This window comes from Chryseobacterium rhizoplanae, from assembly GCF_900182655.1.
In the GTDB taxonomy this organism is placed as follows: domain Bacteria; phylum Bacteroidota; class Bacteroidia; order Flavobacteriales; family Weeksellaceae; genus Chryseobacterium; species Chryseobacterium rhizoplanae.
This window is the reverse complement of the sequence record NZ_FXTC01000005.1, coordinates 57,672-115,342: the sequence shown is the minus strand read 5'-3', so window position 1 is coordinate 115,342 and position 57,671 is coordinate 57,672. Positions and strand designations below refer to the sequence as shown.

The window sequence follows — 57,671 nt, the reverse complement described above, 5'->3', positions numbered from 1 at the left end:
CAGAGAAGCCGTGGTGTTGCCAGCAAAATGAGCAAAGGAATCGAATTCTTGATGAAAAAGAATAAGATTGACGTAATTCTTGGTACTGCAAAAGTACAGAAAGGTAAAAAAGTTTCTGTAACAGATAAAGAAGGAAAAGTAACTGAATATACAGGAACTCATATCATTATCGCTACAGGAGCTCGTTCAAGAGAATTACCAAACTTACCACAAGATGGTAAAAAAGTAATCGGATACAGACAGGCATTATCTCTTCCTGAGCAGCCGAAATCTATGATTGTTGTAGGTTCCGGGGCTATCGGGGTAGAATTTGCTGACTTCTATAACACAATGGGAACTAAAGTAACTGTTGTTGAATTTATGCCAAACATTGTCCCTGTAGAAGACGAAGAAATCTCTAAACACTTAGAGAAATCTCTGAAGAAAACAGGAATCGAGATCATGACAAACGCTTCTGTAGAAAGTGTTGATACAAGCGGTGAAGGAGTAAAAGCTACTGTAAAAACAGCTAATGGAAATATCACTCTGGAAGCTGATATCTTATTATCTGCTGTAGGTATTGCTGCTAATATCGAAAACATCGGTTTAGAAGAAGTAGGAATCCAGACGGATAAAGGAAGAGTATTGGTAAACGAATGGTACGAAACTTCAGTACCTGGTTACTATGCAATCGGAGATATCATCCCAACTCAGGCTTTGGCTCACGTTGCTTCTGCCGAAGGAATCACTTGTGTTGAGAAAATAAAAGGAATGCACGTTGAAAAAATCGACTATGGCAATATCCCTGGATGTACTTACTGCCACCCTGAAGTAGCTTCTGTAGGTCTTACTGAAAAACAGGCTAAAGAAAAAGGATACGAAATCAAAGTTGGTAAATTCCCTCTTTCTGCAAGTGGGAAAGCTACTGCAAACGGAAACACAGACGGATTTATCAAAGTGATCTTCGATGCTAAATATGGTGAGTGGTTAGGATGCCACATGATTGGTGAAGGAGTAACGGATATGGTTGCTGAAGCTGTGGTAGCAAGAAAACTTGAAACTACAGGTCACGAGATCATCAAATCTATCCACCCGCATCCAACAGTTTCTGAAGCAATTATGGAAGCTGCTGCTGCTGCTTACGGTGAAGTGATTCACATTTAATCTGAATATACAGAAATCTATAATATAAAAGCCCGGAGAAATCCGGGCTTTTTCATATGAATATTTAAAATTCTTAATGGTTTTTTGCTGTTTATTTTTTTACAATGAGAAGAATTTTATTAAAATAATTTTAAAATCAGCATATTTATAAAAATTAACTTAATTATTTCAAGTCGTTTCCTTACATTTATTCTATGAATTTTGAAAGAGTAGGACTTGTTTTATCAGGAGGCGGTACCAAAGGAATCGCTCATGCAGGAGTATTAAAATTCTTACAGGAAAAAGGGATTGAAGTAGATATCCTTTCCTGCTGCAGTGCAGGATCTATTGTAGGATGTCTTCATGCCATCGGGAAAACGCCCGAAGAAATCCTGGAATTTTTCAATTCCGTGTATTTTTTCAATTGGAAACATTTTACATTCAATCAGCCGGGGCTTGTTTCTTCAGTGATTTTCAGGAATTATCTGAAGCCTATCTTCCATGACATGAAATTGGGTGATCTTGATATTGAAGTAAAAATAGTAGCCACAGAACTGGTTGCCGGAACCCAGAAGATTTTTGACAAAGATTTTGAGATTGTGGATGCCATCATTGCATCATGCTCCATTCCCGGAATAACAACTCCATACATTATTGGGGAGGAAATGTACTGTGATGGAGGTGTGCTGAACAATTTTCCGGCAGATATCATCAGAGACGATTGTGATAAGCTGATCGGAGTATTTGTATCTCCGCCCAATGAAGCTAAAATCAAAGATCTGAACTCCATTAAAGCAATCGTTTCCCGTTCTTACGATTTACTTTCCTATAGAATTGAAAAAGTAAAATTTGAATACTGCGACTGGTTCATTTCCTCCCAGAAACTATCTTCTTACGGCACTTTTGAGCGAAGAAAAGACAAACTGGAAGAGATTTTTAATATCGGGTACAAAGCAGCTAAAGAAAGCTATGAAGCCAGTGGCTTCTTTGAAGAATTAAAACAATCCGGAACATAAAAAATCCTGCATCACAATGCAGGATTTTTATTTTATATTAAAGAAACTCTAAGTCTTTAATGAAAATTTCTATACTGACTATAAAACTTCCAGCTTCTCTCCTCCGGGTTCCAGCTTAATTTTTAACTACATACCCGTCCTGACGTACAATTTCATTGTCGTTGGCATCATTTACCACCAGTGTATAGGGAGCTTTTTTCGGAGAATCGGTAAGGTAATTTCTCCAGATCTGATAGCTGTGTCCTTCATTGCTGAAGGAGATGTAATAATTTCCTCCGGTACCGTCAGGAATCATTTCTCCATCGCTGATGATCATACTTGGTTTAGCAGTGATCTTTGCATTGGCATTCCATGACTGGTAAAGATACTTACCGTTTGGCTGTTTGTCGATTCTGATCTTGAACTTTTTGGTCTTAATAATGACCGTTTTGGGTACCTGTTGAAGAGCAGATGAAGTTACAGAAATATCTGTTTTCGGAGTCGGAACTTCTTTGGCATAAGCAAAAGAAAACTGCGCTAAGCAGAAAGTCCCTAATAAAAGTTTTTTAATCATTTTCTTATATTTTGTAGTGATGTTTAGCCTCATCAAATTTAGAGCCATTTTTCAATGTTTCAGAAGAACTCAGGAAGCTTCAAAAGAGATTTCAGGTTTCTTAAAGTTTGTTATGTAAAATAATTATGTTGATTTTCAGTTAATTATAAATTTGTATGAGAAAAATTGCCGGTTTTTGAAACAACTGAATACTTTTCTTCTGTACATTTGTACCATCAAAGGATCTCGTTCCTTTATTATCAAAATGAAACTAATTAACTTTAAGTTTTTTCTATTAAAAGTATCAGAAATCATCTTCACGATTTTTAATACTTCTCCTCCTGTAATTTCTTAATTTTTTCGAAAGAATTATCACATAATTCGTACTCTGTTTTTTCATATACCGAAGAAATAGAGCACAATCCCTGTTTTCAAATATAATCAAAAACAAAACTATGGAATTAGCTTTTCATGGCTGGATGATTCCGGCCGTCATTGCACTGTTGTGCGTACTTTTTTATAAATTCATTTTAAGAATTTTCTTTGGATTAATCATTGTTCCTCAGGACAAAATCGGTTTGGTAACCAAAAAATTCGTGTTGGTGGGTAAGCAGGAGCTTCCGGAAGGAAGAATTATTGCAACCAATGGAGAAGCGGGCTTTCAGGCTCAGACATTAGCTCCGGGTGTATATTTCAGAAAATGGATCTGGCAGTATTCTATCGATTTTCAATCTTTTATAGTAATTCCGACCGGAAAAATAGGATTATTACTGGCAAAAGATGGAGCAGAATTAGAAACCGGAAGAATCTTAGGAAGAAAAGTGGACTGTGATTCTTTTCAGGATGCTGAAGCTTTTTTGAAAAACGGAGGAAGGAAAGGCCGTCAGACCGCGATTATTGCGCCTGGATCCTATAGAATCAATACGCTGTTATTTGAAATAGAATTAACGGATATGACCCAGATTCCTGATAATGCAGTAGGAATTATCACAACTATGGAAGGAGATCCTTTAGCAGAAGGTCAGATTGCAGGTAAGATTATCAATGATCATAATAAGTTTCAGGATGTAGATACTTTTTTAAATAACGGAGGATTTAAAGGTCTTCAGGAGCAGGTAATTCTGGCGGGTTCTTATTTCCTGAATCCATGGTTTACAAAAGTTGAAATGGTGAAAATGACGGAAATTCCTATTGGCCATGTGGGAGTTATTATCAGCTATGTGGGAGAAGAGGGACAGGATTTGAGCGGGATTGATTTTAAACATGGAAATATTGTTGAGAAAAGTCACAAAGGAGTTTGGGCAGAACCCATTGGTCCCGGAAAGTACCCCATTAATCCTTATATTATGAAGGTTGAACTTGTTCCTACTACTAATTTGGTTCTGAACTGGGCGTATGAAAGAAGTGAATCGCACCAGCTGGATAAAAATCTTTCAACAATTACGGTACGAAGTAAAGACGGTTTCCCATTCAATCTTGATGTTTCGCAAATCATTCATATTCCTACCTATGAAGCTCCGAAAGTGATAGCCCGTTTTGGAAATATGATCAATCTTGTAAGTCAGGTTTTGGAACCAACCATTGGAAACTATTTCAGAAATTCAGCGCAGGATAGTGATGTGATTGCCTTCCTGGGAACCCGAAAAGAAAGACAGCAGTCTGCAAAAGATCATATCAGCAGTGTTTTGGAACAATATAATGTAAATGCTGTGGACACTTTGATTGGAGCGATTGTTCCTCCGGAAAGTCTGATGAAAACCTTAACGGATAGAAAATTGGCGGAAGAACAGAAAATTACGTACGAAACGGAAATGCTGGCTCAGGAAACACGCCAGGCTCTGGAAAAAGAAACGGCTGTTGCTGATATGCAGAAAGAAATTGTAAAAGCAGATCAGGGTGTTTTGATTGCGGAAAGAATAGCTGATGCATCAGTAAAAAAAGCAACCGGAGATGCCAATTCCGTAAGATTACAGGCGAATGCGGAAGGAGACAGACTGAAACTGTTAGCAACCGGTGAAGCAGAAAAAACAAGACTTCTCGCCAAAGCTGAAGCGGAAAAAATAGAGTTGCTGGCAAAAGCAAATGCAGAACAAATTTCATTAACAGGTAATGCCGAAGCAGAAAAAATTCTGGCCATTGGTAAATCTAACGCAGAGTCTTATAAGCTATCGGTAGAAGCAATGGGCGGAAATAATTTTACCCAATTGAAAATTATGGAAAATATAGCCAGCCAGAATGTAAGAATAATGCCTGAGGTATTAATTGGTGGAAACGGAGATTCAGCAAATGGCGGAATCAGCGGACTTCTGGGACTTCAGCTGTTGGAGCAGGTGCAAAAGAAAAATGCTGAAACGGTTACTGTGATTGAAGAGAAGCCTGATCATAATTCTTGACTTTAGCATAAGGAATAATTAAACTAAAAAAATCGCCCGGAAATTTTTCCGGGCGATTTCATATTTTTTATACCGTGTAACTTGCAAACGCCTCTTCCAGGCTTTCAAATTTACCTTTAAATTCATCAATAGGACAATCCTGAAGAATGTTTCCTTTATGAATAAGAATAACTCTTGAACAAAGTGCTTCTACTTCCTGCATGATGTGGGTAGAAAGTAAAACGGTTTTCTGCTGGCCGATTTGTTTTACCACATTACGGATTTCAATGATTTGATTGGGATCCAGACCATTGGTAGGTTCATCCAGAATCAGTAAATCCGGCTGGTGAATAATAGCCTGTGCCAATCCTACACGTTGTTTGTATCCTTTTGAAAGCTGTCCGATCTTTTTGGATTTTTCAGGCGTGATTCCTACCAGTTCTATCACCTCATCTACTCTGGATTCGGGAATTTTGTGGATATTGGCTACAAACTGAAGGTATTCTTTTACGTACATCTCCAGATAAAGCGGGTTGTTTTCAGGAAGAAAGCCAATTTTCTTTTTGCTTTCAATCTCATGGTTTGAGATATTCATACCATTGAAAATAATTTCACCCTGGTCAATTTTCAGTGCTCCGACAATAGATTTCATCAGGGTAGATTTTCCGGCACCGTTTGGGCCAAGAAGACCGATGATCTCGTTTTTATCAATAGAAATGTTGATATTGTCAAGGGCAGTCTGCTCACCAAATTTTTTGGTTAAATTGATTATCTGAAGCGGCATAAGTTTTACTATCTTTCTGCAAAAATAAAATAAAAAAACTCATCCGATAGAATGAGTTTCGCAATATTTATAAAATATAATTATTTTCTTGATTTTTTCTTGGTTCCACCTGTCGCCGGGGCAGCAGTAGAGGCTGTATTTCCGTTTCCTTTATTAACAGAAGGATTTATAGAAGCAGGTTTGTCATACATGGCATACTTTCCATTAGCTCTTCCGAAAATCTTCTCCACCTGTTTTTGGGTTAAAAACTGTGATTTTCCAATGTATTTCCGGTTTTTGTTGATCACCTGGATAAACTGCATGGTTTGCTGGCCATAATTCTTTTCATAATGAAGTTCGATGATATCATTAGGCAATTCCAGCACAACATTCTCTTCCGGAGTGGAGATAAAGCCATCCATAATAAGTTTGTATAGTCCGGCAACATCATTATTAAGATTCTGAAATGAAAAAGATCGGATTGTATTCAGATTGCTGGTGTTCAGATCTTGGTAGTTGACTGTAAATTTATCTTCCTTTTTATAGAGACCAACGGAATTATCTTTACCAATTTCCACCAAACTTTCATTCTTCAACACTTTGATCTGTGAGAAAACTGAAATACTGAACATACATATAATAAGTAGAATTATTTTTCTCATGAATTGAATTTTAATGTTTTATAAAATTGGTGTATATAAAATTACTAATAAAAAGGCTTAAAAGCAATTTTATTTGTTAAAGCAAAAATAACATTTTTTTTTAATATTTCTATTAGATCATCCGTCGATGCTATGGATGTCATTGTTTGTGTAAGTGATTGCTAATTAATTTCTTATCTCTTTTTTACGAAAATGAAGCCAATTGGGTTTAAAGTTGATTGCCAATTGTCAATATGATGTAATGTATTGAAAAACAGATTGGAAATCCCTTAAGCGAGGTTGGGAGAGAAACCAATTTAAAATAAATGTTAAAAATGCCATTATAGATTAAATTCTAAATGGAAGTTTATAACAGTTTATTTCTGGAAACAGAAGAGATTAATGCCTCAAATTCCTTTTTATAACTTCTTCCCACGGGAATTTTATGATTGTTGACAACAATTTCATTATTATTGAATGCCGTCACAAAAGCAGAATTAATGATAAAAGATCTGTGAATTCTCACAAAACTTTTACTTGATAATGTCTGTTCAAGATCTGTAATCTTACTTTTCGAAATAAAAATTTCATTGGTAATGAGTACTATTTTGATATCATTTCCCTGACTTTCAAAATAAACAATCTCCGAAAGCGTAAGTTTCCGGTGCATTCCCTCAGTTTTGACGAGGATAAAATCTTCTGTATGGGCGGCTGTAGTTCTCATGATACGTTCCACAGATTTAAAAAAACGTTCAAAAGTAATCGGCTTCAGGAGATAATCTACCGCTTCCAGTTCAAAACCTTCAATGGCAAAATCCCGGTAAGCGGTAGTGAAAATAGTCCGGGGCTTCTGAGGCAGTGACTTCAGGAAATCAATTCCATTGAGGTGAGGCATCTGAATATCCAGAAACATAAGGTCTACAGTCTGATTTTGCAGTGTTTTATAAGCCTGCATCGCATTCTGAGCTTTTCCCACCAGCTTTAAATCGTCGATCTTAGAAATATGGTTTTCCAGTAATGACATGGCCAGAGGTTCGTCATCTACAATAATACAGTTAATCATAATATGAAGGAGTACTTATTTCAACTTTAAAAATATTGTTTTCCTGTGAGATACTGAAGGTAAAATGTTCCTGATAGTGATATTGCAGCTGCCTTTGTATGTTTTGCAGCCCGATCCCTTTTTCATTAGCTGCCTTTTGATCTGAGAAGATATTTTCAATTGTAAAGACAGAATGCTGGGAATTCGTTTCTACATCAATCTTTATTTCCGTGGTTTCTGAACTTTTTCCTACTCCATGTTTAAAGGCATTTTCCACCAAAGTAAGATAGAGCAGGGGTGGAATGGTATTCGGGGAGTTTAACCTGATGTATTTTTGAATTTTTAATCTTTCATCATGATACCGCAGGCTTTCCAATGCAATATAATCCTCAATAATTGCCAGTTCATCAGAGACCGAAACCCATTTTTTCTGCCCTTTGTATAAAATATAATCCAGAATATCAGAAAGCTGGCTGATAGATTGGGAGGTTTTATCAGAATGACTGATTGACAGAGAGTAAATATTATTCAGGGTATTAAAAAGAAAATGAGGATTGAGCTGAGATTTGAGCGATTGCAGTTCAAGCTCGGTCTTTTCCTTCTGCAGTTTGATTGTTTGTTCCTTTTCATCCTTATACCTTATAAAAAACATGATGGAAATAAAGATAAATGCCCCACTGATAATTGTGAATGTATAATGAGTCAAAAGATAGGGGATATCAGTAAAAATATCGGATATGCTGTCTTTGACTTCATTGGTGAAAAGAGGTTCGGCAATATAAACAAGAAAAAACCTGTTGATGACAGAAATAAGATAAAGACTGATGACAAGATACAGCAAAAGCTCAACATACCTTTTTCGGTCAAAAAAACGGCGGATCAGCACGAAATAGATAAAATTGGCTCCTGCAATCTGGAAAATCCAGTGGCAAAAATTATAAATAACCAATTCTTTAAAGGCTCCACTTTCATATTCTCCATACATTCTTGCTGTCCCGAATAAAAATAAAGCAGTCCAGAAGAACAGCTGGAAATATAGAGTTTGTCTGATCTGAGTTCCTGATGGCGTTTTCATCATCTTCAAAAATATAAAAACTTAAGCTACGTCAGAGAAATGTATGCAAAAGACTTTAAAATAATATCAGATAACATCATTTATACTATAAACTGCTTATTCTGCTATTGGCAGTGAATAGCCTGTTGTCCGAATCTTGTGTAAGAAAGCAGGTTGAAATTGGTCAATATTTGTATAAAAAAATAATGACGGAACGTTCTGAAAGGCTTTACGGATTAGATCATCTGAGAGCAGTGGCTATTTTACTCGTGTTACTATATCATTATAGGGCCTTTAAACATCCCGGCTGGATCGACAGTATCGGGAGATTTGGATGGACAGGGGTAGATCTTTTCTTTGTTTTAAGTGGTTTTCTGATCTCGGGCCAGTTGTTCAAAGAAATAGAAGACAAAGGAAGTATCAGTCTGAAAACATTTTATGTAAAACGGTTTTTCAGGATTATTCCGGCTTACTTTTTTACCCTTTTTCTTTATTTTACAATTCCTTTTTTCAGGGAAAGAGAAGTTTTATCCTCTTTATGGAAGTTTGTTACCTTCACTCAAAATTACGAGCTTGATGTCATCAACCGTGGAACATTCTCACACGCATGGTCATTGTGTATCGAGGAACAATTTTATCTCATTCTACCTTTGTTGCTTTTGATCTTAATGCCGACAAAACTGTTCAGATATATGGCTGTTCTGATGATTGCCGTCATTGGATTTTCTATGGCCGCAAGGCTTATGGCGTGGAATGAATTTATTGCAGCTGCAGATCCTTCTTCCACAGATTTCTGGAAATTATGGTATATGAAAATATATTATCCAACTCATACAAGATTAGATGGCCTGGGAATGGGTGTCTTGATCGGATATCTCATGCAGTATTCTTCAATGTTCAGAAGAATAGTCGCGGGTAATGGAAATAAGTTTTTCTTTCTTGGAATAGTACTGCTTGGAGTTTCATTTTGGATAGGTAATGAACAGGCTTCAAAAACGGCTTCTGTATTTGGTTTTACATTGGTAGCGGTAAGCTATGGAATTATTCTGATGGCTGCTATTTCCCAATCGTCTTTCCTCTATCGTTCAAAGTCGTATATTACTGCTCAGCTGGCTGCTCTGTCATATGCTGTCTATCTTTCACACAAAGGGATTATCCATATGGTGCAGGAATTCCTGGAGTATTTTAAATTTGAAACCTCGGACAATATCACTATTTTTATTTGTCTGCTGTCTTGTATTTTTGGGGGCTTGTTTTACCGTTTTGTTATTGAGAAACCTTTCTCGGCCATTAAATCCAGAGTTTTGAAAAAAATTGCTTAGTATTCTAAATTAGTAGAAGAATTCTTTTTTAACGCAAAGTTTTATCTTTTCAATCTGAATATGTAAGGGAGCAAAGCTGGAATCAATTTTATTGATTCTTATTAAGCTAACGATAATCACGCAGCTTCAATGCGACTTTGTCGCTATTTCTTTACTCTCTTTAATGGCTCTGTTTAAATTAATAAAACTTTGCGTTTAAGAATTTATGTCTCGAAGATTATGAATATTTGTAAAGTACTTACAATTATTTGGATGTCATCGCTTTCAACACTGCATTCTTTATCGAAGCCTCTTTAAAACTCCAGTATTCACTTTTTTCCGGCATCTGATTTTCTAAAATGACCAAAGCAGTATCCGTAGAAGGAAAATAAACATTCAGGCATGTGAATCCATCACCAAGACCTGTCACTGCAAAATAATCAAGGCCTGATTCCTTGATAAATCTCACATTATATCCAAATCCCATACTTTCTTTTCCAAAAACATTGTGCTGTGAACTTGTGGAAGGGGTCAGCATCTGCTTTTGAAACTCCGGAGAGAGAAGTTTTCCTTTAAATAATGCTTCATCCCATTTGGCAAGATCCTGTACAGTAGAAATAATGCCTGCAGCAGGAGCTATATTATCATTCAGGAATGATTCTTTTACTTTTTCAAACTGATTGTCTTCGTTCATGTAGCCGGGAACAAGAGCCTGATTGCTCTTAGTATTATATACCAAAGTTTTATTCATTTTCAGTTTTTTGAAAAGAGAAGAGGCAAGTTCTGTGAAATTTTTTCCCGTGGTATTTTTAAGGATTTCTCCCAGGAGCATATAAGATAGATTACCATATTTGAACTGGGAACCGGCTTTGAAAGCTGCTGGCTTATTGATATCTGTAATACCATGAGTATGATTCAGAAGATGATGGATGGTAACGCTATCTGCCCAGCTTTGAGTAAGAGTGGGCAGATACTTTTTGATAGAGGTATGAATATTAAGTTTTCCCTGTTCTGCAGCCTGTAAAATCAAAACAGCGGTAACCTGCTTTGAATTGGACATGATTTCAAACTGGTCGTCTGTTTTCAAAGGGATTTTCTTTTCAAAATCTTTGTAGCCATTGGATTTCAGATATTGAATTTTTCCTTTCTGAGCAATCAATACGACCCCGTTGAAAACGATCGGACTGGATGCTGTTATAATGCTGTCTATTTTTTGCGTATAAATGTCTATTTTCTGAGCTGTTACAGTAGCAGACAATACTGCTGAAAATAGAGCTGTGAAGAATACTTTTGTCGTGGTCATTATGTTTTTTTGTATTGAAAAAGTAAGAAATGGATATGACATTAAAATGTTTCCAAATATATGTATTTACTCTTTTGCTTTTATTTCAAATATTTAATAATTTGGCTTCTATGAAAATAAAAGCTATTAGCCTTCTCATCATTCTTTTCACTATTATTTCCTGTAAAAAAGATAAGGAATATCCGAAATATGTTGAGCTGGAGTCTGGTGGCGGAGAATATTCATTGTATATAAAAAACGGAACCTTTGAATTTTTAAAAACGGAACTTATAAGCTATGACCAGATTTCAACAGCTCCATTTTCGGAAGGGAAATATGAGATATCCGGAGATGAACTTATTTTAAAAAGTGATAAAGGAAAAAAGTATACTTTCAAAATAGGAAATGAAGCAGAACTGATTCCTGAAAAAATGGATTCTTTAAAAGAGCTGAAAGGTTTGTATCCGGTTCAGATTCTTCACGATAATAAAATGCCGAAAGAAATGGGTCGTCTGGATTCTTTGGGAAGAAAAAATGCACTGTGGCTTTATTTCAATGAAAAAGGAAAGGTCATCAACCAGCGGTTGTATAAAAATGGGGAACTGGTGAAAGACAATTACAAGTCTGATATTATTGTAAAATAGATAGATAGATAGATAGATAGATAGATAGATAGATAGATAGATAGATAGATAGATAGATAGATAGATAGATAGATAGATAGATAGATAGAAAATTTGACGCAAAGTTTAATTCTGCTATAATGGTTTTACAAGGAGGCAAAGAGGAAATCAATTGCATTGATTCTTTCTAAGCGTATGTATTATCATTAGCTTCATCAGCGACTTTGTCGCTTTGCTTTGCCTTCTTTAATGATTATTTTAATAATAAAAACATTGCCTTTAAAACATATAACAATTATCAATAAAAAGGCACCATTTACAAGTAAATGATGCCTCGTCACTGAATATATTTGAATGTAAAATTGTTTTAGGTTTATCTATTCATTCTGTTTGATTTGTGGGTTATTATTAATCTCTTTATTGGGAATCTGGAATCTGAATTTATCCGGTGTAAGGTTGAATCTTCCAAAAGTATGATTCGTTCCTGTGTATACTCTTTCCAAAGGGGTGTTTAATCTTTTCATATCAAACCATGCATAGCCCTCACCCCAAAGTTCAATCCTTTTTTGCAGGACTATTTCATTGATCAGCTCATTGCCTGACTTTGTGGAGAGTGTATAAGCCTGATCCCTTTTTGAGGTAATTTGGAACAATACCTGTCTGGCTTCTGCTTCTCTTCCCTGTCTGGCAAGGGCTTCAGCCTGAATATAATACAGAGAGGAAGCTCTGATATAAATATAATCTCCTTCAAAAAGACTAGGATCTTTAAACTTCCAGCTTACATAAGGCGGATAATTTTTCGTTTTACCGTTAAAAGTATAAGCCGAAGCCTGGCTGCCATTGAACACTTTTTTACGGTAATCAGTTTCCGGAATTGCTTCGTAAAGACGTTTGTCTATCAGTTTTCGGATCTGCGCTGCTCCGGCATATCCTTCGTTGGTATTATCAAACATCGAGAAGAATGAAGCATAATAATTTCCGATACTCATAGTAGAAATCGTATTATGAAAACCCCATATCACCTCAGGATTATTGATATTGGAAAATCCGGTGGTGGTATAATCATCTTCTGTCATAAGACCAACACCCTGTTTACTTTCTTCAGCATATTGGGCAGCTTTGATGTAATCTCCCGTCTCCAGAAATACTTCGGCGGCAATTGCCTTGGCGGTTCTTCTATCGATCTGTGCTCTGGACGGACGGGCATAAGTATCTAAAAGTATAATAGATTCCTCAATGTCATTTTTGATTTGTCCATACACCTCAGCAACAGTTGATCTTGGAAGTCCCTGGCTTGGATTTTTTGCGGTAAGGACCAATGGAAGTCCCGGTTCAGACTGATGGCCGTTATAATCATTGGCATAAAAACGGACTAAATAAAAATAAGAGTACGCTCTTAAAGCTAATAACTGTCCTGCAATCGCCCTGTTTTTTGCATTTGCATTTTTATCCAGATCATCAAGAAGCTTATTGATCACAAATATTCTTGCATAAAAAGTGGTCCATACAATCTCAGAAGCAATATTGCTGGCATTGGTAGCTTCATAATTGTAAAACATTCCCAAATGCTGGTTCGTAGACTGAATGACATCATTTGACATCAGATCAGCACCTGCTTTGATTCCCATGATTCCAAAATCTGAGTGAACGGTAGTACCGCCGGCACCATTGCTCCGAAGATCAAGATAGATTCCTCCAAGGATTTTTTCCGGACTGGAAGAGTCGTTATTCAGCTGTTCACCGGAAATATCACCTTCCGGTAGTGTATTAAGATCACTGGCACAGCTGTTCGTAATAAGACTAATCGTTACAGCTGTTATAAAGTATTTTATTTTTTTCATTCCTGTTCTTTTAAAAATTAAGTTTGAAACCTAAAGAGACACTTGACAGCAGAGAATATCGGTAGGCATCAGAAACTCCTGTCAGGGAAGCTCTTGGATCATATCCTTTTCTCTTAGACCACAGATACAGATTGTTACCTGTAACATAGATTTTCAGACCTGATAAGCCTGCCTGCTGTGCAAAACCATCAGGAAGCTGATAGGAGAGCGTTACATCCTGAAGACTGATATAATCCGATTTAATCAGATAAAGTGTTGAATTTCCGTTCTGGTTGGTAGCATTAAGATCCACTCTTGGTAATTCAGCAGTTGTATTTTCAGGAGTCCATGTTTTATCCAGATCCGTTGAATAGTTAGACCCATAGCTGTCAGAATGGAATAAACTTCTGTAAATATCATCATATCCATATCCTCCGAACTGGTACGCAAAATTCACTGCCAGATTGAATCTCTTATAGCTAAAATCTGTTCCGAATCCACCATACACCTTGGGAATCGCTGATTTGCCGGTGTTATAATCCGTAGCATCCTTATAACTGTTGGTGACGGTTCTTTCCTCTTTCTGAGTGACAGGATTGATGACAGTGCGATACCATAAAGCATCCCCGTTTTCAGGATTTACTCCGGCAAACTCTTTCAGGAAATACGTATAGCGGTCTCCACCTTCTGTAAGGATAAACAACCCGGAAACCAGACCCGTATTCCTTTGCTCAGCCGGTAATTTTGTAATCTTATTCTTATAATGAGTGGCATTGGCATAAAAGCTCCACTGGAATTCATCACCACGGAGAATATCCACGCTTAGATTAGCCTGAACTCCTCTGTTGGTCATATCCCCGATATTTCCATATTTCACATAAGAGCCTGCATTGGACGGAGGAAGAGGCAGCGTATAGATCATATCCGATACTTTCCTTTCAAAATAATCAGCATTCAGGGTTATTCTGTTTTTCAAAAATGAGAGTTCAAAACCGGCATTCAGGTTTTTGGAAGTTTCCCATTTTAAGTCCTTATTTCCTTGTTTTTTAAGTGAAAGAACCGGTTTGTCATCCCCGAAATTATTAATTCCGTAGATATCCTGGTAAGCATAATAATCTCTGTTGGAACCTCCTAAAAGAATGTTATCATTTCCCTGCTGGCCATAAGAAGCTTTTAATTTTAAAGAATTGATCACACTGTTGTCCTTAAGGAAATCTTCCTTAGCAATATTCCAGGCCAGTCCCAATCCATAGAAATTTCCCCATCTGCTTTCCGGAGAAAAGACAGAAGAACCATCCCTACGGATATTGGCATTGAAGAAATACTTCCCGTCATAATTATATAGTAACCTTGTGAAATATCCTTCTACAGCATATTCATAGCCGCTTCCTGATAAATCTGTAATTTTCACAGCATTGTCAAAAGACTGGGAGTCGGGTAATAAAAGCTGCTGTTTTGATCCTGAAAAACCATCATCTTTTATTTTATTCAGCTCATGTCCTACAAGAAGATTAAAACTGTGATTTCCCAGTTTTTTCTGATAAGTAAGCAATTGCTGATGGTTCAGGGTATATTTAAAATTAGAACCCTGCGAAATAGTTCCCCCTACAGAAGATGAAGTTCCACCTTCCGTATTTCCGAACTGAAGATTTCTTGTATTTTCAAGATAAGCACCGAAGTTATAGGTGAAATCCAGTCCTTTGATAATTTCATAATTTAAACCAAGGTTAAGATTGGTGATATTACTTACGATCTGAGATTTATCTTTCTGAAGGTTGCCTACTGGGTTTTCAAAAACGGCATAAGATCTTGTGGCTCCGTTGGGTCCCTGTCCGTCTCCATAGTCATATAGAGCATTTCCATTGCTGTCATACAGCCTCTGGTAATTGTTGTCCCTGAGGAAAACAGGATAGAATGGAGCAATATTTCTGGCAAACTGGAAAGGGTTGGAAAAGCCTCCTGTCTCCCCAAAATCCTGCTTGCTGTAGGTATAAGATAAAGCACTGGTCAACTTCAGCTTTGATGTGATGGAATAATCCACATTCGACCTGATTCCGAATCTTTCAAAACCGGAAGATATTAAATACCCTTTATCATCCAGATAATTAAGGGAAGTATAAGATTTTACCTGATCCCCATTGGCATTGATTCCCACTGTGGCTTCTCTTCTCAGGGCCGGTCTGAAAAGCAGTTTTTTCCAGTTGTCCTGATACAGCAGTTTCGCATCAGGATTGAAAGATCCATCCTTTGAAATCAATTGGTTAAAAGGAACGCTATAAGCATCATATCCCAGTTTCGTCAACGCTGCAAGCCCCACATCATGTGGAGAAGGTCCTGAGGGAACGGCTCCGGGTTGTTTCAGTCTTGCAATTTCACCAATTCTGGCTCTGTTATAATAAGCTGTATAATAATCCTGTGGGGAAGTATAAACCGAATAATCCTCGATAGATCTGAAATTCACACCGGTTCTTACATCGGCTTCAATACTTACTCCTTTACTCTTTCCTCTTTTTGTATTCACAATAATCACTCCATTGGCCCCTCTGGAACCATATAGAGCATTGGAAGAAGCATCTTCAAGAAAAGAAATACTTTCAATATCCGATGCGGCAATACTGTTCAGGTTTCCGCTGTACGGAATACCATCCAGTACAATCAGTGGATCACTGGAAGCATTGATAGAACCTATTCCTCTCATTCTGATGGTTGGCTGAGAACCCGGCTGGCCGGAAGAGATCACCTGTACACCGGCTACTTTTCCTCCGATTCCCTGAAGAATATTTCCATTCTGAAGATTAGACAGGTCTTTTGCCTTCAACGACTGTACAGATCCTGTAATTTCCTCTTTTTTCTGCTTCCCGAAGGCTACCACCACCACTTCCTTTATCGAAGTTTCTTTGGAAAGGCTGTCTTTAGTTTGGGCATAGCCATATTCCGCGAATAGGAGTAAAGCTAATACACCAAGTTTACATTGTTTCTTTTTCATTATATTAATCTAGGTTTAAAACTGAACTGTGTATTACTGCTGATCTTCTGTTATAAAATGTAGCTTTCCGCCTCCTTTTTCAGGGAGGATTTCAATAACGAAAAGATTAAAATTTACAGGAGATGTACCCGGATGAAAGAAGCCTTGAATTTTTTGGCTTTAATTCCTACAGTAATGAATGTATCTTTTGGAAAGTTATGACATCATCATTGTGCACATCATATCAAAGCACATATCTTGAGAAATACTGTTGTGCCGTGAAAAAACAGACATTCCACAACACATATATTGTGCAGGAGCTGTCGGCATAGTGGTGCATAAGTAAGAATCAAAGTAGTTCTTATTCATGAGAATAAAGTTTATGTTTTTTTTAACTGGGTCAAAATTATTTAATAATTGCTGAACACCGGTAAAAGGTGCGTATGAGATAAATCATATTAACCTACTAAATTAGTAGACTAATAAGAAAATACATAATATCTATTTGATATTTAATGATTTAATTAATTGTTCGAAATGTTAAAAAATGATAAAAAAATAATATTTTGAGCTATGAATTAAAGTTAATACATTAAGTCTATTGTTTTTGTAGACTTTTTATGTATTTTATAACACATGCTCTACCTGATCCGGAAGATTGACGGGAAAATTTTTGTACAGGATTAGTTTTGGCTAAGGAGAAGATAGATCCGGTGAAATCTTCTTTACATGCATTTCGGAATTTTACACCAACAAAAAATTAAAGAAATGAATATTGTTTTAACAGGTTCCATCGGGAACATCGGAAAACCACTTACAAAAGAACTCGTACAAAAAGGACATTCGGTAACAGTGATCAGCAGTAATGAAGAAAGAATAGCTGCTATAGAAGCATTGGGTGCAAAAGCCGCTATAGGCAATATGTTTGATGCAGACTTTCTCACCGAAACATTTAGAAGTGCAGACATTGTGTATTTGATGGAAACAATGGAAGCAGCGGGAGACATGTTTGATAAAAGCATTGATTTTATCGGAAAGATCAGTGAAATTGGTCATCATTACAAAACTGCTGTGGAACGGTCGGGAGTGAAGAAAATTATCCATCTCAGCAGCATTGGTGCCCATACAGATAAAGGGACTGGGATTATTGTCTTTCATCATTATGTAGAACAGATTCTGAAACAATTGCCGGATGATGTTGCGATTAAATTCATTCGTCCTGTTGGTATTTATTTCAATATGTTTTCGTTCATCCCTACGATAAAAAACAAAGGGGCTATTATTTCCAATTGGGGAGGTGATCAGAAAGAGCCTTGGGTTTCTCCATTGGATATTGCAGATGCTGTAGCTGAAGAAATGGATAACCCTTTTATGGGCAGAGAAGTACGCTATGTAGCCAGTGATGAGGTTTCTCCTAATGAAATTGCAAAAGCTCTGGGAGAATCAATCGGTAAAGCAGATCTGGAATGGGAAGTGATTTCAGATCAGGAATTATTGGAAAACTGGCTTCACATCGGTTTCAATGAGCAGGTAGCCAAAGGTTTTGTAGAAACGCAGGCAAGTCAGGAAAGCGGAATTCTGTATGAAGATTACTATCAGCATCAGCCTGTCCTGGGGAAAGTAAAACTGGCAGATTTTGCGAAGGAATTTGCTGTTGCTTACCACAATGAGGAAGTGTGAAATATTGAACCATAAAAGTCACAAAAGATTTAACACTCTTAAGAAGATATTCTTACGCAGAGTAAGTTCACATAAGTTTTTTAAAAATCAAAGATTTTTATAAGTGTACAACATTAAACGCAAACATCTGTGAAAATCTGTGAAATCTGCGGTTAAAATAAACCACAAAAGTCACAAAAGCTTTAAACACTCTTAAGAAGATATTCTTACGCAGAGTAAGTTCACATAAGTTTTTTAAAAATCTTTGATTTTTTATAAGTGTACAACATTAAACGCAAACATCTGTGAACATCTGTGAAATCTGCGGTAAAATAAACCACAAAAGTCACAAAAGCTTTAAACACTTAAGTAAGCTTTAGAGGATATTATTACGCAGAAGAAGAACACATTAGCTTTTAAAAATCTTTGATTTTTTTCTTAAGTGTAGAACATTAAACGCAAACATCTGTGAACATTTGTGAAATCTGCGGTAAAATAAACCACAAAAATCACAAAAGCTTTAAACACTTAAGTAAACTTTAGAGGATGTCATTACGCAAAATAAGTACACATAAGTTTAAAAAAACAAAGATTTTCACAATAATAACCACAACATCTGTGAAAGTCAATGTTTTCGTGGTAAAACAATTTGTAATTTTATAGATATGGAAAGAAGGGTTACCAAAAGAATAAAAACCATTACAGAATTTCACCGTTCAAGAGGATTACCTCCTCCCGAGCATCCGCTCATCAGTGTGATTGATTACAAAGATGTTCAACGGCCTGCTGATATCGGAGAAGTTAACTGGATGCTGGATTTTTACCAGATTTCTTTGAAAACAGGAATGAATGGAAAGCTGAAATATGGTCAGCAGGAATATGATTTTGATGAAGGAACTCTGTTTTTTATTTCCCCGAATCAGGTTTTCAGAATTGAAACAGATTCCGGTCTGAAGGAGAAGCAATCCGGCTGGATGCTGTTGATTCACCCTGATTTTCTGTGGAACACTTCACTGGCAAAAACCGTAAAACAATATGATTTTTTCGACTATTCTGTGAATGAAGCTTTGTTTCTTTCCAAAAAAGAAGAACTTACGATCAATGGAATTATAGAACATATTGAACAGGAATATCATGCGGTGATTGATAAATTCAGCCAGAATATTATCATCTCCCATATTGAAACACTGCTCAGTTATTCCGAAAGATTTTATGAAAGGCAGTTCATTACCAGAAAAATAACCAATCATAGCATCCTGAACCGTTTAGAATCTTTACTGACGGATTATTTTAATGATAATGATCTGGTATCAAAAGGATTACCTACCGTTCAGTTTACAGCCAAAGAACTTGGAATTTCACCCAATTACCTTAGCCGGCTGTTAACCACTCTTACCGGACAAAGTACCCAGCAGTTTATCCATGACAAGCTGATTGAAAAGGCAAAAGAAAAGCTCTCTACGACAGAACTTTCAGTAAGTGAGATTGCTTATGAACTGGGCTTTGAGCATCCGCAGTCCTTTACAAAACTGTTTAAAAATAAAACCCGGCTTTCTCCGCTGGAGTTCAGAGCTTCTTTTCAGTAGGACATAAAAAAGATTCATACAGCATTATTATGATCAATGATGCTGTTTGGCTGTAATACCTGTTTTATTGTATTTATTCCGGTATTCGATAGGAGATAAGCCCGTAATTCTGCGGAATATTTCCCGAAAGGCTTTCACATCAGAATATCCCGTTTCATACATCACTTCATTGATGGTTTTCCGGGAAACTTCCAGCTCTTTTTTGGCAGATTCTATCTTTACCCTTTGTTGATATTCAAGAGGCGTATTGCCGGTTGCTTTTATAAACCTGCGGTCAAAACTTCGCCTGCCGACCGTCAATTTTTTGGATAGCTCTTCCATGGATATTTTCTCAGAGAAATTCTTTTCAATATATTCCTGGGCTTGAATAATCATTTCATCACCATGCGATTTCTGTCCGTTAAAGATGATGAAATCCGATTGTGTTTCCCTGTCGATATCAATTTGAAATATTTTGGAACAGTAAATAGCCGTTTGCCTGTCATAATATTTTTCAACCAGATAAAGAAGAAGGTTTAAGAAAGAGTAGCCTCCGCCGTTCGTATAGATCCCATGCTCATCCGTAATGATTTTTTCTGCCCTTACATTCACTTTCGGAAACAGCTTTTTGAAATTGGCCACCGTATTCCAGTGGATAGAACAGCTTTTTGAATCCAGAAGCCCTGTAGAAGCCAATATATAAGCTCCTGTACACATGCTGGCTACATCCGCTCCATTTTTATACTGGTCTGATATCCAATCGACAAGTGCGGTGTTTTGATCTTCTATTTTTGTGAAGTTAGGGGCAATGGCAGGGATGACAATCAGATCGGTTTTCCGGATGGCTGCAATATTTTTTTGTGGGATTACGGTGAGCAAGCCATTTACAAAATCAGAATGCTCAGAAACTCCTGCCAGTTCGATGGTGAAAACCATATCTTTATTATTGTGGCTGTAATACCTGTTGGCTTCCGTAAAAATATGATAGGTCCCTATAATGCAGGATAATGTATTGGGAGCTGTCTGTGCATCGGGAACTAATATGGTTAAATGTTTCATATCGCAAAATGTAAAGGTGAATAAATTGTGCCGGCTGTAACCTCATCTGTGTCATACAAATATAACAAAATAAGATGTCCGGATCAACCTCTTATAATGTCTATTTTACACCCCTTACAGGTCTTTCTATGTTCTTACCTTTGAATAAGTAAATACAATAATACAATCCGAAAGGATAGTAGAAAATAAAAATGAACACTAAAAACAAATATAAAATTATGAAATCACAGGATTTTACAACAAGTATTACCATTGATGCTTCACCACAGCAGGTATTTGATGCCGTTAACAATGTGCGGGGCTGGTGGTCTGAAAATATTGAAGGGTCTACCTCTGTGCTGAACAGCGAATTTGCCTATCATTATCGTAACGTCCACCGGTGCAGGATAAAAATTACAGAAATGCAGCCCAATACCAGAGTGGTGTGGCATGTTCTGGATAATGATTTTAATTTCATTGAAGATAAAACAGAATGGGTGGATACCCATATTGTATTTGATATTCATGAAAAAGAGGGAAAAACAGAGCTGACATTTACTCATCAGGGGCTGGTTCCTGAAGGTGAATGTTACGAAGTCTGCCATGACGCCTGGACGCATTATATTCAGGACAGCCTGAAATCCCTTATCACCACAGGGCAGGGTAAGGCAACTCCCAAAGAAGATTTTGTGGTACCTGATCATAAGGAAGAACATACAGATACAAAAAGTATTTATCACAAATTACTCATTACTGTCCCAGTAGAAAAAGTATATGAAGCGATCACTACCCGGGAAGGATTAGCCGGATGGTGGACCCCGGATACAGAGGCAAAAGCAGAGGTTGGCAGTATCCTGAGATTTGGTTTTGGTCCTGATTATTTTAAGAATATGGAAGTAATGGATCTGAAGCCTTATAGTCTGGTAAAATGGCGCTGTATCAAGGGATTTGAGGACTGGGTAGGTACTACACTTACTTTTGAGCTGGAGCCGCATAAAAAAGGATGCATTTTATTATTCCACCATGATGGCTGGAAATCATACAATTCAGAATTTGCCTCCTGCAGTTTTGACTGGGCTTTATTCTTCAGAAGCCTGAAATCTCTTTGTGAAACAGGAAAAGGATTTCCCTATCCGGAATTTGATAAAATAAATTAAGATAATGATATATAATGATGTACCAAAATAATTAAACAACTTTCAGTTTTAAAAATTCAGCCTGATATTAATTGTTGACATTTGAAAACTAGGAAAATCTTTTTTATTTTGTATTTACACTGCACAAACAAAATGTATATACAAAATGTTATAACATTTTGTTTCATGTAAAACATTTTGTTATATATTTGCAATATGCAACGTTGCAAATTGCTATATCAATTTGATATATCAATTTATATAAAAATAAAAATACTCCCTGCGTCAACAAGGAGTATCATTAAAAAGGAAATTATTTAATTTCTACATAGAAAACAAATAAACCTCCTTTTGGATGGTAAATAGTTTTACCATTCTTTTTAATTGATCTGGTAAAAACTTTTTTATAAGTTTTTCCATTTTTTTCAAAAGTCTTCATTGAATCGGATTTTTGAATTAAACCAATTACCGAACAACTCAGGCAGCCACCTGAGTTGTTCTGCTTACAGTCTCAGCGTTACCGCCTGTGGAATACATCCACATTTGTATCTACACTAGCAAATATAGGAAATTTAAAAATCAGTTTTATAATAGTTGTTGATATATGTTAGTAACTTTTAATATTTTATAGTTTTAAATCAACTTTTATTACAATAAATGGAATTAGGGACTTTAAAATACATGTTTAATATAAGGTTGTTTTACAAAGAACATAACCTCTTTCATGAGATTGTTTTTGTAACTCAGTGAATTGCATTTAGAATAGACTTAGAAAAACTGTTTCTGAAATTTAAAAAATTGATATTTCTCATCATTCTTAATGGAATTGGTGTTTTTTTACAGGAAAATTAATTATATTTTTGATAATTATTTATCTGCACAATTCTTTATCCGGAGCGGTAAAGCATAACGATTGTAAAAAACCACGCCAATATTATGATGAAAAAATACCTTACCTATATAGCACTTTTGGGAGCACCTTTATTTTGGGGACAAAATAAAGGGACTGAAATATCTCCTTACCAGCAGAACTGGAAATCGGCAGAGAAGGAAAATCAGGACATGGCATTTGATGCTGATATAAAACTGTCTGATGCTGAAACTGCCTTGGATAAAAAGATCTTCCAAGCCCGTAAGCAGTTTCTGAGTGATACAGAATCCAAAAAAATATCTTTATACAACAGCTCTTTCTATGAAGTAAGACCATTAATAGAAGGCAGTAAGCTGTATGAAATACTGCAGACCATGCCGAAAGGAGGTTTATTGCACACCCACAGCGGAGGGATCACGGAGGTGGAATGGATCATTTCAGCTGCCAGAAAATACCAGGAATGCTATGTGTACGATCAGAAAGATAATGATCAGTTCATTTTCGGACAGCTGGCTTTTTTTGAAAAAGGAAAAGTGCCCAACGGATTTGTCAGTCTTGATAAAAAACTAAGCTCAAACCCGGGTTTTGAAAAAGAACTGCAAGATCTTCTTACGCTGAAACGCAATAATTTATGTTCTTACACAGATTATTGGATTGAATTTGAAAAACGTTTCAAGCGTATCAATCTACTGCTTCCTTATCGTCCTTTCTTTAAAGAATATTATTTGAAAGGCTTTCAGGATTTGATCAAAGATAAAGTACAGCATGTAGAAATCAGATATATTTTTGATGAGCTTTACGATTTTCAGCACGGGAAATATCCTTTGAATACTTCCATCACAGATCTGCAGGACATTCTTAAAGAAATACATAAGACAAATCCGCAGTTTACCCTGAAGCTGATCTATTCAAGCTTTAAATTCCTGGATAATGAAAGTATCGGAAAGCAGCTGGAAACAGCTTTTCAGATGAAGAAAGAATTTCCGGATATGATCTCGGGTTTTGACCTTGTTGCAGATGAAGCTGCAGGACATAATATCAATTTTTTTGGGAAAAGCTGGGCAAAGCTGAATGCGCTTAACAAAAAGTATGGCGTAGAAATGCCTCTTTTCCTGCACGCCGGAGAAAGTAATTCCGCTCTCAATAAAAATGTTCTGGATGTGGCTTTATTAAACAACAAAAGAATTGGACACGGATTGAATCTGATCTACTTCCCCAAAACCATGGAGCAGATCAGAAAACAGAATAAACTGGTTGAGGTAAGCCCCATCAGCAATCAGGTTCTGGGGTATGTAAGTGACCTTAGAAACCACCCGGCCAGAGTATTATTAAGCAATGGGATACAGTGTTCCATCAGCAGTGATGATCCTTCCGTATATGGATATACAGGGCTTAGCTACGATTTCTGGGTAGCACTGGTATATTGGGAACTGGATGTAAAAGCATTGAAAAAACTGGTTTTCAATTCCATTAATTATTCTTCTCTGAATGAAAATGAGAAAAAGAAATCATTAGCCTATCTGACCCAGCAATGGAATGATTTTGTACAAAAAACAAATCAGAAGTTAAACTAACCGGGCTTTCCTGAAAAAATAAAATCGCATTATTGACTTAATAATGCGATTTGTCTTTTAATTGATCATTAAAAGTTACTTTTTGGATAATTCCTTTTTGACCACAGCACCTAGTTTTGACGGACTTACCTTGGTCAGCACCAGCGATTCACAGCCATTAAAGATTGCAAAACGTTTTACGGTTTCTACAAAAGGTGCCAGCCATACTTCAGGAGCTATAGTATGGTTTTCAATATGCAAATGGATAAGCTCAAACTTTTTTTCCTTTCTGTGGGCTTTACAATCCACTCTTCCTATAAACTGATCTCCAAACAAAATCGGCAGACAGAAATAGCCATACTGTCTTTTTTCTTTCGGGGTATAACATTCCAACCGGAAATCAAAATCAAAAATCTGCTTGATCCGGTCACGGTGAATAATAGAATTATCAAACGGAGACAGCAGCCGTACACTGGATTCTGTGAGTGTAAATGTTTTTTCCAATAGATCATTTTGTACAAAAACAGTGGATCCTCCATCAACCTTGACCTTGGATATGCTGTTCTCTTCCAGCAAGGTCTGTAATACGTCATTGACATTTTTCTTCAGGTCGTTTCCTTTACGGAGATGGGTAATCTGCTTCACAGTAGTAAATCCATAAGCGCGCAGATTGGTTGTTACCAGATATTCCGCCAGCTCCAGTGGAGTAGGTTCTGTAGTATTAATGGAAGCGGAGAGAACCCTTTCGGCCAGATCATAAGTTTTCTGCATGCCGGAACGTCCGCTGATCATCAGGTCTCCCTGCATGAAAAGTCTTTCAAGAGCGAGTTTAGCAGGCTTCCAGTTCCACCAGGTTCCTGCTTTATGGCTTTCGTTTTCAAAATCTCTTGCCCGCTTAGGACCTTCGTTGCGGATGGTGTCTGTGACAAATTCCATTACTTTTGGATCAGCATTGTAATAGCGGAATTCTCCCCGTTTGATCGTCAGCATTTGAGGTAAGACATACCGGAAATCCTTCATCGGAAGATACGATGCAGCGTGAAACCAATATTCAAATACCTTGCGTTCCTCCACAAGGTCTTCAAGATAATCTGCCTGAAAGTCCGGGATTCTGGTCCATAGCGTATGATGATGGGCACGCTCCACCATAGACAAAGTATCAATCTGTATATATCCGAGATGTTCCAAAGCATGAAGAACCGCATCTTTTCCGGTTCCGAACGGTGTATTTTGTGTTAATCCCTGACTCTCTAATGTTGCAAGCTTTAAATGCTCCAATGCCAACTTCTTTTCCATATCCGAAGAAAACAGATTTGTTTGTGATGCTTTTTCAAATATAATGATTTACCGAAAAGCTTTGAGTAAGATATCATTTAAATACTCATTGGGATGGCTCGTGACAGAATACAGATGAAAAGTCAGTTGTTTTGGTCTTTATCCCTTTTCAATTCCCTTTCAATTTCATCCACATAAGGTAAGGGAAGATGGAAACTTTCTTCAATGTATTTCCTGATATTTTCATCAGTTTTTCCGTTTACCTTTCTGATAAAAAGTTGATTTCCGGATTGTAAGGATTCAATATAAGTGGATGTATCCTGTGTATTTTGAAAAATTGATTTCTCAAGTACCGCTCTTTTATCATCATTGATGATGATATCACTAAATGACGTATTCATAAGAACAGTCTGAAAGAATGATTCTGCCGGTAAAAAAGTATGAAGATAATAATCTTCAAAATCCATTACACTGGTATTATTGGTTAGAAATACACAGGTTTCTCTTGTGAAAATAAACCATTTTCCGCCGATAAAAGGGATTACATCATTCATGAATGCTCTTTTGTGGATAAAAGAGGAGATCACATGGGTAAGTTCTGTAAAATAATTTTGTATTCTTTTCAGGGTATCCGGTCTGTAAAATTTTTGGTCGTAATAAAAAAGATAATTTCTGTCTTTATTGACGGAAAGGAATTGTCTGATGATGTTTTGTGATTTCAGAGGATAATCTTCACCGCTTAGATTGATAAAATAATCCCATTCTTTACTTACATTTAAGAGGAATTCCATAGCATTCAGCTCTGCCTGAACCATATTGAAGCCTCCCGACACAATATTTAGGCTGTCCAGAATATAGACATTCGGAAATTGAACGATGTAGATCTGTATTTCTTCAATGAACTCGGGCTTGGCCTTTCGGTCGATATGAATAAGATAAAACTGATCCCTGGTATAAATTTTCTGAAACATCTCTTTAAATACCTCAGGTTTATGATGTACCATAATGAAATAAGCAATCCTTACATGATGGCCTGTAGACGATTCCAGAGTTTTGGGATAAGGTTTGGCTATGGGACTGGAAGCTTGCATGATTCGGAGTTTAAAATCATCCGCGACAGCAAATAATTTGATTAATTGGTAGAAGGTAAGAATAATTTTTTGATAATCAATCATTTAAATAAAATTGTATTTGCCTTTTTTTATTGTAGGTTTGCAAAGCATTTATAAAACAGGTCACTGCCTTTGCTATTCTGTCATAGTTTAAAATCACATTTTTTTCTTTCAGTTTTGCTTTTTCAGCTACCAATTTATAGTCTTCATTCCCTGGAAGGAATCAGAGATTATAAAGTTCTATTGTAGAGGAGCGATACGTCATGGCTGGATAATCCCAAATATATTAAGGATATTATTGTAGCCAAAACAGGAAAAAGATGAGCAGAGAAATAACATTCTTTATTGTTTATCCTTACCATTTTACACCAATTCAAATTCTGATCAACAGATTTGTTTACAAAATACCGGAAAGCCGGAATTTATAATGAATTTTAAAAATTTAAACCTAATCAACCCCATTATCCGTGCCGTGACAGAAGCCGGATATTCCAGACCTACTGAAATACAGTGTAACGCAATTCCACTTATTTTAACGGGAAGGGATGTTGCAGGATGTGCCGGGTCGGGTACAGGAAAAACAGCGGCATTTGTTATGCCTATTCTGCAACTGTTGAAAAGACATACTACGGAACATAAAGAAATACGGATTTTAATACTTACACCCACACCGGAATTAGCCAGACAGCTGGAAGAAAATATTGGAATTTACAGTAAATACTTACCATTGTCTCAGTTTTCTGTGTATGAAGGCATTCCTGTTGGAAGCCAGCTTGCAGCACTGAGAAAAAGAGTGGATATTCTTGTGGCAACACCTGGAAGGCTGCTCGACCTGGAAAATCAGAGACATATTGATCTTTCTAAAATTGAGATATTTGTTTTAGATAAAGCAGATAAAATGCTTGAGATGGGTTTCATTAATGAGATAAAAAAAGTAGTAAAATTGCTTCCCCAGAAAAGACAAAACCTGTTTTTTTCTACAACAATGCCTGGAAGTGTAAGGCATTTTGCCGGAACAATCCTGAACAATCCCGTGGAAGTTATTGTGAATCCTGCTTCTTTTGCAGCGAAGATCGATAAGCAGCCGGTAGGTTTTAAAGAAAAGAAAAAAGATATGCTGACTGATACGCAGCATAAAAAAAATATAAGATCACTGCTTTTTACACGTACCCAACATGTAACCAGCAAACTGGTCCAGCAGCCATAGAACTTAGCGTACCGCTGAAATCTATGGGTACAGGATCAGAAGAAGAGCCGAAATAGAAGAACCGCTATTTCATTTTTATAAATAGAATCTGTAACGTTTACAGACTATCATATACAATTTTTAATAATAATTACAATGCAAGAAGGCACCGTAAAATTTTTCAATGAAGCAAAAGGCTTCGGTTTTATTACTCCAGCAGATGGAAGTAAAGATATATTTGTACATTCTTCAGGATTAAACACAAGAGCGATCCAGGAAAATGATAAAGTCGTTTTTGATGTACAAAAAAGTGATAAAGGTTTAAATGCTGTTAACGTTAAGTTAGCATAATTAAAATCTTAATTGCATAGATGTTATATTAACATCCTTTGACATGTCAAGTCTCATATTTTTATATTTTTTTACAATTCAACATCCATACACTTTAGTATCTGGATATATTGTTTGAAAAGACATTGATGTAAGTAGATTATTTTTTATTTTCATTATGTTCATAAGCCTCTTACTTTATGTGAGAGGTTTTTCAGGGATTCAAGAAGATTGAGGTCTGAAAAATAAAATATGCAGACTTGATATACAATTGTTACCGCGTTAATTTATAAATACAGTAAATATTTTAATCCCTTAAAAAGGTCCAGGAAATAATATGATTGTTATCAATAATTTTGATGATTACAAGGCTCTTGAAGGGCAGATGATTGGAGATTCTGCCTGGCATGTGATAGATCAGGATCAGATCAACAGATTTGCAGATGCTACTTTAGATGATCAGTGGATTCATACAGATAAAGAAAGGGCAGAAAAAGAAGGCCCTTTTAAATCAACCATTGCTCATGGTTATCTGACATTATCACTGATTCCTTATCTCTGGAAACAGATTGCTGATGTCCGAAATGTAAAAATGGAAATCAATTACGGAATTGAGAACCTTAAATTCGGAGATGCTGTGCCGGTAAACAGTGAGGTAAAACTGCAGGCAACGGTAAAATCAGTAATCAATCTCAAGGGAACTGTAAAAGCGGTTGTTGAAGCTAAGCTGCTCATTAAAGACCATATAAAACCTGCTTATACTGGCGATGTGGTTTTCCTTTATCATTTTCTCTGATGCAATAAAAAAGCATCATTAAATTCAATGATACTTTTAAGTTTCTGCCAGCTGTTTTATGGTTTATTATAAAACAAATATTCTTGTGTTTTTACAATGAAAGCACTATTTTACCCAATAAAGGTCTGTCCTTATTCCCATTCAGAAATAAAAACAAGGTACACGTAAGAAAAAATCAAAGATTTGTAAAAAGCTAATGTGTCCCGCTTCTGCGTAATAATATCCTCTAAAGTTTACTTAAGTTAAGGCTTTTGTGACTTTTGTGGTTTATTTTACCGCAGATTTCACAGATTTTCACAGATGTTTGCGTTTAATGTTGTACACTTATAAAAATCTTTGATTTTTATAAGCTAATGTGTTCTTCTTCTACGTAATAATATTCTCTAAAGTTTACTTAAGTGTTTAAAGCTTTTGTGACTTTTGTGGTTTATTTTACCGCAGATTTTACAGATTTTCACAGATGTTTGCGTTTTATGTTGTACCCTTATAAAAATCAAAGATTTTTAAAAAGCTAATGTACCCTTTTCTGCACAACAATATCCTCTAAAGTTACTTAAGTGTTTAAAGATCTTGTGATTTTATTTAAAATTAAAGATCCTCAATTCGCCTACAAAGCTCTGCGATTAGACTACAATTTCAGGAGACAGGCTTTATAATTTTGCTTTATCAAAAAAACATTTTAAAATTATGATACAGCAAAATAGAATCTGGTTTATAACCGGAGCATCAAGAGGTTTCGGACGCATCTGGACTGAGGCAGCATTGGAACGTGGTGATAAAGTGGTAGCCACCGCAAGAAAACTGGAAAGCATTACCGATTTTAAGGAAAAATACGGTGATAACGTACTTACTTTAGCATTGGATGTTACCGATTCTGAGCAGGTAAAAGAAGCCGTGCATAAGGCTCACCAGCATTTCGGGAAGCTGGATATCGTACTGAACAACGCAGGATATTCGCTGGTAGGAACCATAGAAGAGGCAAGTGCAGATGAAATCCGTGCTTTATATGAAACCAATATTCTAGGTCCTGTAAGTGTCATTCAGGCAGTATTGCCGATTATGAGAGAACAGGGATACGGGCATATTCTGGGGACATCCAGCAATCTCGGACACGTTACATTGCCTGTCATTGGGTATTACAGTTCTTCCAAATGGGCTTTTGAAGCCATCCATGAGAGTCTTGCGGAAGAAATTAAGCAATTCGGAATTAAAGTGACCATTATAGAACCGGGAGCGTATGCCACAGAATTTGGAAGTCAGGATTCCCTGAAGTTTTCCCAGAACATGGAGGTGTACAATGATTTTAAGACAGAATTTATAAAGACCATTCAGTCTTATGAGAAGGGAGACCCTACAGCGACACCAGAAGCGCTTTTCAAAATGGTAGATGCTGAAAATCCACCGTTGCGTTTCCATCTGGGAAGTCATAACCTTCCTTTGGTGAAGTCTGTATATGCAGAAAGAATCAATCTCTGGGAAGCATGGGACGAAGTTTCCAGCGCAGCGCAGGGATCGTAATAAACAGTAACAGCCGGTTATAAAATTATAGCCGGTTTTTCGTACCTTTAAAATACCATTTATGAAAAAGACAGATCAAACTCCGTTCAAATTTGAATCATTATCAGAAGCCAGCCGGTTTTTCGGACTGCCAACACCCAAGCATCCTCTCATTAGCTTAATGAATGGGGCGCATAATCTGGTGGCAACAGATAAATTGTCTCAAAAACATGTGTTGAGTTTCTATAAGATTTCCTATAAACCGAAACTGGACGGCAGAATAGAATACGGACAAGGCTATTACGATTTTAATGAAGGCGGACTGCTCTTTGCAGCACCCGGCCAGGTGATAGGAGGGAACGGGAACAGTGATACGGTATGCTCACAATATTCTCTGCTCATTCATCCTGATTTCTTTCTGGGATATCCCATTGCCAGGAAGATAAGGCAATATGGTTTTTTCTCCTATTCTACAAAAGAAACGCTGCACCTTTCTGAAGAAGAGAAGAATACAGTACTTTCTATCTTTAATTTTATTGAATCTGAGCTCAACAGCCGTATTGACGACTTCAGCCATGATGTGATGATCTCTCAGATAGAATTGCTCCTTAACTATGCCAACCGTTTTTATAAGCGCCAGTTTATTACCCGTAAAGCTACCAGCAGCAGCCTTCTGCAAAAATTTGAAGATTTGCTGGATGGGTATTTTAAAGATGAAATGTCTCTTAATCAAGGAATACCTACGGTAAGTTATTTTGCAGAAAATCTCCATCTTTCACCCAGCTATTTAAGTGATATGCTGCGTTCCTTAACGGGGCAGAGTACCCAGCAGCATATTCATGACAAACTGATCAGCCAGGCCAAAGAAATGCTTTCCACCACTAATCTGTCTGTGAGTGAAGTGGCCTATGCACTGGGGTTTGAACATTCCCAGTCATTCAGTAGTTTATTTAAAACCAAAACCAAACTTTCTCCTTTGGAATTCAGGAAGTCTTTCAATTAATCTTTGCGGTAAATATTATACACTTATAAAAATCCAAGATTTTTATAAACTTATGTGGACTTATTCTGCGCAAGAATTTCTTCTAAAGCTACTAAAGTTTTTAAAAACGTTTGTGACTTTTGTGGTTTTGTTTTTGACCACAGATCTCACATATTTTCACAGATGTTTGCCGTTTTATCTTAACCTTTACCCCCTTCGGAAGTCCCTGGAGAGGGTATGATAAGTGGGTAGAGCCACTTAGATAACGGTCTGGAGGTAGTTTGTAGGTTTCAGGACACACTTATATTATTGTCGATATACACTTATCTAAGTGTCTGTAGACAGTTCTTTAAGTGATGAGAGCGACCAGGGAAGAAGCTGAAGGTATTTCTGTAAGTGGTTCCGGACACTTGGGTAAGTGTTGCAGATTATTTTTGAAGGGGGCGCAGACCGTTTGGGAAATTCTTCCGGATACTTGTGGAAATGTCCGGAGGCTCTTTGAAAGTGCTTTTGGCCTTTGTATTGAATTCTATGTTTTTTATGAAAGCACTGAACCTGCCTGTTTAATAATACTCAAATACTCTTTCTGTTTTTTGTTGTATGGCTCCCTGGTCATTTGCTAATTCTTCATAAATGGAGTTGGCTTGCGGATCAAGTTTTACATTCTTATAAATGAGCTTAGATTTTTTTTGCTTAGTGGCATCTTCAAGAAGGGTTTCACTTCTCATTTCATTGATGTAGGTGTAAAAAACAGTGCTGTTAACCGGAGTTTCAAAGAAATTTCCGGTTTCTTCTGTTTTTATAAGACGGTTATTTTTGTCAAAATAAAACAGCTTACTAAGGGATATATTGTGAGCAGAATCTTTTGAAACTCTTTTGTACAGAGAATCCGAAACTTTTTCAAAATAGCCTGTAGTTTCTATCTTTTTATTTCCAGGATTAAAGGCTTCAAAATAGCGTTTGGCCTTGTCCTTTGAATTATAAGTGATGATCTTATTGATAGACCTTTCCTGAGAAGGTCCGCTTCCGATCGCATTGTAATATTCTATTTTTGTCAGAAACCCTTCTTTGTCATAATAGGAAATATTTTTATAGCTATTCTCCGGTGAATAAGTGGTGATCTCTGTAATGGTTTTTGGATGCCCAAAATAGTTAGAAAACTGCAGGTCATTAATAATAGATTTTTCCTGACCACTTACAAGAGCATATAACAGAATAAACAGATAGCTAAGTTTTGTTTTCATATGGTAAGTGTTTGGGTGTTATACAATTTCTGTTAAGTCTCAAATATAGGTAACTCTCTCCAATATTGAAAAATGGAATTGACTTTTGTTTGAAATAGAATCACCTCGCTGACTATAGATACTGTATTGCAATATATTATTCTGTTGAAAAGGAGTTTTGGATATGTAGTTGTTAGAATATTTGATTTATAATACTAAAAAAAACACACCTTGCTACCGCACGATTGTATCGTGTGGTTTCTTACAAAGTCTTTATCTTTATAAAAACATAATTGATGAGTCGTAATTACAAATTCCACAATCCTGAAGGATTATATTTCATAAGTTTTGCTGTCGTAGGTTGGCTGGATGTTTTCATTAGAAATGAGTATAAAGAAATTTTTTTGGAAAGTTTAAGATTTTGCCAAAAGAGTAAAGGAATGGAAATACATGCGTGGTGCATCATGTCAAGCCATGTACACTTAGTTTTCAGAAGTATAAATGGACAGAAACCGGAACTTATGATTGGTGATTTAAAAAGATTTACAAGCAAAGCACTTGTAACAGCAATCAAAGAAAATCCTACAGAAAGCAGAAAAGAATTTTTATTAGAATTCTTCCTCAAAGAAGGCGTAAAAACTTCAAATGTAAGCCAATATCAATTTTGGAGACATGATAATAAACCAATTGAGTTGTGGAGTAACAGGGTAATTAGCCAGAAGATTAATTATATACATCAAAATCCGGTAAAAGCAGGTTTAGTTTTGCGTGCGGAAGATTACAGATACAGCAGTGCAATAGATTATTCTGATGAAAAAGGACTTTTAGATCATATTGTAGTTTTTAGAATGTTTGATTTATAATGCTAAAGCCACACGAAAGGATTCGTGCGGTAGCGAGGGACTTTAGATATGTCGTTTTAGAATGTTTGATTTATATTGCTAAGATCACAAGAAAGAAATTGTACAGGAGGAGATGTTTTTTTAATGCAGTATAATAGCAGTCAGATGATTATAAAATTAAAGGGAACACGTGTTCCCTTTAAATTAAGCTCCTTCATTAGGCCTGTCGGTATCAGCTTCATTATCTCTTTCTGATGCATAAGTCGAAGATCTTGTTGCTGTTTTTGCGCCGCTAGCATAGATTTTTTTTATGTCTTTGTTGCTTGGTTCCCAAGACCAAGAATTGGGATCTTTTAGCTTTTCGCTTTGTGGAAGTTCTAAAAACTTCGTAGAAAATACTTTCATAATCTGATTGTTATATGTTGTGTTAATTTAGTAAAAACTTTTTAATTGAAGAAGTAATAGGCATACCTGTTAAGTCTTCTATCCAGAGATATTGTCCACCAGGATTAATTTCTAAAAACCACCATTGGTCCTTTTCATCAACAATGAAATCCAAGGCTCCGTAGTTGAGGTTTAAATTTTTCATAAGTTGATTTACTTGATCTTGTATAACAGCAGGTGGTGAGATTCTATGATGAGGCGTATTTGCCAAGTCATATCGACGCCAATCAGTTTTGGCAATTTCAGATTTTTGTGATTCTATTTTACAAACAAAATGTTCGTTTCCTACTACTGTATATCTAATTTCATATTTTTTCTCAATATATTCTTGTAGAAATATTGGGTTTTCTTCATTTTCATTGAAATCGTTAAAATCATCTTTTGAAATAGTATTAACATAGAATCCTTTAAATTTTCCTTTTTCTACTTCATAGAAATCTTGATTCATAAGTTTCATGACTATTTTATTATTAGATGATGCAAACTGTAGAATTTCATTCTTTTTATTTGATAAGAGGAACTTAGGTAAGTTGAATCCTATCTTTTTTGCTACAGCCATCTGTAAATACTTATTTTCGGCTTTATGGTTTTCCCTATAATAGTTTAACCATTTTTTTTCTGAAAGGAAGTAATATATTCCTAATAATGTTTTATTCCATTCATTTTTCCAGATATTGAATTCGTATCCTTTGTTCTGTTCTTCCAACATAAGTTGAACAAATGTTTTACGATTCCATACCTTTTCAACTGCTCTCAAGTCTATTTTACCATCAGTTGTTTGTATATGCCATGTTGTTCCATCAAACTTAACATGTGTTTTTTCAAGAGAATTTACGTCAAGATTAAGTCTGAAATAAGTTGCTTTATCTTGCTTTAACTGGTCAATTAATATGTTAGCATGGACATCATGCTGATCGGTTAATATTAGAATCATAGAATGGAAAAGTTTTTGCTAAAATAATTTATCTTATATTTTAAAAATTGTGGTTTCCCGTAAACAACAAAAATAAAAATCACTTTAAAATTTTGATTCAGTATTTTCACGGAAATTTTAAAGAAAAAGCCTTCAAAGTTTTAACATAAAAAAATCCCAACTGTCGTCAGGATTTATTCATTTATAAGTTTAAAGAAATCAGATAAACTAATTTTTCGTGCTTCACATATTTTAAAAAGTGTTTCAATAGGGATTCTATAAGTCTTTTCGCTTTTTATTTTCCTAATCGTACTTTCTTCTACACCATGATTTTTTGCAAAAGAAGTTTGAGACTTGCCTTCCTGAAGCCAAGGTATCAACCATTTCTTTGTAATGTATGAACAAATTTTCTCGTTTATATCTGTCATAGAAACAAATCAAGTAATTAAATAATAAAAAAGCACGGTCGATCGACCGTAATTGGAATTCTTTTATTACATTTATAAAAAAATACAAACATGAAAAAGACAAGCACACGTTTTGAACCTCAGCTTTGGAAAGGCGGTAAGAAGCGCTCCGGGTTACAGCTGATGGAGAACTTTTTCCAGTTCAATGATCTGGCAGCCTCTAAAGAGAAGTTAAACAGCATTATGAGTTATGCCATAAAGCGAAATAGCTGGATCAATGAAGATCCGTCGGTAGTTTTTCAGTTTCATCAGGCGGTGCGGTCGTTTGTGCGTGCATGCTACCTCATCCATTTAGAAGGAAAGAAATGGGTTGCAGATCCTCCGTTAGAAAATCCTTCTCCATGGGTTCTCGGCTTGCTTTCGGAGAAAGAATACCAAAATCCAGTGTTTGTTTTTAAAAAAGCATTCAAAGAATACAGCGTCAAAGAGTTTGATTATTTTATGTCCGGGATTGTTTATTTCTCAATGGGGATGTATGAAAATCTGCCGGAAAGAAATATCATCAATCCCTACATTCATCTGATAAAAATGCTGGATGCGGGGCATCTTATGCTGGAAAGGAGAGGGAGGTAGGAGCTGGGAGCGGGAAGCAGGAAGAAGGGAGGTTGTCTGAGCCGTAAGTGGCGGGTGGTTGGTATGGCAACATCTGTATTTCAAACGCTGTCATTCTGAATGAAATGAAATGTAATGAAGAATCTCAAGCATTTCAGAGAGATTCTTTCTTCGTCAGAATGACAGGGCTGGGCTAAGTATTTAACGCAAAGGTTTACTACTGTCATTATCATATTACAAGGGAGCAAAGGTGGAATCAATTTCATTGATTTTTCTAAGCGGACGCATAGCCATACAGCTTCATCCGCGACTTTGTCGGCCTCTTTGCTCCCTTAAAGATAAAACGGTTTGAATCTAATCATTGCGTTTTAAAAAAATAAAAGGCTGCGAACATAATTCAGGAATGTATTGAAGAATCTCATCTATTTCAAGGTGATTCTTCCTTCGTCAGAATGACAGTTTAGAAAAATATAAAGTTTCGGCCGTTTGTTTTTCCGTTTTTCCTCTTCTTAATTTGTCTTTATACTCCTGAAAATCTTATATTGAGTATCCACCACCGACTGGTTAAATCCGTGTGCGGCTTTTGGAAGTAAGAAATATTCTTTTTTAGGTGCTTTCAGGGCATCGAAATACTTTCTTGACATTTCTTTAGGCGTCAGGATGTCCTCTTCCCCCTGAATAAGATATACAGGAACTTTAACATTTAAATTATCCTTCATCATATCGATGGATGCTCCCATAGATTGTACGCCTAGTTTCTGATCGCCCACAAAATTCACAAATGAGTAATCGTCACCATCTTCTCTGTTTTTGCGGTCTTTCTCATTATCATACTCTGGAGCCAGAACAAACCAGTTTCCCGGAGCGGGTGTAGAATTTGCCTTTTCATATTTTTTGATCACTCTGTATAGCAATCCTGAATTTTTTGCACTGGCATAAGGTGGCTGCCCTATGGTATTCAATATTTTCAGGGCGTCATTATCCTTTTTATCCTCTGCCATTTTATAGAGCCTTGCATATCTTTCTGTACTGAAGTTAGGATTCACAATTTGAGAATGTCCCACATAGGCGTAAAAAAGTTCAGGAGCTTTGGTGGCTATTTTCAGTCCGAGAGCAGATCCCCATGAGGTACCGGAAAGAATGATTTTTTTCTTTCCAAGGTGCTGCAATAGATATTGGGAAAGGGTAATGCCATCATTGGTCATTTGGTCAAGGGTTAGAGGATGGGCTTTTAAATATTCGGGAGTGAGTTCTTCCGGAGGATTATTGTGTCCGTAGGTTCTCCCGGAACCACGCTGATCCCATTGAACGACGATGAAATCTTTTTCCAGATCCTTATATAAAACATCAATATACGGAGTAATAGGACTTCCCGGACCACCATGGAGAAATAAAATGATCGGTTTGGAGGGGTTTCCATTAATAGTTACCCATTGTTCAATCCCATTGATGGGTACATATTGTTCTTCATGAATTTGCCGGGTAGAAAATTTGTTATCCGGGTTTTGTACTCCCTGTGCCGAAGCCCAGAATGGAAAAAGGAAGGAAAACAGGAATAGAGATAATTTAGCGCTCATAAGTGATCATGGATATTTGAAGAGTTGATTTTAAAACGGCTCAAATGTATGCATAAATTCAAAGTTTTGGATGAAATATTTTTTGAGTTGATTATAGATGCTTGGAGCTGGGAGCTTGGAGCGGGAAGCTGGAAGAAGAAAGGTTATCTGAGTCGTATTGACGGGTGGCTGGTGTAGAAACATCTGAATTTCAGCGCTGTCATTATGAACGAAATGGAATGTAGTGAAGAACCTCATCTATTTCGAAGAGATTCTTCCTTCGTCAGAAATCGAAGATTCGGCGTAGCCAATGACAGTGCTAAGCTAAGGATGTAACACAAAGGTTTACTACTATCATTATCGTATTACAAGGGAGCAAAGGTAGAATCAATAAAATTGATTTTTTTAAGCGAACGCATAGCTATACAGCTTCATCCGTGACTTTGTCGCCCTCTTTGCTCCCTTAAAGATAAACCGTTTTGAACTCAATCTTTGCGTTTTAGAAAAGTAGGCTGGGAGCGGGAGGTTGGAAGATGGAAGTTATTTTAAGATGTGTGATAAATGGTTGGTGTGAAACTTCTGATTTCAATGCTGTCATTCTGAATGAAACGAAGTGCAATGAAGAATCTCATAGAGTTTAAAGAGATTCTTCCTTGTCAGAAATCGAAGATTCGGCATAGCCAATAACAGTGTTGAGCTAAAAATTTAACGCAAAGGTTCATAATACATGAAAAATCCAGAAAACACTTTTCTGGATTTTTGTATGATGGCTTAGGAGGTTTATTTCAGGACTTTTTCATAGATTTCCTTCAGCAGGTTTTGTCTCATTTTAGAATTTCTTTGGTTTAAAAGGATAATTATGCCCCATTTTTTTGCCCTGTTGTAGCAGATTATGGAAGATTGCCCCATAGAATCACCGGACTTCAGATAAATGGTATTCTGATCATCTGTGCTAATGGTAAGACCTAGTCCCATTTCTCTCTTTTCATCTTTATAGTAAAGCTTTTCTGTGAGCAGTGCGGCCTCAGATATTGGATTTCCGCTGGTAAGAACTGCTTTCAGATAGGTGAGCATATCTGAGGCATTAGATTTTATCAATCCTGCAGATGCTGTAATGTTCCACTTGAAAAATTCCTGAACACCGCCAGTGGGATTGTAGCCCGCAGTGATGTTTTTCACATTGAAATCTTTTGTCAGGGTGTTGGTCATCTGTAAGGGTGTGATTATTTTTTCACGGATTATCTCATCATAGCTTTTACCGTACACTTTTTCCAGTATTTGTCCCAGCAGTGTATAGCCAATGGTAGAATAGCGGTATTTACCATAATCAATAAGTTCATTGCAATTGTTGACAATGGAAGCCAGTGTTTTTTCTGTGACATTACTTACCGGCTGCTGCGGATTTAATTCTATCAGTTTGGCAAAATCTATATCCGGCAAACCAGACTGATGAGAGGCAAGATCTGAAATTCTGATTTTGTTTTTGAGGCTTTTCTGTAAAGTATAACTTTTAGGCAGGTAATTGTCAATATAATCTTCCGGTTTTAGCTTGTTCTCAATAACTGCCTGGGCAATTAAATTTGAAGTCAGAATTTTAGTAATGGAAGCAATTTCAAATATGGAATTCTTGTTAATGTCAACAGTGCTTTCTTTGCTGAGTTTTCCATAGGACGTATAATATTCTTCATCATGACTGATAAATCCAACACTGATGGCAACATCCGGATTTTTCTGATAATTGTCTTTGATGATGGAATCTATTTTTTTGGAAATGTTCTGTCCAAAAATAAAAGTACTCATTAGTAAAAGTACTGCTGAAAGAGTGAATGAAGTTTTCATTGTATCGTTATTTTAATAGTTAAAAATGATTTCGATACAAAGATGTGGAAGTGCTTGGACCTACGCGACCGAATAAAAGTATTCGGCCGAATTGGTCTGAAAAAATACGTTCGGATAATGTGAAAAGCAAGTACGAGTAATTACAAAGTATTGTTTTGTAATGAATTGCGGTACTCGGTGGGCGTTTTCCCTGTATGTTTTTTAAAAGCAGTATTAAAGGAAGATTTTGAATTAAAACCAACTTCGTACAGGATTTCAAGAATGGTTACCTTGCTTTTTGTAGTATCTTTTAGAATATTCATGGCATGTTCGATACGATAGGTATTTACAAAATCGTAAAAATGCTGTCCTAATTGATGGTTGATAAGAACAGATAACTCACGAACGGGAATTTCGAGTTCTTTTGAAATATCCTGTATGGTTAAAGAAGGATTGAGAAACGGTTTTTCTTCCGTCATGAATTTCTTCAGCTTCAGTAATTCTTCATTGTGTATATTTTCATTGACAGCTTCGGGAGTATCATTTTTTTCTTCTGAAATCAAATCCGAAACAAGTTTTAATTTGGAATCAATATTTCTAAAAAGGCCGGGGTTATTCAGTGCCTTGTACAGATACCAGCATACAATAAAAAGCTGAAGGACCAATGCTCCTATTTTTATCCATTCTGAGATGTACAGATAATCCGAAAACTTGAAAATATTCTTCAATAGAGCAATGGAATATAAAATGGTAAGCACCACCGTAAACTGGAACAGCCAGTTGTAGGAATTGACATGGGTGCCTGCATTATTTTCAAGATAGAGCGTTTTAGCTTTTCTTAAAAGCAGAAATACAGCAGTACAATAAACAATTACCTGAATATGGAACAGAATATGATTGAACTGAAGCTCCGGCATATGCTGATGATTGACAAGGAAATTAACTTTAGAAGCGGTATCTACAGTGTAAAAATGGGGCAGCAAAACAGCATTCACAACTAAAAAGGGAAGGAGATGAATGAGATGTTTTGGTCTGAGTTTAAAATCAGAATAACAAACAGACAGCACATACAGATAGAAAACAGGAATCTGTAAAAATGCAAATGTATTTCTCAGCATTCCCAGATTGGAAGGACCACTAGAAACTGAATTCAACAAAGGTTCACTCACATCTATGGCGGTGAGGATAAGGAAAAAAGCAAAAAGGCGATTACTGGTTTTGTATTCTGTTTTGACTGTAAGTAAAAAAAATACAAGAAAGAATGAAACGAACAACGAGATTATCGTTACGATACTTAATAAATTCATTTTATCCATTCATAATGCTTTATGTTCTGTATTGATACGGGTTTTACTTTCGTAAATATAATTATTTAACCGACATCGGCATACAGGTTTCAAAGGGAAACAGAATATTGTTTGTACGTTTTAGAAAATGGAAGTTAAAAGGTTTGGAGGCTGGGAGAGGGAAGCCAGGGGCTTTGAGGTGTATTGACGGATGATCTATGAGACTCTTCCTCGCTACCGCACGATTGTATCGTGTGGTTTCTTACAAAGTCTTTATCTTTATAAAAACATAATTGATGAGTCGTAATTACAAATTCCACAATCCTGAAGGATTATATTTCATAAGTTTTGCTGTCGTAGGTTGGCTGGATGTTTTCATTAGAAATGAGTATAAAGAAATTTTTTTGGAAAGTTTAAGATTTTGCCAAAAGAGTAAAGGAATGGAAATACATGCGTGGTGCATCATGTCAAGCCATGTACACTTAGTTTTCAGAAGTATAAATGGACAGAAACCGGAACTTATGATTGGTGATTTAAAAAGATTTACAAGCAAAGCACTTGTAACAGCAATCAAAGAAAATCCTACAGAAAGCAGAAAAGAATTTTTATTAGAATTCTTCCTCAAAGAAGGTGCAAAAACTTCAAATGTAAGCCAATATCAATTTTGGAGACATGATAATAAACCAATTGAGTTATGGAGTAACAGGGTAATTAACCAGAAGATTAATTATATACATCAAAATCCGGTAAAAGCAGGTTTAGTTTTCCGTGCGGAAGATTACAGATACAGCAGTGCAATAGATTATTCTGATGAAAAGGGACTTTTAGATCATATTGTAGTTTTTAGAATGTTTGATTTATAATGCTAAAGCCACACAAAAGGATTCGTGCGGTAGCGAGGAGAGGGAGGTAGGAGCTGGGAGCGGGAAGCTGGAAGATGGAAGATGGAAGTTATTTTAAGGTGTAGCGATAGATGGTTGGAGCGAAACTTCTGATTTCAACGCTGTCATTCTGAATGAAACGAAGTGCAGTGAAGAATCTCATAGAGTTTAAAGAGATTCTTCCTTCGTCAGAAATCGAAGATTCGGCGTAGCCAATGACAATTGCTCGTCGATCTTATCATTCTTTAAAAAAGACAAACAGCTACTCTTTATCACTATCATAACCTCCATCTTCCAGCCTCCTGCTTCAAAACTAAAAAAGAGGCTTTTTCAGCCTCTTTTTATCATTTCAAAACCTGCTGATCAAAAAGAATATGGTCATCTTCATCAAAACTTATGATCAGTACTTTATATTGTTTGGCACTGTCGTTATTGAAGAATTTAATTCTTGGCGGCACGTAATCGCTGTCAAATAAATTCGGGTTCCAGTAAAGGGTTTCTCTGGTGTCATTTTCAATTTTTTCCGGAGCATCATCATCTATCATTTCAATAGGAAACTCTGAAGGTTTATCATATCCTTTGATGATGGCTGAGTTGTTCTTTGGTGTTTCCTTTTCATTACTTTTAGATTTCATATTGCCTTTCATCGTGTAGATGGCTACGGCATCACCTATTAACCCTGATCCTTTAATGATTTTTACCATGGCAATATTATTCACAGGCATGCTTGAAATCATGGTAGGATCAGTAAGGATCTCATCTAAATACAGCTTAGCCTGCTGGCCCCGGATATAGGGTACATTTGCCCCTGAATTGTTTCTTTGAAACGTTAAACCTGCTGCTTTTCCCTGCATCCAGTCTAATATGTTAGTATATCCTGAGACATGCTGATCTTCATTTACAAAGTCGAAGACGGTAGAATTTACAGAACTGAACATTCCGGTGGAGAGCTGCTTGTCTAATTCCTGTTTGGGATCTTTCTTTTTTCCTACCAATGCTACCTCCTGAATCTGGATATCATTGCTCTCTTTCTTCCTGATATTTTTTTGAGTATTGATGGCTCTGGCAATTGCCGGAGGAAGGGTTTTGCTTTTAGCAGATTTTACCAACGTATATTTTGTACCCGGGAAATTACCTTTAAATTCTGAAGGATTTACCAGGGGTTCCACGGTGACGAATAAATTATCAGTACTTGACTCTTTATTTTCTGAATTGACAAATAATGAAACATTCACAGGCTCATCATTGTTGAGATTATGTAAATAAACATACCCGTTTTGATCTGTTTTAAATTGATTAAAGGCTGGTTGATTTTTACCTAATTGCAATACTAAATTGACATCTGAGTTGATCAGCAGAGCATTGTTTTTAATAGGTTTTACTCTGTAAGATAGATATTGCTGAGATTGGGTTTTAATGACAGGAGTAGTTCCGCTGAGTACGGAATTCCAGTCGAATCTCTTCCAGTTTTCAGAAATAAGAAGGGCGTCTAAAGCTTCAGTATTGGCATTTTTAGAAAAATATTGTGCCGGACTGTCTATTTTTGAAGTAAAATCTCCCGTTAGCCAAAGTGCGCTCAGAATATTTTCTTCATCAGGAGTTTGGGTACCGTCATCTTCACTTACCACAACAGTATAATTTTTAAAATAAGACTCCGGAGAAAGATCAATACTGTTGAAAGATCTTGGAGTTTGTTTTAAGCTCTGAGCTATGATTTCTGCTTTTTCAATCTTTAAATCGCCGGGTTTTATAAAGCAGAGTCTTTGGGCCACAGGATTGTCCTGCTCATCAAAAACGACCAGTTGTAAAACACCATTCGCTCCGTTGCTGATTTTTGTAGGAATAAGACTTGATGCTTCATTCGTTAAATGATTGATATTTGCTCTGTAAGCAAGATGGTTATTGATGAGTCCTACGATTTTATATCCCTGCAGCTGCTGTTTCAGATTAACACCTTTTAAAGTATACTTAATTCCTTCCTTAGAGCTGTGAACTTCTACATTCAGACCGCTGTCTGCAGCCTGTGGCAGATCTATTGTCTGGCTTTTTCCTGCATTATCCTGAATAACAGCCTGGTATTTTTTTCCGGATGCCGGAGTTATTGTAAAGGAAGCAACATTCTTATCAAAAGATTTAAATGTAGTGACGGGTGTTTTTGGATTTTGTACATCAATTATTTTTCCGGTCCAGCTTTCCGGTAAAGAAGAATTGGCAGATAATCTTACCGCAAATTTTGTAGGCATCCCGTTAATGAAAGTTCCCCCTTCCGGAAAGGCTTTTGCAGACCAATCAGAACTTTTAGCAATCACTAATGATTCTGTGGAATTCGGGTTGTAAACCGGAAGTGTTTTAACAATCTGAAAATCTTCATTAAAGTTGGTCATATAAGGCGTATAAGCTCTTACAAAATAAACCTGTTCAGGAAGGTCTTCTTTTAGCTGAAAATCTCCGCTGCCTTCACCATTGGTAAGAAGTACCGTTTTCCAGTCTATTAATTTTTTATCAGAATTGTACAGTTCAACAAATAGAGTAGTGGATAATGCAGAACGGTTATATCCGTCGAATACAAAGCTTTTGAACCAGATTTTATCACCAGCGGCATATTGTGATTTGTCGGTAAGCAGGTATACTTTCTCCTGTTCATAATTATCCTCAAGATTGGTAATTGCTTTTTCCAGTTTGGTTTGTGCCAGTACAGGTGTTACCATTGAAATAAGCAAAACACAGAATATATTTTTCATAAAAATCTCAGCGCATTTTAATTCTGGGCTAATTTAGTCATTTAAAGACTTCGGAAAAGGTTAAAAACTTATAATTATCCAATTTAAAAAGCATTTCTTTCAGATTTTGATGAGCAGGTTTTTAACAGCCATACTGGCGCAGTTTTTTTCGGAAAAATGATTCCATTAAAACACTCTGATTTAAGAAAAGTATTAGGGGAGGTTCCGTATTTTATCAATAAAATGAGATGTGGTACATCAAAACCGCAAATAAATCCTATCTTTAATTAGATGAATTGGAGAAGCTTATAGATATTCGGAAAGCAATTCCGGAGACGGCAAGATAGTTGTATTCAATGAACGACCAAAAACAAAATGTAAACTATGAATGTACAGTTAAAACAGGATTGTCATTTTAAAGATGATGGTGCCGATAATTTCGGTTCGGACGTTTTAAAAGGCCTGTCCGCTCATCCGAAAAAATTATCTTCAAAATATTTTTACGACAAAACAGGCGACCGTCTTTTCCAGCAGATTATGGCCATGCCGGAATATTATCTTACCAATTGTGAGCTGGATATATTTCAGAATAAAACAGAGGAACTCGCAAAAGCAATTTCCAATATCAATGAATCTTTTGATCTCATAGAATTAGGAGCAGGGGATGCAATGAAATCATCTTACCTTCTCAGGAATTTGGTAGAAAAAGGAACAGATTTCACCTATATGCCTATCGATATTTCGGGAAATATTCTTTCTGTTTTGCAGGAAAACCTGAAGAAAAAGCTGCCTGAACTGGAAATTTTACCGTTGGAAGGAGAGTATTTTGATATGCTTGATAAAGCCACCGGGATTTCAAAAAGGAAAAAAGTAGTCCTTTTCTTAGGCGGAAATATAGGAAATATGGAAAGTGAGGAAGCCAGACATTTCTGCAGTGAGGTGAAAAGAAAACTGAATACCGGAGATTTATTTCTTGTAGGTTTTGACCTGAAGAAAAACCCGAAGACTATTCTTGCGGCTTATAACGATCCTGCAGGAATTACGGCTTCGTTCAATCTTAATCTTCTTACGAGAATCAACCGGGAACTTAAAGCTGACTTCAAGGTGGAAAATTTTCAGCACTATCAAAATTATGACCCTATTTCAGGAGCCTGCAGAAGTTTTCTGGTAAGTCTTTGTGATCAGGAAGTTCATGTGGGAAACCATTTGTTGCAATTTAACAAAGATGAGCTGATTGATATGGAAATTTCTCAGAAATTTTCTGAAGAAGACATCAAAAAACTGGCTGGAGATTCAGGATTTCATATCCTTGTTGAGATTAAAGATACTAAAAACTGGTTTGTAGATTCTATCTGGATGGTATAATTTAAAATAAATTTTTATGAAAAAAGATGCATTACTTGTAAAAGCAAATCCTCATAAAAACTGGACAAAAAGTTACTCTGAAATCCGAAATCATTCCGTTGAGATTTGCAGTCCTTTGGAAATTGAAGACTATGTGGTTCAGCCTGTAGTGGATGTGAGTCCTCCGAAATGGCATTTAGGACACACCACCTGGTTTTTTGAAACTTTTATTTTACAGCCCAATTTTCCGGGGTATGAAGTCTTTGATCCTCAGTATAATTTTGTCTTCAACAGTTATTACGAAACCATCGGTGCCCGTGTTATCCGTACCGACAGGGGAAATCTTAGCCGCCCGTCTGTTTCGGATGTTTTTAAATACCGGGAATATGTAGATCAGAAGATGAATGAATTTCTTCAGAACGGATATCTTACAGAAACGCTGGAAGCTCTGCTGGAATTAGGTTTAAACCACGAACAGCAGCATCAGGAATTATTATTGACAGATATCAAATATATTTTAGGACACAATCCTTTATTTCCTCCTTACAAAAAAGAAAATATTTCAAAAAACGAGAGTGATTTCAACTCAGAAATGATCAGCTTTTCAGAAGGAGTTTATGAAATCGGGTTTAAAGGGGAAGGGTTCTGTTTTGATAATGAGCTCGGAAGGCACAAAGTATACCTGAATGATTTTAAAATTTGCAGTCAGTTAGTGACCAATAAGGAATATTTAGAATTTATTCAAGCCGGAGGCTACGAAGATTTCAGACACTGGCATGCAGAAGGCTGGGATTGGGTGAAGCAGAATCATGTAAAATCCCCTTTATACTGGCATTGTATTGATGGAAAATGGATGAATTATACTTTACACGGATTACAGGAAATAGATATGGAGGAGGCAGTCTGCCATATCAGTTTTTTTGAAGCTTCTGCTTTTGCTTCATGGAAAGGGAAACGACTGCCCACCGAAGCAGAATGGGAAGTTGCATCAGAATATTTTGACTGGGGAAAACGCTGGGAATGGACCAATTCTGCGTATCTTCCATATCCGGGATATAAAAAAGAAGCAGGCGCTGTGGGAGAATATAACGGGAAATTTATGGTGAATCAAATGGTGCTTCGCGGTGCTTCAATAGCAACTCCGCCCGGACACAGCAGAAATACGTACCGTAATTTTTTCCAGACTCATTTACAGTGGCAGTTTACCGGAATCAGACTTGCACAATAATTTTGCCTATGATTACAGTTGAATCGGTTTCAAAAAGTTTTAACGGAAAAAAAGCCGTTGATGCTATTTCTTTTCAGGCCAATGACAAGGAAATTCTGGTGCTTTTAGGAACAAGCGGCTGCGGAAAAACAACCATGCTGAAAATGATCAACCGTCTGATTGAAGTAGATTCCGGGGCTATTTTGATTGACGGTAAAAATATTCAGTCGCAAAAAGTGGAAGAGGTGCGCATGGGAATCGGATTTGTTATGCAGCATTCCGGATTATTTCCCCATTACACCATACAACAGAACATAGCAGTCATTCCTGATTTGTTGAAATGGGATAAAAAAAAGACAATCGGAAGAACTCTCGAATTATTGCATAAACTTCATCTTTCAGAAGAGATACTTACACGGTTTCCAAATGAATTAAGCGGCGGGCAGCAGCAAAGAGTGGGAATTGCCAGGGCTCTGATGGCGGATTCACCTGTTTTGTTGATGGACGAACCGTTCGGAGCATTGGATAATATTACCAAAACCGATATTCATGCAGAATTTAAATCACTGGAAGAGCTTAAAAATAAAACAATTATTCTGGTTACCCACGATGTTCAGGAAGCATTTGATTTAGGCCATAAAATCTGCCTGATGGATCAGGGGAAGATTATTCAGACAGGAACTCCGAAAGAAATGCTGTACCAGCCCAACAATGATTTTGTTAAAAATTTCTTTGCCAAAAACCGGCTTTTACTGGAATATAAAGTGGCCAGACTGAAAGATATGACTTCTCTGATTGAAGGAAGCCGCTTCTATGAAGAACTTCAGTTTTCAGAGAATTCAAGTGTATGGGATGCGTTGCAGCAGTTGAGTGCAGATACTTTGCTTTCCGAAGATTACGAAAATCTGGTGAAGGCTTTTAATGAATACCGAAAATTCCAGACTGTATGAGTGAGCAGAGTTTTTGGCAGTTTATCACAGAACAGCATGAGAAACTTCTTACTCAGGTTGTACAGCATCTGGGACTTACTTTTTTGTCTTTGTTTCTGGCGATCATGATTGGAGTGCCTTTAGGAATTCTCATTGCCCGAAAGACCAAATTGTCAGGTTCTGTTTTGGGGATTGCAGGAATTTTACAGACTATTCCCAGTATTGCGCTGCTTGGTTTTATGATTCCTGCTTTCGGGATCGGGGCAACTCCGGCCATTGTTGCATTGCTGATCTACGCGCTTTTACCTATCATCAGAAATACATACACCGGAATTACGGAAGTAGATCCGGCGGTCACTGAGGCTGCAAAAGCAATGGGGATGAACAGAAGACAATTGCTTTTCAAGGTTCAGCTTCCTTTGGCAATGCCTGTCATTATTGCGGGAATCAGAACGGCGGCGGTTATTAATGTCGGAGTGGCTACTTTAGCTTCATTTGTGGCGGCAGGAGGTTTGGGTGAGTTTATTTTTGGCGGAATTTCCCTCAATAATACCAATATGATTCTGGCAGGAGCCATTCCGGCAGCGTTATTGGCTGTTCTTTTAGATCAAACCATCGCCGTTTTACAGAAATTAAGTTATCAGTCTGTAAAGAAATTAAAATATATTGTCCCGGCTGTATTGGTGATTATTGGAGCTGTTTATCTTTTTGCTTCGGCTTCAAACCAGAAGCTTAAGGCAGGCTTTACACCCGAATTTATGGGGCGGCAGGACGGTGATCTGGGGCTCCGTTCTGTATACGGGCTTGATGCACATCCTCTGGTGGTAAGTGATGCCATCATGTACAAAGCAGCCTACGAAAAAGAATTGGACCTCATCAGCGGATATTCTACAGATGGGAGAATCAAGGCTTTTGATTTATATGTTCTGGAGGATGACAAGAAGATTTTTCCTCCTTATTTTGCTGCTCCGGTGATCAAAACAAAAACCCTGGAAAAGTTTCCTGAACTGGAAAAAACACTGAATCTTTTAGCAGGGAAGTTCAATGATTCAATCATGACAGATCTGAATTATAAAGCCGATTATCTTAAACAAACTCCTGAGAAAATCGCTAAAGACTTTTTAATAAGAACAAACTTATATAAAGATCCGCGCAAAGGAAATTCCCAAACCATAAAAATCGGGTCAAAAATTTTTGGTGAACAGTATATTCTTGCCGAAATTTACAAAATGCTCATCGAAGGCTATACCGATTATAAAGTGGAAACAAAAACGGGGCTTGGCGGAACGAAAATCTGCTTTGATGCCCTGATGAATGATGCGATTGATTTGTACCCCGAATATACAGGAACCGGACTGCTGGTTTTGCTGAAACCTTCGGCAAAAACAATAGAAGAAGTCTCTAAGAGCCCGGAAAAAACATTGGACTATGTCAATCTGGAATTTCAGAAACAGTACGGAATTGAATGGCTGAAACCACTCGGTTTTAATAATGCGTATGCTTTGATGATGCGAAGGAAACAGGCGAATGAACTTAACATTAAAAATATTTCAGACCTGAAGAATTATCTGGATTCAAATTAATGATCTTAAACATGAAATACAATTTCGACGAAATCACAGAGAGAAGAGGAACACATTCTGTAAAATGGGACTGGGCAAAGGCAGACATCTTACCTATGTGGGTTGCTGATATGGATTTTAAAACCGCACCGGAAGTGGTTCAGGCTATCTCTGAGAAGGTTTCTCATGGTATTTTCGGATATGGCACTATTCCTGAGAATTTTCATCAGTCTGTTATCGATTGGTGGGAAACAAATCATCATTTTACGATAGAAAAAGAGTGGCTTTTGCCTGCAACAGGCGTTCTTCCGTCACTTTCGGCGATCATTCGTACTTTTGTGAAGCCTGATGAAAATATTATTTTGCAGACTCCGGTGTACAATCACTTTTTTACTATTTTAGAAAATTACGGATGTCATATTGTTTGCAATGATCTGAAATATGAAGCCGGAAATTACACCATTGATTTTGATGATCTTGAAAAGAAAGCTTCTGATCCGAAAACAAGACTTTTGTTGTTATGCAATCCGCATAACCCTGTGGGGAAAGTCTGGACAAGAGAAGATCTGGAGAAAGTAGCTGACATTTGTACACAGAATAACGTGATGGTGGTTTCTGATGAGATTCATTCTGATTTGATTTTTAATAACCGTCAGCATATTCCTTTTATTTCAATAGCTCAGCATTATGAGCTTCAGTCGGTCACCTGTGGTTCGCCGTGTAAGACTTTTAATTTCTCAGGGCTGCCGATATCGTATCTGATCTCCCGGGACAAAAATATATTGGAACAGACCCGGAAAATGCTGGAACTTCAGGAAAACAGCTATCCTAATCCAATTGCTATGGAAGCTTTGATTGCAGCGTATACAAAAGGGCATGAATGGATGGCTGAACTGAAAGACTATCTGTATCAGAATTTTATATTTCTAAAGAATTTTTGCGGTGAACATCTGCCTGAAATCAAAGTGATTCCTTTGGAGGCGACCTATCTGGTCTGGCTGGATTGCCGTTCATTCGGTAAAACTTCTGATGAACTGTCAAAAATTCTTCTGATGGAGGGTAAAGTCTGGCTTAATTCGGGGACAATGTATGGTGAAAATGGGGAAGGGTTCATGAGAATCAATATCGGTTGTCCAAGACAGCTCCTGACCGAAGGACTGGAACGGTTGAAAAAAGCTTTGAAAGAATAAAACGGAAACCATGAAAAATATCAATCAGAGCAGATTATTTCTGCTCTGATTTTATTTCTATTGATAAATATTTATGGGAGAGAAGATGCCTATTGGTGTAAAATAAAACCACAACTTCTTGTGTTGTGGTTTTATTATTATTGGCGTTAAGGAATGTAATGATAAATGCCTTCAAAAAATAAGATATACCTTCCGGGCTGAAATTCTCCATATGAAAACAGATAGAGTATATCATCCTTTTTAAGGTAATGAATTTCCAATCCCTCTTCAGATATATATTTTTCAATGAAACTGTTTCTTACATTAAATTCACTTTCTCTGACGATGGTATCAAAACTTTCACCATCTATTTCTTTCTTTAAATCTCTTAACGGACTGTTGTAAAAATCAATCAGTTTAATTTTTTGATTTTCTATTTCAAAAATTTTTTTCAGGCATTCTTGTTCATCGCCATCAAACAATTTTTGTCTGGTTATTTTGTTTTTTCTGATCATTCGAATTTATCGTTGTATAATCATCTTTGTCTAAGGATTCTTCAAAATTGAGTGTTTTAGTCAATATTGAAAGGCGCCATATTTGATTTTTCATCCAGATATTCTATTTGAAAATAATAGGTTTCATCTTGTTTGACATTAAAATTGGCTCCTTTGAAATCGAGAAACAGGTCATTCTCTATTTCTTCAAGTTTCGCTTTTAAAATAAGCTGAGCAGATTCTCCTGTTTCAATTGAAGCTACATGGGTGGCATCATCTATAGGCATCATATAACTGACTCCTTTATGTAATCGATCCTTGTTTCTATCATATAAATGAACTGTTTCTCTTACAAGTCCACCTGTATTATTAGACAGGTTTAGTTTTAATGTCTCTTCAGATATATTGGAAATATTTACATAGAACAAGAAAGATTCTCCATCCTTTTCTATCTCTGCGTTTATTTTAATTTTAGTCATATTGATTTTTAATCTAAATTAATTAAAGATAACTTTTATATCTTACTGAAGAAAGACAATTAAATATAAAACCATAACATAAAATAAGTTGTGGTTTTATATTATATGTGAGATAATGTTTTATTTAAGTTGATGTGATATTATTATCTCCATGAATTCATTTTATAATTTGAAAAGTTAATTTTCATATCTTCTATTCTATCTTCAAGGGCTTTGATACCTGTATGCAAATACATCTCTTTTTCAGATTCATCCAGAATATAAATGATATCAAATCCTGGGCTTGGATTGGGAATCGGAACAGATAATTCGATATTGTTGTCTTCTTCAAAAACATAATATTCCCAATCTTTCTTTTCTAATAGTTTCTTTTTATTCATTTTAATTTTTTTACATATAAAATGAGGCTATCTCATTGTAAAGATAGCCTCGTTAGAACTTATTTATAAAGTACTATTCATTCTTTTCCCTTGGAATAGGATCACCTGTTTTGGGATCGATAGTATATTTTTTTTGAAAACTTTCAATAGTTTCGGGTTCTCGGGTTAAAGGATTTACACCGTATTTTATGATATAGCTTGTAACGGTATCAGGTTCGCCTACATTGCCCATAAAACGAGGTGTTGGATCTGCATCATACTTATCCCACCATTCTTTTTCTTTTCTTTTTTCCTCGTCAGACATTAAAGCTCGCCTTTTGGCTTTTTCTTCTTCAAATATTTTTGAGTTAAAACGTGCAATTTGTCCTTTGTGATCTTCTGATAATGAGTCATATATGGCTCCTCCTATTTCTCCTTCTTTTTGATACAGAATGACTTTTTGTAATAAGGCATCGTCAAAGATTTCTGGTAAATTGTTAAAATCTACATAAGGTAATTTAGCATTTCTTTCTTTTCTGTACTTTTGGGCCCCTTCAGACTCTTTAAAAGTGACATATTCTTTTTGCTGATGAGGCTTAAGGATATTAAACACTTCATTAAAAATAGAATTGTTTAAATCTTCTATATTTAAAAGTAATTTTAAATTAAACTCAGGCAGTTCATTTGGGATATAATTAAAGTAATCTGTTGCGAAAATCATATTCTTTTTATTTTAATGGTTTTAGTAATTCTAGGTACTCTATTTCATAATATTCTATGTCATTGATAGTTTTTATATATTTAGGGTCAGATGTTTGACGAAAATAACCTTCATTCATAAGTACTTCTTCCTGTATCATTGTAGAAGGTGGATCTGCATCAAAGTGTCTTATGGGTCCAAGATTTTTACCCCAATCAGACAAATCATCAATATAGACACCTCCTCGTGATGTGATTTTTCTAATAATTGCAACTTTTTCTCCTGCTTTTACATTCCTAGCTGAAAGTTGAATAAATCCGTCAGCTACTTTATCATCTAATGTAGCAGAGACCATCCCTTTGAAAGCAACCTCATTTCCTTTTCCATTTTTTAAAGTTGAGTTAAAATAATCTAAACCTTCCATACGCCCACTAAGAACTGTTTTTCCACTCATATTTCGTTCTTTAACTTTTCTTAGTTTTTCTAAAGCCGTATTTAAATCTTTATAAACCTGACTGTTATATTTACCCCACCAGGAAGGTTCAAATCGTGCCGGAGTGTTCACTATTCCTCCATCTACTGTGAAAACCTGAATAGAGGTAAGTTCAGTATGAGTGGCATCACCGGTAGGTAATAATTTATTTTTATTTTTTAACCAATCAATAGTTTTTGATGATTTTTCAAAATCGGGCATCTTTTCCCAAAATTTATACCATCCATAATCTCCAAAGAAACTCTCAAAGTTTTTTACAGTTTGTGTGAAAGCTATATGGTTATCTTTATAACTTTTAACAAAGTTAATCAATTTGTCTTGATTATTTATTTCATTTAAAACTTTAGGATCTGCTGATTCCAAAGCTTTATTGAAATTTATTAGTTCATTTTCTGCTAGATAATGTCTGAGTTGTATTATTGAAAGTTGTTGCTTGAATCCAGTCAGTTTTGGAGATATACCATCTGTCAGATTATGAGGCGTATCAATAAATTCACTATGCTGCTCCGGATTGTAAGGTTTTTTTGATGTTTGCTTAGATGTTTGCCTTTTTACCTTTGGAAGCTTCTCTAATTCTCCTCCTTTTAAATTTTTACTGCTTAATACCAACAATCCTGCTGTTACTGTTAACTGGCTTAAAACCTTAGCAATTGCAAGTGTTTTTTCTGCTGTAGTCAGGTTTTTATTATCCTTAATAGTTTGTATACTATCTAAACCATCAGATGTAATCATCACAGCAGCAGTACCGTTAAGTGCAAAATCAGTTAAAATAATATACTGCATTCCTGTTGATGATATTTTCATAATAGAGGATGCCTTAGCGATGCTGGATAATGAGCCTGCCATCCCTAAAAAGCTGGAGGCTATCATAATAACATCCAAAGCCAGTGTTTCGTTGGTAAGTGTTCCTTTTTCTACTTTATCAATAATACTGGCCGTTCCGGAAGTTGCACCTGTGGCGCCTGCCGCTATAAATAAGAAAGGAGCAATAGGCGCGGCCGGTGTAAATGAGGCTACCAATCCTGCTACTGCCAATCCTAAAGAAGCCCAGCCCGCTCCGGTAGAAAGTGATTCCCAAAACGATGCTCCGTCAGTAGTGAAATTACCTTTTAGAGTAGGATATCCCAATGTATTGGACGGAATTTGATAAGCAAGAATGCCATCCGGATACGTGTTTTTGCTGTCAAATTCTTCAAATAGATCTTTTAAATTATTTCCTTCATAAGTACGTTGATGCTGTACACCTGGAGTAAGATCTGTTAGTACATAATTGCCAGGATTTTTTTTGCTTTTTCCTATAAATAAATTGAGTGACAGGGTTTCTGTAGTTTCCTCATTAATGGCTACGGCATTGATTGCCAATGCTGTTTTTGGAGAAATGGTATTAAAGCTTTTATCAATCTCTTTTTTATATTCTCTGATGTTTTTTAACGCCTGATAGTCATCACTTGGTAAGATAACTTGTCGGTAAGATGCTTCCTGCCCTGTTAGGTTATTATTTTTGTCTAATACAAGACAATGAATGGTATAAACTCCTGTAAGTGATCCTAAAAAAGCAGCTGTTGTCTGGGAGGAATTCATATTCCAGCCATCTTTACCGAAATATTCTCCTCTTTTATAACCATGTACAGTGGCATTTTTAGCATATTCTACACCTAGTAATGCGCTTGTTCCATCAAACATTTCTTTGGGTGTATTGATTTCTGCAAACCAGAAATAATGATGATCTTTAGGGATAGGCTTCCCTTTAATTGAATAATAAGACTGCGGAATATGATTAATATCTGCAGCACTCACTCTTGCAGGATTTTCACTAAATGATGCAGATTCAATGTAGAAATCCGGATTGCTTTTCTGCTCTTTGGAAGCTCCTTTTGAAAGGTTGAACTCAATAAAGGCTACCTGCTGTCTGAAATCTGAATAATTTTGAATTTTATTCTGTTTTAAATCACCAGCTGCCGCCTCTTCAAGGGTTTTAACCTGATATTCTCTGGTATATGCTCTGAATTCTTTTGTTAAGGTATTTTCTATGATGAATACGAAGGTATAGTTCCCTGGTTGATGTGTATTAATAGAAAACTGACTGATTACTGTTCCATCTTGTCTGAATGTTTTAGTATCCTTTCTAAAAGGGTATTCAAACAGGTTATACACTTTACCATCATTCTGGATCAATACTTTTCGGACAACTTCCGGCATTTTAGGGTTGCTTCCTTTGGCACTAATAACAGGGGTTTCATATTGATAGATACAATCAAACTCTATAGGTTGTCCTTCTATGGCATACTTTGTCTTAGGCTTAATCCATGATCCCTTACCTGTTATAGTAACTTCTTGCAATAGCTGGCCTTCAGGTTGCGCCTGCTCTGGCTCTGGCTCTAATTTGGGTTTTTCATAGTTTGCATATAATAGCCGTATAGCTTTAAATAAGTCTTTGTTACCCAATTCTTCATATAAATCCTCTACTAAGCCTACTTTCCTTTTAGGTTTGTATGTTGCATCATAGTATTGAATAAGCTCGTATCGGTCTTCATAGGACAGCTTTTCCAAAGCTGTAAAAACTTTATCTTCATCAGTTCCGGCAAAAATTCCTAGTGTTCTGTGTTCAAAGGCTTCGTACAGCATTTTTGCACGTTCAGAAACAGAAAGTCCAACTTCTTTCTCACTGTTTAAGAATTGCAATGCTTTATTCATTTTCAGTAAGGTTTCCCTGTTAAAAGTGCCGGAAGCATTAATATTATTTTTACGTTGAAAGTTAATGATCCCGGTCTTCGTTTCATTCCAGAAAAGATTCTTGTTTTCAGGTGTTTGATGTCCTAATTTATTAAGTGCATTATGAAGTGTTGAAACATGCTGCCCTTTATCAAACAATTGGATGACAGATCCGTTTTTTTCTACTTTACTGAATGCCCTGTTTTTAAAAGGATCATATGTTATTTGGGTAACTTCCGTTTTGGCGAGAGATATTTTGCTGTCCTGATCGGTGATCTGCTCTTGTTGCTCTTTATCCTCTTTATTATTGTTTTTTTGCTTATCGGACCTGCTGGACCTGGGTGCAAATGTTTTTTTGTGTCTGCTCATGGTATTGGTTATTAGATGAGTGTTTATTGTGCTGTGCTAAGGGGTTTGTACATATGGGCTGAGACGGGATTGATTTTTTCCGAAAGCTTTTTCGTTTTCTATCATTAGATAAGTGCTTATTAATGAATAGGTAATAGAAGTTTCATTACGGTCATGCAATGCCATAGCAACATTTTTCATAATATTTCGGATATTGGCACCGGTATAAGCGTATTCTTTGGTTAAATGTTTTAAAAGGTCTTCACTTTCAAAAGTTATATTCTGGGGTAAATAATGCTCCCAAAGGGCTTTTCTTGTAGTTTCTGTCGGTCGTATTACATTGACAGATACATCGATACGGCGCTTGAAAGCATCATCCATATTGTTTTCAAAATTGGAAGCCAGAATTGTTAATCCGTCAAATTTTTCTATTCGCTGCAATAAATACGAAACTTCCTGGTTGGCGTAGCGGTCATGAGCATCTTTTACATCAGAACGTTTCCCAAACAAAGCATCAGCTTCGTCAAAAAACAGCATGCAATTTTTACCCTGCAGCCTGTTGAATAACACTTCGAGATTTTTCTCGGTTTCACCAATATATTTGCTCACTACCTGGGAGAGATCCACATGATACATATCAATACCATATGCATTAGCAAGAATGCCAGCAAGCATTGTTTTTCCCGTTCCCGGTGTGCCGTAGAATAAAGCAATGAAACCGGGTTTAAAGCTATGTTCACTGGTTTTGAAAAAGCCATTTTCCAATGCTTTTATATAATGTCCGATGGGTTTTATCTGTTCCCTCACATTATCTTCCAAAATAATATCTTCCATGGTGAGATCAGATTTGTAAAGCCTCCCGGGAAAGTAAGAACCATGATCCAGTTGAGGTTTTTGACCTGATAAAAAATAATTGAGATAAGCGGTATCCAATTCAATTTTTCCATGAATAAATTCTGCTGAAGAACGGTTGTAAATAATATCATTTTTCAACAGCACACTTCCATTGATGAGTTGTGCACCATACTGTGACCACAGTGATACATCTTTACCTGCCAGCAAGAAAAGCGCAGTTTGGAAAGTTGGTTTAAAGCTGCGACTGATTTTATCATATTCACCACCTGCTTCAATAGCAAATGCATTGCTGCTTTCTTCTATCTGTACAAATGTTTTCAGGATGGACGGATAATGAGCGGAAGCAATCCCCAGCGCTAAGATTATTCTGTCCACAACAGTAAGCTGATGGATGTTTACCGTAACCGAATAAGGAGATTGGTCGTCTGATGTTGGGGGTTCGGGTATTTCATAACCAGCATTTAATTCTGTTTCATCTTCCAGAAATAATTCTTTGCATCGCTTTTCAATAAGGGATTGCAGCCATTTCATTTCTTCATTTAGAGAATGATGATTTACAGTATCGGCTTGAAATAAGGGATTGACTATTTCTGTTTTTTCATTAATTTTTGTTTTTATTAATGATGGGTCTTCATGGTTATTAGGAGATTTCATAAGCTTATTTTGAATTATAGGATTGCAGTAAGGGGATTGCTGATATAAAATCAGCAACTTTAGAGATTGGTAAAACTTAGAGTATTTAGAAAATGTAACCTGTTATTACCAGTTCACAAATATGAATTTTT

General features: G+C 36.4%; 50 protein-coding genes (2 of these 50 cut by a window edge). 23 read left to right on the top strand and 27 right to left on the bottom strand.

The features are described 5' to 3' along the window. Nucleotides 1-1,143, top strand: partial view of a dihydrolipoyl dehydrogenase gene (gene lpdA / locus FN817_RS13045; RefSeq protein ID WP_047378183.1) — the 3' portion only. The gene continues 246 nt to the left of window position 1, outside the view; the window shows 1,143 of its 1,389 coding nt (coding positions 247-1,389); the start codon falls outside the window, past its left edge; its stop codon occupies nucleotides 1,141-1,143. 194 nt (nucleotides 1,144-1,337) lie between these two features. Further along, the gene (locus FN817_RS13040; RefSeq protein WP_142718325.1) at nucleotides 1,338-2,138 is read left to right on the top strand and encodes a patatin-like phospholipase family protein; all 801 of its coding nucleotides are present in this window, start codon (nucleotides 1,338-1,340) and stop codon (nucleotides 2,136-2,138) included. Between the two features lie 115 nt (nucleotides 2,139-2,253). On the opposite strand, the gene FN817_RS13035 is transcribed toward FN817_RS13040, so the two are convergent. Further along, on the bottom strand, nucleotides 2,254-2,691 hold the full coding sequence (locus FN817_RS13035; protein ID WP_142718324.1) for a hypothetical protein: 438 nt from the start codon (nucleotides 2,689-2,691) through the stop codon (nucleotides 2,254-2,256). Between the two features lie 434 nt (nucleotides 2,692-3,125). Between FN817_RS13035 and FN817_RS13030 the strand changes: the two genes are divergently transcribed. After that, nucleotides 3,126-5,063, top strand: coding sequence for an SPFH domain-containing protein (locus FN817_RS13030; protein WP_142718323.1), 1,938 nt, complete (start codon nucleotides 3,126-3,128; stop codon nucleotides 5,061-5,063). 67 nt (nucleotides 5,064-5,130) lie between these two features. Here the strand turns inward: FN817_RS13030 and FN817_RS13025 are convergent, their stop codons facing one another. From FN817_RS13025 to FN817_RS13010, 4 genes are all read right to left on the bottom strand, one after another. Beyond that, nucleotides 5,131-5,826 (bottom strand): ABC transporter ATP-binding protein, encoded by a 696-nt coding sequence (locus FN817_RS13025; protein WP_047378181.1) that lies wholly within the window; start codon nucleotides 5,824-5,826, stop codon nucleotides 5,131-5,133. A gap of 80 nt (nucleotides 5,827-5,906) precedes the next feature. After that, nucleotides 5,907-6,467, bottom strand: a complete 561-nt coding sequence (locus tag FN817_RS13020; protein WP_142718322.1) for a hypothetical protein — start codon at nucleotides 6,465-6,467, stop codon at nucleotides 5,907-5,909. A gap of 346 nt (nucleotides 6,468-6,813) precedes the next feature. Then, the gene (locus tag FN817_RS13015) at nucleotides 6,814-7,509 is read right to left on the bottom strand and encodes a LytR/AlgR family response regulator transcription factor (RefSeq protein ID WP_142718321.1); all 696 of its coding nucleotides are present in this window, start codon (nucleotides 7,507-7,509) and stop codon (nucleotides 6,814-6,816) included. After that, nucleotides 7,502-8,566, bottom strand: a complete 1,065-nt coding sequence (locus FN817_RS13010; protein ID WP_142718320.1) for a sensor histidine kinase — start codon at nucleotides 8,564-8,566, stop codon at nucleotides 7,502-7,504. Before FN817_RS13010 ends, FN817_RS13015 begins: the two co-directional genes overlap by 8 nt. 182 nt (nucleotides 8,567-8,748) lie before the next feature. On the opposite strand from FN817_RS13010, the gene FN817_RS13005 reads away from it, so the two are divergent. Then, nucleotides 8,749-9,864 (top strand): acyltransferase family protein, encoded by a 1,116-nt coding sequence (locus FN817_RS13005; protein ID WP_142718319.1) that lies wholly within the window; start codon nucleotides 8,749-8,751, stop codon nucleotides 9,862-9,864. Nucleotides 9,865-10,108: 244 nt separating this feature from the next. Here the strand turns inward: FN817_RS13005 and FN817_RS13000 are convergent, their stop codons facing one another. Continuing rightward, on the bottom strand, nucleotides 10,109-11,146 hold the full coding sequence (locus FN817_RS13000; RefSeq protein WP_142718318.1) for a serine hydrolase domain-containing protein: 1,038 nt from the start codon (nucleotides 11,144-11,146) through the stop codon (nucleotides 10,109-10,111). A gap of 110 nt (nucleotides 11,147-11,256) precedes the next feature. Here FN817_RS13000 and FN817_RS12995 point away from each other — a divergent pair, with 110 nt between their 5' ends. Next, nucleotides 11,257-11,769, top strand: a complete 513-nt coding sequence (locus tag FN817_RS12995) for a hypothetical protein (protein ID WP_142718317.1) — start codon at nucleotides 11,257-11,259, stop codon at nucleotides 11,767-11,769. A 356-nt stretch (nucleotides 11,770-12,125) separates the two neighbouring features. On the opposite strand, the gene FN817_RS12990 is transcribed toward FN817_RS12995, so the two are convergent. Then, nucleotides 12,126-13,589, bottom strand: a complete 1,464-nt coding sequence (locus FN817_RS12990) for a RagB/SusD family nutrient uptake outer membrane protein (RefSeq protein WP_142718316.1) — start codon at nucleotides 13,587-13,589, stop codon at nucleotides 12,126-12,128. Nucleotides 13,590-13,599: 10 nt separating this feature from the next. Further along, nucleotides 13,600-16,554, bottom strand: a complete 2,955-nt coding sequence (locus FN817_RS12985) for a SusC/RagA family TonB-linked outer membrane protein (protein ID WP_142718315.1) — start codon at nucleotides 16,552-16,554, stop codon at nucleotides 13,600-13,602. Between the two features lie 747 nt (nucleotides 16,555-17,301). Between FN817_RS12985 and FN817_RS12980 the strand changes: the two genes are divergently transcribed. Next, nucleotides 17,302-18,213, top strand: a complete 912-nt coding sequence (locus FN817_RS12980; RefSeq protein WP_142718314.1) for an SDR family oxidoreductase — start codon at nucleotides 17,302-17,304, stop codon at nucleotides 18,211-18,213. Nucleotides 18,214-18,857: 644 nt separating this feature from the next. Then, nucleotides 18,858-19,778 carry an AraC family transcriptional regulator gene (locus tag FN817_RS12975; RefSeq protein ID WP_142718313.1) on the top strand — a complete coding sequence of 307 codons (921 nt, stop codon included), beginning with the start codon at nucleotides 18,858-18,860 and terminating at the stop codon, nucleotides 19,776-19,778. Between the two features lie 33 nt (nucleotides 19,779-19,811). Here the strand turns inward: FN817_RS12975 and FN817_RS12970 are convergent, their stop codons facing one another. Next, nucleotides 19,812-20,816, bottom strand: a complete 1,005-nt coding sequence (locus tag FN817_RS12970) for a GlxA family transcriptional regulator (RefSeq protein ID WP_142718312.1) — start codon at nucleotides 20,814-20,816, stop codon at nucleotides 19,812-19,814. A 191-nt stretch (nucleotides 20,817-21,007) separates the two neighbouring features. Here FN817_RS12970 and FN817_RS12965 point away from each other — a divergent pair, with 191 nt between their 5' ends. Further along, nucleotides 21,008-21,952, top strand: a complete 945-nt coding sequence (locus tag FN817_RS12965) for an SRPBCC family protein (protein ID WP_228451550.1) — start codon at nucleotides 21,008-21,010, stop codon at nucleotides 21,950-21,952. 292 nt (nucleotides 21,953-22,244) lie between these two features. Here FN817_RS12965 and FN817_RS23475 read toward each other — a convergent pair whose 3' ends face one another. After that, complete coding sequence (locus FN817_RS23475) at nucleotides 22,245-22,370, bottom strand: hypothetical protein (protein WP_262712108.1); 126 nt, start codon at nucleotides 22,368-22,370, stop codon at nucleotides 22,245-22,247. A 497-nt stretch (nucleotides 22,371-22,867) separates the two neighbouring features. Between FN817_RS23475 and FN817_RS12960 the strand changes: the two genes are divergently transcribed. Continuing rightward, the gene (locus FN817_RS12960; RefSeq protein ID WP_142718310.1) at nucleotides 22,868-24,376 is read left to right on the top strand and encodes an amidohydrolase family protein; all 1,509 of its coding nucleotides are present in this window, start codon (nucleotides 22,868-22,870) and stop codon (nucleotides 24,374-24,376) included. Between the two features lie 75 nt (nucleotides 24,377-24,451). Here the strand turns inward: FN817_RS12960 and FN817_RS12955 are convergent, their stop codons facing one another. Continuing rightward, nucleotides 24,452-25,651, bottom strand: coding sequence for a winged helix-turn-helix domain-containing protein (locus FN817_RS12955; protein ID WP_142718309.1), 1,200 nt, complete (start codon nucleotides 25,649-25,651; stop codon nucleotides 24,452-24,454). A 122-nt stretch (nucleotides 25,652-25,773) separates the two neighbouring features. Then, nucleotides 25,774-26,721: a beta-1,6-N-acetylglucosaminyltransferase gene (locus FN817_RS12950; RefSeq protein ID WP_142718308.1), complete on the bottom strand. Its 948-nt coding sequence runs from the start codon at nucleotides 26,719-26,721 to the stop codon at nucleotides 25,774-25,776. 448 nt (nucleotides 26,722-27,169) lie between these two features. On the opposite strand from FN817_RS12950, the gene FN817_RS12945 reads away from it, so the two are divergent. The 5 genes from FN817_RS12945 (at nucleotide 27,170) to FN817_RS12925 (ending at nucleotide 31,554) form a co-directional block, all read left to right on the top strand. After that, complete coding sequence (locus tag FN817_RS12945; protein WP_167498860.1) at nucleotides 27,170-27,949, top strand: DEAD/DEAH box helicase; 780 nt, start codon at nucleotides 27,170-27,172, stop codon at nucleotides 27,947-27,949. A gap of 135 nt (nucleotides 27,950-28,084) precedes the next feature. Then, entirely contained in the window at nucleotides 28,085-28,279 is a 195-nt protein-coding gene (locus tag FN817_RS12940; protein WP_047421482.1) for a cold-shock protein, read from the top strand. A 316-nt stretch (nucleotides 28,280-28,595) separates the two neighbouring features. Then, nucleotides 28,596-29,054: a MaoC family dehydratase gene (locus FN817_RS12935; protein WP_142718306.1), complete on the top strand. Its 459-nt coding sequence runs from the start codon at nucleotides 28,596-28,598 to the stop codon at nucleotides 29,052-29,054. A 687-nt stretch (nucleotides 29,055-29,741) separates the two neighbouring features. After that, nucleotides 29,742-30,572, top strand: coding sequence for an SDR family NAD(P)-dependent oxidoreductase (locus tag FN817_RS12930; protein WP_142718305.1), 831 nt, complete (start codon nucleotides 29,742-29,744; stop codon nucleotides 30,570-30,572). Between the two features lie 61 nt (nucleotides 30,573-30,633). After that, the gene (locus FN817_RS12925; protein WP_142718304.1) at nucleotides 30,634-31,554 is read left to right on the top strand and encodes a helix-turn-helix domain-containing protein; all 921 of its coding nucleotides are present in this window, start codon (nucleotides 30,634-30,636) and stop codon (nucleotides 31,552-31,554) included. 542 nt (nucleotides 31,555-32,096) lie between these two features. Here the strand turns inward: FN817_RS12925 and FN817_RS12920 are convergent. Further along, the gene (locus FN817_RS12920) at nucleotides 32,097-32,777 is read right to left on the bottom strand and encodes a hypothetical protein (protein ID WP_142718303.1); all 681 of its coding nucleotides are present in this window, start codon (nucleotides 32,775-32,777) and stop codon (nucleotides 32,097-32,099) included. Nucleotides 32,778-33,052: 275 nt separating this feature from the next. Between FN817_RS12920 and FN817_RS12915 the strand changes: the two genes are divergently transcribed. Continuing rightward, nucleotides 33,053-33,619 carry an REP-associated tyrosine transposase gene (locus FN817_RS12915; protein ID WP_142718302.1) on the top strand — a complete coding sequence of 189 codons (567 nt, stop codon included), beginning with the start codon at nucleotides 33,053-33,055 and terminating at the stop codon, nucleotides 33,617-33,619. 183 nt (nucleotides 33,620-33,802) lie between these two features. Here the strand turns inward: FN817_RS12915 and FN817_RS12910 are convergent, their stop codons facing one another. The 3 genes from FN817_RS12910 to FN817_RS12900 all read right to left on the bottom strand — a co-directional run bounded on the left by FN817_RS12910 (nucleotide 33,803) and on the right by FN817_RS12900 (nucleotide 35,383). After that, nucleotides 33,803-34,003 carry a hypothetical protein gene (locus FN817_RS12910; RefSeq protein WP_142718301.1) on the bottom strand — a complete coding sequence of 67 codons (201 nt, stop codon included), beginning with the start codon at nucleotides 34,001-34,003 and terminating at the stop codon, nucleotides 33,803-33,805. Between the two features lie 22 nt (nucleotides 34,004-34,025). Then, nucleotides 34,026-34,976, bottom strand: a complete 951-nt coding sequence (locus FN817_RS12905; protein ID WP_142718300.1) for an MvdC/MvdD family ATP grasp protein — start codon at nucleotides 34,974-34,976, stop codon at nucleotides 34,026-34,028. Nucleotides 34,977-35,149: 173 nt separating this feature from the next. Next, nucleotides 35,150-35,383, bottom strand: a complete 234-nt coding sequence (locus FN817_RS12900; RefSeq protein WP_077418653.1) for a helix-turn-helix domain-containing protein — start codon at nucleotides 35,381-35,383, stop codon at nucleotides 35,150-35,152. 90 nt (nucleotides 35,384-35,473) lie between these two features. Between FN817_RS12900 and FN817_RS12895 the strand changes: the two genes are divergently transcribed. Next, a complete protein-coding gene (locus FN817_RS12895; RefSeq protein WP_142718299.1) occupies nucleotides 35,474-35,995 on the top strand; it encodes a hypothetical protein in 522 nt (173 codons plus the stop codon). Between the two features lie 488 nt (nucleotides 35,996-36,483). Here the strand turns inward: FN817_RS12895 and FN817_RS12890 are convergent, their stop codons facing one another. Further along, nucleotides 36,484-37,551, bottom strand: coding sequence for an alpha/beta hydrolase family protein (locus FN817_RS12890; protein WP_142718298.1), 1,068 nt, complete (start codon nucleotides 37,549-37,551; stop codon nucleotides 36,484-36,486). 48 nt (nucleotides 37,552-37,599) lie between these two features. Here FN817_RS12890 and FN817_RS23470 point away from each other — a divergent pair, with 48 nt between their 5' ends. Beyond that, the gene (locus tag FN817_RS23470) at nucleotides 37,600-37,728 is read left to right on the top strand and encodes a hypothetical protein (RefSeq protein WP_262712107.1); all 129 of its coding nucleotides are present in this window, start codon (nucleotides 37,600-37,602) and stop codon (nucleotides 37,726-37,728) included. A 582-nt stretch (nucleotides 37,729-38,310) separates the two neighbouring features. On the opposite strand, the gene FN817_RS12885 is transcribed toward FN817_RS23470, so the two are convergent. Together FN817_RS12885 and FN817_RS12880 are read right to left on the bottom strand one after the other, a co-directional pair. Beyond that, complete coding sequence (locus tag FN817_RS12885; protein ID WP_142718297.1) at nucleotides 38,311-39,369, bottom strand: serine hydrolase domain-containing protein; 1,059 nt, start codon at nucleotides 39,367-39,369, stop codon at nucleotides 38,311-38,313. A gap of 140 nt (nucleotides 39,370-39,509) precedes the next feature. Beyond that, the gene (locus FN817_RS12880; protein WP_228451549.1) at nucleotides 39,510-40,655 is read right to left on the bottom strand and encodes a helix-turn-helix domain-containing protein; all 1,146 of its coding nucleotides are present in this window, start codon (nucleotides 40,653-40,655) and stop codon (nucleotides 39,510-39,512) included. Nucleotides 40,656-40,930: 275 nt separating this feature from the next. Here FN817_RS12880 and FN817_RS12875 point away from each other — a divergent pair, with 275 nt between their 5' ends. After that, a complete protein-coding gene (locus FN817_RS12875; protein ID WP_142718295.1) occupies nucleotides 40,931-41,497 on the top strand; it encodes an REP-associated tyrosine transposase in 567 nt (188 codons plus the stop codon). A gap of 362 nt (nucleotides 41,498-41,859) precedes the next feature. On the opposite strand, the gene FN817_RS12870 is transcribed toward FN817_RS12875, so the two are convergent. Beyond that, nucleotides 41,860-44,256 carry a hypothetical protein gene (locus FN817_RS12870; RefSeq protein WP_142718294.1) on the bottom strand — a complete coding sequence of 799 codons (2,397 nt, stop codon included), beginning with the start codon at nucleotides 44,254-44,256 and terminating at the stop codon, nucleotides 41,860-41,862. Between the two features lie 363 nt (nucleotides 44,257-44,619). Here FN817_RS12870 and egtD point away from each other — a divergent pair, with 363 nt between their 5' ends. From egtD to FN817_RS12845, 5 genes are read left to right on the top strand one after another with little or no spacing between them, the layout of a single operon-like run. Continuing rightward, nucleotides 44,620-45,600: an L-histidine N(alpha)-methyltransferase gene (gene egtD / locus FN817_RS12865; RefSeq protein ID WP_142718293.1), complete on the top strand. Its 981-nt coding sequence runs from the start codon at nucleotides 44,620-44,622 to the stop codon at nucleotides 45,598-45,600. A gap of 16 nt (nucleotides 45,601-45,616) precedes the next feature. Beyond that, nucleotides 45,617-46,807, top strand: a complete 1,191-nt coding sequence (gene egtB / locus FN817_RS12860) for an ergothioneine biosynthesis protein EgtB (protein ID WP_142718292.1) — start codon at nucleotides 45,617-45,619, stop codon at nucleotides 46,805-46,807. A gap of 8 nt (nucleotides 46,808-46,815) precedes the next feature. Then, nucleotides 46,816-47,736 (top strand): ABC transporter ATP-binding protein, encoded by a 921-nt coding sequence (locus tag FN817_RS12855; RefSeq protein WP_142718291.1) that lies wholly within the window; start codon nucleotides 46,816-46,818, stop codon nucleotides 47,734-47,736. Then, on the top strand, nucleotides 47,733-49,298 hold the full coding sequence (locus FN817_RS12850; RefSeq protein WP_142718290.1) for an ABC transporter permease/substrate-binding protein: 1,566 nt from the start codon (nucleotides 47,733-47,735) through the stop codon (nucleotides 49,296-49,298). The genes FN817_RS12855 and FN817_RS12850 overlap by 4 nt, the downstream gene beginning before the upstream one ends. Before the next feature lie 11 nt (nucleotides 49,299-49,309). After that, complete coding sequence (locus FN817_RS12845; RefSeq protein WP_142718289.1) at nucleotides 49,310-50,467, top strand: MalY/PatB family protein; 1,158 nt, start codon at nucleotides 49,310-49,312, stop codon at nucleotides 50,465-50,467. Between the two features lie 146 nt (nucleotides 50,468-50,613). Here FN817_RS12845 and FN817_RS12840 read toward each other — a convergent pair whose 3' ends face one another. The 7 genes from FN817_RS12840 to FN817_RS12810 all read right to left on the bottom strand — a co-directional run. Beyond that, nucleotides 50,614-50,961, bottom strand: coding sequence for a hypothetical protein (locus FN817_RS12840; protein WP_142718288.1), 348 nt, complete (start codon nucleotides 50,959-50,961; stop codon nucleotides 50,614-50,616). 56 nt (nucleotides 50,962-51,017) lie between these two features. Further along, the gene (locus FN817_RS12835) at nucleotides 51,018-51,419 is read right to left on the bottom strand and encodes a hypothetical protein (RefSeq protein WP_142718287.1); all 402 of its coding nucleotides are present in this window, start codon (nucleotides 51,417-51,419) and stop codon (nucleotides 51,018-51,020) included. A 143-nt stretch (nucleotides 51,420-51,562) separates the two neighbouring features. After that, a complete protein-coding gene (locus FN817_RS12830) occupies nucleotides 51,563-51,799 on the bottom strand; it encodes a hypothetical protein (RefSeq protein ID WP_142718286.1) in 237 nt (78 codons plus the stop codon). A 73-nt stretch (nucleotides 51,800-51,872) separates the two neighbouring features. Next, nucleotides 51,873-52,499, bottom strand: coding sequence for a hypothetical protein (locus FN817_RS12825; protein WP_142718285.1), 627 nt, complete (start codon nucleotides 52,497-52,499; stop codon nucleotides 51,873-51,875). 7 nt (nucleotides 52,500-52,506) lie between these two features. Beyond that, nucleotides 52,507-56,052: a peptidoglycan-binding domain-containing protein gene (locus FN817_RS12820; RefSeq protein ID WP_142718284.1), complete on the bottom strand. Its 3,546-nt coding sequence runs from the start codon at nucleotides 56,050-56,052 to the stop codon at nucleotides 52,507-52,509. A 36-nt stretch (nucleotides 56,053-56,088) separates the two neighbouring features. Then, the gene (locus FN817_RS12815) at nucleotides 56,089-57,540 is read right to left on the bottom strand and encodes an ATP-binding protein (RefSeq protein WP_142718283.1); all 1,452 of its coding nucleotides are present in this window, start codon (nucleotides 57,538-57,540) and stop codon (nucleotides 56,089-56,091) included. A gap of 105 nt (nucleotides 57,541-57,645) precedes the next feature. Then, nucleotides 57,646-57,671 carry the 3' portion of a contractile injection system tape measure protein gene (locus FN817_RS12810; protein WP_142718282.1) on the bottom strand. Its footprint extends 1,417 nt past the window's final position, so only the last 26 of its 1,443 coding nucleotides appear in the window; its start codon lies beyond the right edge, outside the window — the gene reads right to left on this strand; its stop codon occupies nucleotides 57,646-57,648.

What these genes read in the sequence shown, in the direction of transcription:
- FN817_RS12960 (WP_142718310.1), top strand. Translation starts at nt 22,868, where the DNA reads ATGATGAAAAAATACCTTACCTATATAGCACTTTTGGGAGCACCTTTA.
- FN817_RS12980 (WP_142718314.1), top strand. Translation starts at nt 17,302, where the DNA reads ATGAATATTGTTTTAACAGGTTCCATCGGGAACATCGGAAAACCACTT.
- FN817_RS12970 (WP_142718312.1), bottom strand. Translation starts at nt 20,816, where the DNA reads ATGAAACATTTAACCATATTAGTTCCCGATGCACAGACAGCTCCCAAT.
- FN817_RS12820 (WP_142718284.1), bottom strand. Translation starts at nt 56,052, where the DNA reads ATGAGCAGACACAAAAAAACATTTGCACCCAGGTCCAGCAGGTCCGAT.
- FN817_RS13035 (WP_142718324.1), bottom strand. Translation starts at nt 2,691, where the DNA reads ATGATTAAAAAACTTTTATTAGGGACTTTCTGCTTAGCGCAGTTTTCT.
- FN817_RS12905 (WP_142718300.1), bottom strand. Translation starts at nt 34,976, where the DNA reads ATGATTCTAATATTAACCGATCAGCATGATGTCCATGCTAACATATTA.
- FN817_RS12890 (WP_142718298.1), bottom strand. Translation starts at nt 37,551, where the DNA reads ATGAGCGCTAAATTATCTCTATTCCTGTTTTCCTTCCTTTTTCCATTC.
- FN817_RS23470 (WP_262712107.1), top strand. Translation starts at nt 37,600, where the DNA reads ATGCATAAATTCAAAGTTTTGGATGAAATATTTTTTGAGTTGATTATA.
- FN817_RS12895 (WP_142718299.1), top strand. Translation starts at nt 35,474, where the DNA reads ATGAAAAAGACAAGCACACGTTTTGAACCTCAGCTTTGGAAAGGCGGT.
- FN817_RS12955 (WP_142718309.1), bottom strand. Translation starts at nt 25,651, where the DNA reads ATGGAAAAGAAGTTGGCATTGGAGCATTTAAAGCTTGCAACATTAGAG.
- FN817_RS12870 (WP_142718294.1), bottom strand. Translation starts at nt 44,256, where the DNA reads ATGAAAAATATATTCTGTGTTTTGCTTATTTCAATGGTAACACCTGTA.
- FN817_RS12875 (WP_142718295.1), top strand. Translation starts at nt 40,931, where the DNA reads ATGAGTCGTAATTACAAATTCCACAATCCTGAAGGATTATATTTCATA.
- FN817_RS13030 (WP_142718323.1), top strand. Translation starts at nt 3,126, where the DNA reads ATGGAATTAGCTTTTCATGGCTGGATGATTCCGGCCGTCATTGCACTG.
- FN817_RS12975 (WP_142718313.1), top strand. Translation starts at nt 18,858, where the DNA reads ATGGAAAGAAGGGTTACCAAAAGAATAAAAACCATTACAGAATTTCAC.
- FN817_RS12950 (WP_142718308.1), bottom strand. Translation starts at nt 26,721, where the DNA reads ATGCAAGCTTCCAGTCCCATAGCCAAACCTTATCCCAAAACTCTGGAA.
- FN817_RS13020 (WP_142718322.1), bottom strand. Translation starts at nt 6,467, where the DNA reads ATGAGAAAAATAATTCTACTTATTATATGTATGTTCAGTATTTCAGTT.
- FN817_RS12815 (WP_142718283.1), bottom strand. Translation starts at nt 57,540, where the DNA reads ATGAAATCTCCTAATAACCATGAAGACCCATCATTAATAAAAACAAAA.
- FN817_RS12825 (WP_142718285.1), bottom strand. Translation starts at nt 52,499, where the DNA reads ATGATTTTCGCAACAGATTACTTTAATTATATCCCAAATGAACTGCCT.
- egtB (WP_142718292.1), top strand. Translation starts at nt 45,617, where the DNA reads ATGAAAAAAGATGCATTACTTGTAAAAGCAAATCCTCATAAAAACTGG.
- FN817_RS12995 (WP_142718317.1), top strand. Translation starts at nt 11,257, where the DNA reads ATGAAAATAAAAGCTATTAGCCTTCTCATCATTCTTTTCACTATTATT.
- FN817_RS12880 (WP_228451549.1), bottom strand. Translation starts at nt 40,655, where the DNA reads ATGAATTTATTAAGTATCGTAACGATAATCTCGTTGTTCGTTTCATTC.
- FN817_RS12935 (WP_142718306.1), top strand. Translation starts at nt 28,596, where the DNA reads ATGATTGTTATCAATAATTTTGATGATTACAAGGCTCTTGAAGGGCAG.
- FN817_RS12925 (WP_142718304.1), top strand. Translation starts at nt 30,634, where the DNA reads ATGAAAAAGACAGATCAAACTCCGTTCAAATTTGAATCATTATCAGAA.
- FN817_RS13000 (WP_142718318.1), bottom strand. Translation starts at nt 11,146, where the DNA reads ATGACCACGACAAAAGTATTCTTCACAGCTCTATTTTCAGCAGTATTG.
- FN817_RS12900 (WP_077418653.1), bottom strand. Translation starts at nt 35,383, where the DNA reads ATGACAGATATAAACGAGAAAATTTGTTCATACATTACAAAGAAATGG.
- FN817_RS12840 (WP_142718288.1), bottom strand. Translation starts at nt 50,961, where the DNA reads ATGATCAGAAAAAACAAAATAACCAGACAAAAATTGTTTGATGGCGAT.
- FN817_RS12985 (WP_142718315.1), bottom strand. Translation starts at nt 16,554, where the DNA reads ATGAAAAAGAAACAATGTAAACTTGGTGTATTAGCTTTACTCCTATTC.
- FN817_RS13005 (WP_142718319.1), top strand. Translation starts at nt 8,749, where the DNA reads ATGACGGAACGTTCTGAAAGGCTTTACGGATTAGATCATCTGAGAGCA.
- FN817_RS12835 (WP_142718287.1), bottom strand. Translation starts at nt 51,419, where the DNA reads ATGACTAAAATTAAAATAAACGCAGAGATAGAAAAGGATGGAGAATCT.
- FN817_RS23475 (WP_262712108.1), bottom strand. Translation starts at nt 22,370, where the DNA reads ATGAAGACTTTTGAAAAAAATGGAAAAACTTATAAAAAAGTTTTTACC.
- FN817_RS12845 (WP_142718289.1), top strand. Translation starts at nt 49,310, where the DNA reads ATGAAATACAATTTCGACGAAATCACAGAGAGAAGAGGAACACATTCT.
- FN817_RS13025 (WP_047378181.1), bottom strand. Translation starts at nt 5,826, where the DNA reads ATGCCGCTTCAGATAATCAATTTAACCAAAAAATTTGGTGAGCAGACT.
- FN817_RS12850 (WP_142718290.1), top strand. Translation starts at nt 47,733, where the DNA reads ATGAGTGAGCAGAGTTTTTGGCAGTTTATCACAGAACAGCATGAGAAA.
- FN817_RS13040 (WP_142718325.1), top strand. Translation starts at nt 1,338, where the DNA reads ATGAATTTTGAAAGAGTAGGACTTGTTTTATCAGGAGGCGGTACCAAA.
- FN817_RS12915 (WP_142718302.1), top strand. Translation starts at nt 33,053, where the DNA reads ATGAGTCGTAATTACAAATTCCACAATCCTGAAGGATTATATTTCATA.
- FN817_RS12930 (WP_142718305.1), top strand. Translation starts at nt 29,742, where the DNA reads ATGATACAGCAAAATAGAATCTGGTTTATAACCGGAGCATCAAGAGGT.
- FN817_RS12910 (WP_142718301.1), bottom strand. Translation starts at nt 34,003, where the DNA reads ATGAAAGTATTTTCTACGAAGTTTTTAGAACTTCCACAAAGCGAAAAG.
- FN817_RS12945 (WP_167498860.1), top strand. Translation starts at nt 27,170, where the DNA reads ATGAATTTTAAAAATTTAAACCTAATCAACCCCATTATCCGTGCCGTG.
- FN817_RS12855 (WP_142718291.1), top strand. Translation starts at nt 46,816, where the DNA reads ATGATTACAGTTGAATCGGTTTCAAAAAGTTTTAACGGAAAAAAAGCC.
- FN817_RS12940 (WP_047421482.1), top strand. Translation starts at nt 28,085, where the DNA reads ATGCAAGAAGGCACCGTAAAATTTTTCAATGAAGCAAAAGGCTTCGGT.
- FN817_RS12830 (WP_142718286.1), bottom strand. Translation starts at nt 51,799, where the DNA reads ATGAATAAAAAGAAACTATTAGAAAAGAAAGATTGGGAATATTATGTT.
- FN817_RS12885 (WP_142718297.1), bottom strand. Translation starts at nt 39,369, where the DNA reads ATGAAAACTTCATTCACTCTTTCAGCAGTACTTTTACTAATGAGTACT.
- FN817_RS13010 (WP_142718320.1), bottom strand. Translation starts at nt 8,566, where the DNA reads ATGATGAAAACGCCATCAGGAACTCAGATCAGACAAACTCTATATTTC.
- egtD (WP_142718293.1), top strand. Translation starts at nt 44,620, where the DNA reads ATGAATGTACAGTTAAAACAGGATTGTCATTTTAAAGATGATGGTGCC.
- FN817_RS12920 (WP_142718303.1), bottom strand. Translation starts at nt 32,777, where the DNA reads ATGAAAACAAAACTTAGCTATCTGTTTATTCTGTTATATGCTCTTGTA.
- FN817_RS13015 (WP_142718321.1), bottom strand. Translation starts at nt 7,509, where the DNA reads ATGATTAACTGTATTATTGTAGATGACGAACCTCTGGCCATGTCATTA.
- FN817_RS12965 (WP_228451550.1), top strand. Translation starts at nt 21,008, where the DNA reads ATGAACACTAAAAACAAATATAAAATTATGAAATCACAGGATTTTACA.
- FN817_RS12990 (WP_142718316.1), bottom strand. Translation starts at nt 13,589, where the DNA reads ATGAAAAAAATAAAATACTTTATAACAGCTGTAACGATTAGTCTTATT.